Annotated in this window: 56 protein-coding genes (2 of these 56 only partly in view); 26 read left to right on the top strand and 30 right to left on the bottom strand. The window is 43.8% G+C overall.

The annotated features are described in order from the left end of the window. The 6 genes from FLA_RS08110 to FLA_RS08085 form a co-directional block, all read left to right on the top strand. A protein-coding gene (locus FLA_RS08110) for a hypothetical protein (RefSeq protein ID WP_076381221.1) crosses the window boundary here: on the top strand, positions 1 to 118 show its final stretch. Its footprint begins 290 nt before the window's first position; the window shows 118 of its 408 coding nt (coding positions 291–408); its start codon lies off the left edge, out of view; it ends in the stop codon at positions 116 to 118. A 153-nt stretch (positions 119 to 271) separates the two neighbouring features. Further along, the gene (locus tag FLA_RS08105; RefSeq protein WP_076381222.1) at positions 272 to 1,474 is read left to right on the top strand and encodes an AraC family transcriptional regulator; all 1,203 of its coding nucleotides are present in this window, start codon (positions 272 to 274) and stop codon (positions 1,472 to 1,474) included. A 164-nt stretch (positions 1,475 to 1,638) separates the two neighbouring features. Further along, positions 1,639 to 4,485: a TonB-dependent receptor gene (locus tag FLA_RS08100; RefSeq protein WP_076381223.1), complete on the top strand. Its 2,847-nt coding sequence runs from the start codon at positions 1,639 to 1,641 to the stop codon at positions 4,483 to 4,485. A gap of 28 nt (positions 4,486 to 4,513) precedes the next feature. Next, a complete protein-coding gene (locus tag FLA_RS08095) occupies positions 4,514 to 5,332 on the top strand; it encodes a tyrosine-protein phosphatase (protein WP_076381224.1) in 819 nt (272 codons plus the stop codon). A 238-nt stretch (positions 5,333 to 5,570) separates the two neighbouring features. Then, complete coding sequence (locus FLA_RS08090; RefSeq protein ID WP_076381225.1) at positions 5,571 to 6,131, top strand: GNAT family N-acetyltransferase; 561 nt, start codon at positions 5,571 to 5,573, stop codon at positions 6,129 to 6,131. 78 nt (positions 6,132 to 6,209) lie between these two features. Further along, on the top strand, positions 6,210 to 7,028 hold the full coding sequence (locus FLA_RS08085; protein ID WP_076381226.1) for an RpnC/YadD family protein: 819 nt from the start codon (positions 6,210 to 6,212) through the stop codon (positions 7,026 to 7,028). A gap of 106 nt (positions 7,029 to 7,134) precedes the next feature. Here FLA_RS08085 and FLA_RS08080 read toward each other — a convergent pair whose 3' ends face one another. The 6 genes from FLA_RS08080 to FLA_RS08055 form a co-directional block, all read right to left on the bottom strand. Further along, the gene (locus FLA_RS08080) at positions 7,135 to 8,619 is read right to left on the bottom strand and encodes a calcineurin-like phosphoesterase C-terminal domain-containing protein (RefSeq protein ID WP_084206421.1); all 1,485 of its coding nucleotides are present in this window, start codon (positions 8,617 to 8,619) and stop codon (positions 7,135 to 7,137) included. A gap of 12 nt (positions 8,620 to 8,631) precedes the next feature. Next, a complete protein-coding gene (locus FLA_RS08075; RefSeq protein WP_076381227.1) occupies positions 8,632 to 10,161 on the bottom strand; it encodes a DUF5689 domain-containing protein in 1,530 nt (509 codons plus the stop codon). 49 nt (positions 10,162 to 10,210) lie between these two features. Further along, entirely contained in the window at positions 10,211 to 11,728 is a 1,518-nt protein-coding gene (locus FLA_RS08070; RefSeq protein WP_076381228.1) for a SusD/RagB family nutrient-binding outer membrane lipoprotein, read from the bottom strand. 11 nt (positions 11,729 to 11,739) lie between these two features. Next, complete coding sequence (locus FLA_RS08065) at positions 11,740 to 15,189, bottom strand: SusC/RagA family TonB-linked outer membrane protein (RefSeq protein WP_197705873.1); 3,450 nt, start codon at positions 15,187 to 15,189, stop codon at positions 11,740 to 11,742. A gap of 74 nt (positions 15,190 to 15,263) precedes the next feature. Then, entirely contained in the window at positions 15,264 to 16,106 is an 843-nt protein-coding gene (locus FLA_RS08060; protein WP_076381229.1) for a FecR family protein, read from the bottom strand. A 101-nt stretch (positions 16,107 to 16,207) separates the two neighbouring features. Then, positions 16,208 to 16,777: an RNA polymerase sigma factor gene (locus FLA_RS08055; RefSeq protein WP_076381230.1), complete on the bottom strand. Its 570-nt coding sequence runs from the start codon at positions 16,775 to 16,777 to the stop codon at positions 16,208 to 16,210. 143 nt (positions 16,778 to 16,920) lie between these two features. Between FLA_RS08055 and FLA_RS08050 the strand changes: the two genes are divergently transcribed. The 7 genes from FLA_RS08050 (at position 16,921) to FLA_RS08020 (ending at position 26,203) form a co-directional block, all read left to right on the top strand. Beyond that, the gene (locus tag FLA_RS08050) at positions 16,921 to 17,601 is read left to right on the top strand and encodes a response regulator transcription factor (protein WP_076381231.1); all 681 of its coding nucleotides are present in this window, start codon (positions 16,921 to 16,923) and stop codon (positions 17,599 to 17,601) included. Next, a complete protein-coding gene (locus FLA_RS08045) occupies positions 17,601 to 18,959 on the top strand; it encodes a HAMP domain-containing sensor histidine kinase (RefSeq protein WP_076381232.1) in 1,359 nt (452 codons plus the stop codon). The genes FLA_RS08050 and FLA_RS08045 overlap by 1 nt, the downstream gene beginning before the upstream one ends. 353 nt (positions 18,960 to 19,312) lie before the next feature. Then, entirely contained in the window at positions 19,313 to 20,560 is a 1,248-nt protein-coding gene (locus FLA_RS08040) for a TolC family protein (RefSeq protein WP_076381233.1), read from the top strand. A gap of 10 nt (positions 20,561 to 20,570) precedes the next feature. Then, positions 20,571 to 21,626, top strand: a complete 1,056-nt coding sequence (locus FLA_RS08035; protein ID WP_076381234.1) for an efflux RND transporter periplasmic adaptor subunit — start codon at positions 20,571 to 20,573, stop codon at positions 21,624 to 21,626. 12 nt (positions 21,627 to 21,638) lie between these two features. After that, positions 21,639 to 21,938 carry a DUF190 domain-containing protein gene (locus tag FLA_RS08030; RefSeq protein WP_076381235.1) on the top strand — a complete coding sequence of 100 codons (300 nt, stop codon included), beginning with the start codon at positions 21,639 to 21,641 and terminating at the stop codon, positions 21,936 to 21,938. 2 nt (positions 21,939 to 21,940) lie between these two features. Next, the gene (locus FLA_RS08025; RefSeq protein WP_076381236.1) at positions 21,941 to 25,075 is read left to right on the top strand and encodes an efflux RND transporter permease subunit; all 3,135 of its coding nucleotides are present in this window, start codon (positions 21,941 to 21,943) and stop codon (positions 25,073 to 25,075) included. Between the two features lie 507 nt (positions 25,076 to 25,582). Beyond that, positions 25,583 to 26,203, top strand: coding sequence for a hypothetical protein (locus FLA_RS08020; protein WP_076381237.1), 621 nt, complete (start codon positions 25,583 to 25,585; stop codon positions 26,201 to 26,203). A gap of 42 nt (positions 26,204 to 26,245) precedes the next feature. On the opposite strand, the gene FLA_RS08015 is transcribed toward FLA_RS08020, so the two are convergent. From FLA_RS08015 to FLA_RS08000, 4 genes are read right to left on the bottom strand one after another with little or no spacing between them, the layout of a single operon-like run. Then, positions 26,246 to 26,923: a response regulator transcription factor gene (locus tag FLA_RS08015; protein WP_076381238.1), complete on the bottom strand. Its 678-nt coding sequence runs from the start codon at positions 26,921 to 26,923 to the stop codon at positions 26,246 to 26,248. Between the two features lie 11 nt (positions 26,924 to 26,934). After that, positions 26,935 to 27,744, bottom strand: a complete 810-nt coding sequence (locus tag FLA_RS08010; protein ID WP_076381239.1) for a sensor histidine kinase — start codon at positions 27,742 to 27,744, stop codon at positions 26,935 to 26,937. Beyond that, positions 27,717 to 28,373 carry a hypothetical protein gene (locus FLA_RS31420; protein WP_076381240.1) on the bottom strand — a complete coding sequence of 219 codons (657 nt, stop codon included), beginning with the start codon at positions 28,371 to 28,373 and terminating at the stop codon, positions 27,717 to 27,719. Before FLA_RS31420 ends, FLA_RS08010 begins: the two co-directional genes overlap by 28 nt. Further along, entirely contained in the window at positions 28,374 to 28,931 is a 558-nt protein-coding gene (locus tag FLA_RS08000) for a hypothetical protein (RefSeq protein ID WP_076381241.1), read from the bottom strand. It lies immediately after the preceding gene. 306 nt (positions 28,932 to 29,237) lie between these two features. On the opposite strand from FLA_RS08000, the gene FLA_RS07995 reads away from it, so the two are divergent. After that, positions 29,238 to 29,891 (top strand): hypothetical protein, encoded by a 654-nt coding sequence (locus FLA_RS07995; RefSeq protein WP_076381242.1) that lies wholly within the window; start codon positions 29,238 to 29,240, stop codon positions 29,889 to 29,891. Positions 29,892 to 29,948: 57 nt separating this feature from the next. Here FLA_RS07995 and FLA_RS07990 read toward each other — a convergent pair whose 3' ends face one another. The 5 genes from FLA_RS07990 to FLA_RS07970 all read right to left on the bottom strand — a co-directional run bounded on the left by FLA_RS07990 (position 29,949) and on the right by FLA_RS07970 (position 32,532). After that, complete coding sequence (locus tag FLA_RS07990; protein WP_076381243.1) at positions 29,949 to 30,428, bottom strand: hypothetical protein; 480 nt, start codon at positions 30,426 to 30,428, stop codon at positions 29,949 to 29,951. Positions 30,429 to 30,740: 312 nt separating this feature from the next. Continuing rightward, positions 30,741 to 31,148, bottom strand: coding sequence for a DUF1842 domain-containing protein (locus FLA_RS07985; RefSeq protein WP_076381244.1), 408 nt, complete (start codon positions 31,146 to 31,148; stop codon positions 30,741 to 30,743). 123 nt (positions 31,149 to 31,271) lie between these two features. After that, a complete protein-coding gene (locus tag FLA_RS07980) occupies positions 31,272 to 31,721 on the bottom strand; it encodes a hypothetical protein (RefSeq protein ID WP_076381245.1) in 450 nt (149 codons plus the stop codon). 88 nt (positions 31,722 to 31,809) lie between these two features. Continuing rightward, the gene (locus FLA_RS07975) at positions 31,810 to 32,169 is read right to left on the bottom strand and encodes a hypothetical protein (RefSeq protein ID WP_076381246.1); all 360 of its coding nucleotides are present in this window, start codon (positions 32,167 to 32,169) and stop codon (positions 31,810 to 31,812) included. 84 nt (positions 32,170 to 32,253) lie between these two features. Continuing rightward, entirely contained in the window at positions 32,254 to 32,532 is a 279-nt protein-coding gene (locus FLA_RS07970; protein ID WP_076381247.1) for a hypothetical protein, read from the bottom strand. A gap of 629 nt (positions 32,533 to 33,161) precedes the next feature. On the opposite strand from FLA_RS07970, the gene FLA_RS07965 reads away from it, so the two are divergent. The 3 genes from FLA_RS07965 to FLA_RS07955 all read left to right on the top strand — a co-directional run bounded on the left by FLA_RS07965 (position 33,162) and on the right by FLA_RS07955 (position 36,898). Further along, positions 33,162 to 33,665: a helix-turn-helix domain-containing protein gene (locus FLA_RS07965; RefSeq protein WP_076381248.1), complete on the top strand. Its 504-nt coding sequence runs from the start codon at positions 33,162 to 33,164 to the stop codon at positions 33,663 to 33,665. Positions 33,666 to 33,715: 50 nt separating this feature from the next. Then, positions 33,716 to 34,111 (top strand): hypothetical protein, encoded by a 396-nt coding sequence (locus FLA_RS07960; protein ID WP_076381249.1) that lies wholly within the window; start codon positions 33,716 to 33,718, stop codon positions 34,109 to 34,111. Between the two features lie 396 nt (positions 34,112 to 34,507). After that, entirely contained in the window at positions 34,508 to 36,898 is a 2,391-nt protein-coding gene (locus tag FLA_RS07955) for an ABC transporter permease (RefSeq protein ID WP_076381250.1), read from the top strand. Between the two features lie 224 nt (positions 36,899 to 37,122). On the opposite strand, the gene FLA_RS31415 is transcribed toward FLA_RS07955, so the two are convergent. The 12 genes from FLA_RS31415 to FLA_RS07905 form a co-directional block, all read right to left on the bottom strand. Continuing rightward, a complete protein-coding gene (locus FLA_RS31415; RefSeq protein WP_159445157.1) occupies positions 37,123 to 37,287 on the bottom strand; it encodes a hypothetical protein in 165 nt (54 codons plus the stop codon). 64 nt (positions 37,288 to 37,351) lie between these two features. After that, positions 37,352 to 37,708 (bottom strand): hypothetical protein, encoded by a 357-nt coding sequence (locus FLA_RS07950; protein ID WP_076381251.1) that lies wholly within the window; start codon positions 37,706 to 37,708, stop codon positions 37,352 to 37,354. A gap of 383 nt (positions 37,709 to 38,091) precedes the next feature. Then, the gene (locus FLA_RS31410) at positions 38,092 to 38,235 is read right to left on the bottom strand and encodes a hypothetical protein (protein ID WP_159445158.1); all 144 of its coding nucleotides are present in this window, start codon (positions 38,233 to 38,235) and stop codon (positions 38,092 to 38,094) included. Positions 38,236 to 38,304: 69 nt separating this feature from the next. Then, positions 38,305 to 39,024, bottom strand: a complete 720-nt coding sequence (locus tag FLA_RS07945) for a hypothetical protein (protein WP_076381252.1) — start codon at positions 39,022 to 39,024, stop codon at positions 38,305 to 38,307. A 295-nt stretch (positions 39,025 to 39,319) separates the two neighbouring features. Then, positions 39,320 to 41,020 (bottom strand): acetylxylan esterase, encoded by a 1,701-nt coding sequence (locus FLA_RS07940; RefSeq protein ID WP_076381253.1) that lies wholly within the window; start codon positions 41,018 to 41,020, stop codon positions 39,320 to 39,322. Positions 41,021 to 41,305: 285 nt separating this feature from the next. After that, positions 41,306 to 42,253, bottom strand: coding sequence for an ADP-ribosylglycohydrolase family protein (locus FLA_RS07935; RefSeq protein WP_076381254.1), 948 nt, complete (start codon positions 42,251 to 42,253; stop codon positions 41,306 to 41,308). 6 nt (positions 42,254 to 42,259) lie between these two features. Further along, entirely contained in the window at positions 42,260 to 42,805 is a 546-nt protein-coding gene (locus FLA_RS07930; RefSeq protein ID WP_076381255.1) for an NADAR family protein, read from the bottom strand. Position 42,806: 1 nt separating this feature from the next. Further along, on the bottom strand, positions 42,807 to 43,217 hold the full coding sequence (locus tag FLA_RS07925) for an ADP-ribosylation/crystallin J1 (RefSeq protein WP_076381256.1): 411 nt from the start codon (positions 43,215 to 43,217) through the stop codon (positions 42,807 to 42,809). A 17-nt stretch (positions 43,218 to 43,234) separates the two neighbouring features. After that, positions 43,235 to 43,783, bottom strand: coding sequence for an RNA 2'-phosphotransferase (locus FLA_RS07920; protein WP_076381257.1), 549 nt, complete (start codon positions 43,781 to 43,783; stop codon positions 43,235 to 43,237). A 12-nt stretch (positions 43,784 to 43,795) separates the two neighbouring features. After that, positions 43,796 to 44,443: a DUF4291 domain-containing protein gene (locus tag FLA_RS07915; protein WP_076381258.1), complete on the bottom strand. Its 648-nt coding sequence runs from the start codon at positions 44,441 to 44,443 to the stop codon at positions 43,796 to 43,798. Positions 44,444 to 44,454: 11 nt separating this feature from the next. After that, positions 44,455 to 44,934, bottom strand: a complete 480-nt coding sequence (locus FLA_RS07910; RefSeq protein WP_076381259.1) for a macro domain-containing protein — start codon at positions 44,932 to 44,934, stop codon at positions 44,455 to 44,457. 197 nt (positions 44,935 to 45,131) lie between these two features. Then, entirely contained in the window at positions 45,132 to 45,572 is a 441-nt protein-coding gene (locus tag FLA_RS07905; RefSeq protein WP_076381260.1) for a hypothetical protein, read from the bottom strand. A 315-nt stretch (positions 45,573 to 45,887) separates the two neighbouring features. Between FLA_RS07905 and FLA_RS07900 the strand changes: the two genes are divergently transcribed. The 4 genes from FLA_RS07900 (at position 45,888) to FLA_RS31405 (ending at position 48,960) form a co-directional block, all read left to right on the top strand. Next, entirely contained in the window at positions 45,888 to 47,138 is a 1,251-nt protein-coding gene (locus FLA_RS07900) for a DUF2130 domain-containing protein (RefSeq protein ID WP_076381261.1), read from the top strand. Between the two features lie 12 nt (positions 47,139 to 47,150). Continuing rightward, positions 47,151 to 48,245 (top strand): hypothetical protein, encoded by a 1,095-nt coding sequence (locus FLA_RS07895; RefSeq protein WP_076381262.1) that lies wholly within the window; start codon positions 47,151 to 47,153, stop codon positions 48,243 to 48,245. An 81-nt stretch (positions 48,246 to 48,326) separates the two neighbouring features. Continuing rightward, complete coding sequence (locus FLA_RS07890) at positions 48,327 to 48,785, top strand: DUF6934 family protein (protein WP_076381263.1); 459 nt, start codon at positions 48,327 to 48,329, stop codon at positions 48,783 to 48,785. A gap of 10 nt (positions 48,786 to 48,795) precedes the next feature. After that, complete coding sequence (locus FLA_RS31405; protein WP_159445159.1) at positions 48,796 to 48,960, top strand: hypothetical protein; 165 nt, start codon at positions 48,796 to 48,798, stop codon at positions 48,958 to 48,960. Positions 48,961 to 48,975: 15 nt separating this feature from the next. Here FLA_RS31405 and FLA_RS07885 read toward each other — a convergent pair whose 3' ends face one another. After that, complete coding sequence (locus tag FLA_RS07885; protein WP_076381264.1) at positions 48,976 to 49,614, bottom strand: 4'-phosphopantetheinyl transferase family protein; 639 nt, start codon at positions 49,612 to 49,614, stop codon at positions 48,976 to 48,978. A 69-nt stretch (positions 49,615 to 49,683) separates the two neighbouring features. Between FLA_RS07885 and dcd the strand changes: the two genes are divergently transcribed. Next, on the top strand, positions 49,684 to 50,220 hold the full coding sequence (gene dcd / locus FLA_RS07880; protein ID WP_076381265.1) for a dCTP deaminase: 537 nt from the start codon (positions 49,684 to 49,686) through the stop codon (positions 50,218 to 50,220). A gap of 19 nt (positions 50,221 to 50,239) precedes the next feature. Here dcd and FLA_RS07875 read toward each other — a convergent pair whose 3' ends face one another. Next, complete coding sequence (locus FLA_RS07875; RefSeq protein ID WP_076381266.1) at positions 50,240 to 51,328, bottom strand: DUF3810 domain-containing protein; 1,089 nt, start codon at positions 51,326 to 51,328, stop codon at positions 50,240 to 50,242. A 99-nt stretch (positions 51,329 to 51,427) separates the two neighbouring features. Between FLA_RS07875 and FLA_RS07870 the strand changes: the two genes are divergently transcribed. The 3 genes from FLA_RS07870 to plsX are packed head-to-tail and all read left to right on the top strand — an operon-like array spanning position 51,428 to position 53,193. Then, positions 51,428 to 51,973, top strand: coding sequence for a YceD family protein (locus tag FLA_RS07870; RefSeq protein WP_076381267.1), 546 nt, complete (start codon positions 51,428 to 51,430; stop codon positions 51,971 to 51,973). Between the two features lie 29 nt (positions 51,974 to 52,002). Then, positions 52,003 to 52,197, top strand: coding sequence for a 50S ribosomal protein L32 (rpmF, locus tag FLA_RS07865; protein ID WP_076381268.1), 195 nt, complete (start codon positions 52,003 to 52,005; stop codon positions 52,195 to 52,197). Positions 52,198 to 52,230: 33 nt separating this feature from the next. Then, on the top strand, positions 52,231 to 53,193 hold the full coding sequence (gene plsX / locus FLA_RS07860) for a phosphate acyltransferase PlsX (protein WP_076381269.1): 963 nt from the start codon (positions 52,231 to 52,233) through the stop codon (positions 53,191 to 53,193). A 68-nt stretch (positions 53,194 to 53,261) separates the two neighbouring features. Here plsX and FLA_RS07855 read toward each other — a convergent pair whose 3' ends face one another. Beyond that, positions 53,262 to 53,633 carry a hypothetical protein gene (locus FLA_RS07855; RefSeq protein WP_096510828.1) on the bottom strand — a complete coding sequence of 124 codons (372 nt, stop codon included), beginning with the start codon at positions 53,631 to 53,633 and terminating at the stop codon, positions 53,262 to 53,264. Between the two features lie 321 nt (positions 53,634 to 53,954). Here FLA_RS07855 and FLA_RS07850 point away from each other — a divergent pair, with 321 nt between their 5' ends. Next, on the top strand, positions 53,955 to 57,671 hold the 5' portion of the coding sequence (locus tag FLA_RS07850) for a PKD domain-containing protein (RefSeq protein WP_076381271.1). The gene runs 1,050 nt beyond the window's last position; the window shows 3,717 of its 4,767 coding nt (coding positions 1–3,717); it begins with the start codon at positions 53,955 to 53,957; the stop codon falls past the right edge of the window.

Genomic DNA, 57,671 nt, shown 5'->3' with positions numbered 1-57,671 from the left:
AGCTGACGAAATGAACCCTACTTTCGTTATCCGCGTAGGCAACCAAAGAATTGAGCGTAGCTTCAAAGTAAACTCTACCAGCTCTTCTTCAGAAGACGTAGTAGTTACTAAATTATAGTAGCACACACACAATCCAAATAATGAAAGAGCCATCTCATTTGAGGTGGCTTTTTTAGTGCCCGTATGGGAAGGTATTTCAATGGCAGATTCCCTCCCGCAGCCCCGGCGGTGTTAACCGTAAGGTAACATTCAGCTGCTAGCTTTGTGCTACATGAACTACATAATTATTATAGGCGCATTTCAAAGCCTGGTGGCGTTATGGTTGTTTGTAGCCCATAGACAAAAACGACCTGCAGATACCCTGCTTAACTGGATTTTGCTGTGCATTTTTACGCACCTATGTATCAAGTTTACCATTTTTGCGGCCGATGGCCATCACGACATTAAAACAGCCTTCAATACATTTATCGATCTGGCCTATGGCCCGTTGTTATGGATGTACACTTCCAAAATTTCCAACTCCAGATACCAGCCCATGCAGCACTGGTACCTGCTGGTGCCTACCCTGCTGGCCTGCATTTTCTATTTCTCTATATTATTATACCTGGTTGCCGATGGCACACACCCCGCACAGTTACTCAACGGCTACAACCAGGTTACCGCACATGCCATTAACCTGTTCAACATCCTGTTCCCGGTGCTGTGTTTAAAAAAGGCAGCCCGCCTGCCCCAATTCTGGAGGTCGGAACGCAGGCTGATACAAAAGATAGCCGTCATCTGGCTGGGCCTGGGTATACTATCCTTCCTGCTTACCTACATTATTACTCCGCTGGAACTGTTTAACGCCGATACACTCAATATCACTATCCGCATTATCGCTTATAGTCTGATGGTGGTAATATCCCTGTTCATTATCCGATATCGCCTGGCGAGGCTGGCAGGCGAAACAGCCGCCGCGGCAACTGTAGCTGCAGCACCTGCTTTTGTAGAAGAAATGGCAGCAGAGCCGGCAATCATCAACGAAGAAGAAAACACAGCAACACTTCCCCTGGCAGCCAAACGCACCGTACTCACCAGCCAGCAGCAAACAGAAGTAACAGAAAAACTGGTGGCTTTAATGGAGAAAAAGAAAACCTATACCGATCCCGATCTTACCCTTGAAAAACTGGCAGCCGAAAGCCAGATACCCCGGCATCATATATCAGAAGCCTTAAACCATCACTTAGGCAAAACCTTTTACCAGTTCATCAACGACTTTCGTATGAAAGAGGTGTTACATCTACTGGATAAATGCAAGAAACAACAAATAACACCCGGCATACTTTCCCTGGCATTTGAAGCAGGCTTCAACTCTAAATCTACTTTCAACCAGTACTTTAAAAAAGCTACCGGTTACACCCCATCCGAATACCTGAAAAAAGCCAATGCACCCGGAAAACATTACACCTCCAGCACTATACTGGCCCTGGAATAAATAACCGATGCCTTTTGGTAACCTTTTCATAACACAACACAAACAACTGACAATCAACGCCAACAAGTGCTAATGCTGCAAAAATAAACACCTCAGGTACCGGTTGGCCGAGCCGGACGAACCTGTAAAACCGGCAAAGCAGTTTTGCTGAAAATTTACATCTCATGCGTAACAAACGGCTTTTAGTAACAGGTTTAAAAAGTGGCCTGCTACTGTTTAGCATTACAGGATGGGGGCAATTAATGGCCCAGGTGGTAAAAGGTACTATTACCGGCAGGGATGGTTTACTTCCCGGCGCCACCATCAGCAGTTCTAATGGTAGCAAATCTACTACTACCAATCTGGATGGTACTTTTACCTTCCTGCTTCCCTCATTAGGCAAACAAACCATTACCGTTTCTTATGTGGGTTATCTGAAAAAACAAATGGAAATAGTAGTAAGCAAAGGCGTGAACGATGCCGGCACTATTGAATTATCTCCCGACAACACCGGCCCGTCCTCAATACTGGTAAGAGGAACAATGGCGCCTTCACAAATAAAAGCATATAGTATTAAAAGAAACTCTGTGGCCATTATGGATGTAATAGCTGCGGATGCTATTGGCAAACTACCCGATCGTAACGCTGCCGAAGCAGTACAACGTATGCAGGGTGTGGCTGTTGCCCGTTACCACGGCGAAGCCGATCAGGCCACCGTGCGCGGAACCCCGTTTGCATGGACCTCTACCATGTTCAACGGCAGCCGTTTACCCAGCTCTAACGTGCTGGGCAACCGCTCATCCGTACTGGATGCTGTGCCTTCAGAAATGATACAGTATGTACAAGTGGCCAAAGCCCTTACGCCCGACTGGGAAGGCGATGCCATTGGTGGTTCTATCAACTTTATCACCCGCACTGCTCCTGCCAAAAGACAGCTGAACGCAAGCCTGGCAGGTGGTTACAATTCCTTCTCGCAAAATGGTACGTACAATGCCTCATTAGTATATGGCGACCGTTTCTTTAACAACAAGCTGGGTGTAATGCTGGCGGGTGCTATCTGGGACAGACAATGGGGTACTGATAGCTATGAAATTGCCTACAATACCGGTTTAAGCGACGCTACACAGCAAAAATCTATCAGCACAGCGTTACTGAAAAGATACATGGGCAAAAGGCAAACCTATGGTGGTAACCTGGGCCTGGAATACAAATTCAACGCAGCCCACAAAATCACCTTTCGTGGCTTAATGGATAAGTTTAATGACATACGTCCCGTATACGAATCGTATGTGGATTATAACAACAGCCGTTACCAGTACAACTACCGCTACTCTTATTACCAAACCAAACTGAATGGAGCAGAACTGGGTGGCGAACACCAGCTGTCTTCTAAAATAAAATTAGATTGGAGTGTAAGCGATTATTTATCTAAATACTATCTCAAAACCCCGGGAACCTCCGAAAATAACGGTTTACCTATTGCTACCTTCCGCCAGAAAATTACCGGAGGTTTCAATAACCTCTCTTCTGACGGCAAAAGATACTGGGGCTTTGACTCCCCTAACGGTGTAGGTGGCGAAGCATTAAGCTTTGAGCCGGGTATTGCTGATAAATCGGAAGTAATGGACGCCAGCAAATTAACCTTACAGCAGCTGGTTGTATCCCAACTGGATACCAAAGAGCGTGATAAAACTGCACAGGTAAATGTAAAATTCAATATCAACTCACGTCTTAGCATAAAAGCAGGTGGCAAGTTCCGGCACAAATACAGAAGCAGCCTGTACGGTTCTAACTTCGTATACATAGCTACCGGCTCAGCTCCATTGCAGACCTTATCCTCTTTACAAACAACCGATAAGCCAGGCGGTGAAACCTTTTTCAAAAACATGGGTGGCCATTACAATCAATACGTAATGAACCCATTAACCAAACAGCAGTTGTTTGATCAGTTCAGCGCCGGTTCACTTAGCCAAAACGGCTTTGCCAACTATACCAGCGCTACCAATGCTACCAACCCATACACAGGAACAGAAGACGTTACAGCAGGTTATGTGATGGCTGAATACGACGCCACCAGCCAATTAAAAATCATTGGTGGTGTACGTAACGAATACACAAACATGACACTGAACGGCAACAAAGCCAATACAACTTCTTCAGGCACTACTATTGAAGCCGCTACGGTAAAAAGCAATTACAATGCTTTACTGCCTATGCTGCACTTTAAATATGCGTTGAACGATAAGGCAAATATCCGTGCCGCATATACCAGAACCTTTATCCGTGCCAATTTCAGCGATTTAACACCGGGCCAGTCTGTAAACAGCACCTCCAGCGTTATCGCCATCACCAAAGGCAATCCTGATTTGAAACCCACTTTCAGCAACAACTTCGACCTGATGGCCGAATACTATTTCAACAACATAGGCATGTTGTCTGGCGGCGTGTTTTATAAGCAACTCAGCAACCTGATATTCAGCAACACCACTGCTTATATACAGGACGGCACTAACTATACAGTAACACAGGCCAATAACCTGGATAATGCGCACCTCTATGGCGTGGAAGCAGGCATTAACAAAAGGTTCGATTTCTTAAAAGGTTTCTGGAGCGGGTTTGGTGTAGAAGTGAACGGATCTTACATCCAGTCTGAAGTAAACATCCCACGCACTACAAGCACTATCACTGACAAATCCAGCTTGCCTAACCAATCTAAAGTATTATTCAACACCATCCTTTTTTACGAGCGCAAAGGTGTAATGGTTCGCCTGGCAGGTAACTATAGAGGCAAGTCGGTAGAAACCATTAACCAGAAACTGGGCAAAGACTTTTACATATGGACAGATAAGAACTTCACGGTAGATGCATCAGCCACGGTAACCTTAACCAAATCGCTGAAAGTATTTGCAGAACTGAACAACCTGACCAATCAACCTTTAAAAACCTATATGGGCGACCAGCGCCGTATAGCTACGGCGGAATGGTATGGCATACGCGGACAGGCTGGTATACGTTGGGACATTATTCACTAATTCATCTATAATCTTAAAAAATACTACAATGAAAAAACTGATCCTTTTATCCGCCATTCTGGCCCCCGCACTTTCTTTTGCCCAATTACAGGACAGTGCACAACGCCTGGTACACATGCAGGGCGCTATTAACTTCCGCGATGCCGGCGGTTACACCACCAGCAACGGCAAACACGTTGCATGGGGTAAAGTATTCCGCAGCGCCGAAATCAGCAAATTAACCGATGCCGATCTGCAAACCTTTAACAGCAAAAAAATACATTCTGTTATCGATTTCCGCGGCACCAAAGAAGCAGCCGCAGCACCAGACAGGTTACCAACCGGCACTCCTTATTTGTTATGCCCTGCCGGTAGCGACAGCATTCCTTCCATGCAGCAGATAGCGGCTTTAATAAAATCACAAAGCGGCTTCCTCACAGGCATGTATGGCGCACCAAGTGTTAAATACTATGGCGAACGTTATAAGCCGTTATTTCAGCAATTATTAACCATGCCCGACACGGCTGCTCTGTTATACCATTGCACCGGCGGACGCGACAGAACCGGTATGGCTACCGCCTTATTCCTGTATGCACTGGATGTGCCCATGCAAACTATTGAAGCCGATTTCACCGCATCGAATGTTTACCTGAAACCCATGCACGACCAAATGTTTGCAGGTATGTCTAAAGCAATGGGCTTAACTCCCGAGCAGGTGAAAAAAGAAATGGAGCTGCGCCCCGAACTGCTGCAAAGCTTTTTCGGTGCTTTAAAAGACAGCTACGGCTCTGTTGAAAACTTTATGGATAAAGAATTAGGCGTTGGTCCAAAAGAATTGGCTATATTAAAAGCAAAGTATACATTTTAATCCCTCCCCCGTTCCCCATTGAAAACCGAGCGATTCCCCGAATCGAAGAGTAGCAGGCTGCATCTGGCAACAGATGCAGCTTTTTTATTGTAGCATATTTTATGGATATGCTTTCGAAAATATTATATTTGAAATTAACCCTGCTATCAATATTCAACAAAAGGCCTCCATACAAGTGACACCACTTTATAACCGGCTTGCATACCACTGATTAAAAACAACGCTTAACATATAACTCATGGAACAACTACCTACTTTAACCACAGAACGCTTGCAATTAACCCCCTTTACAGCAAGCGATATTCCTGTTATCGTCCAATACGCCAACAACCCCAATGTTTCGGCCTATACGCTCAACATGCCCTACCCCTATGCAGAGAAAGATGCCATTTACTGGATCAATTCATCTAACCAGGGCTTTCAACAAAAAAACAATTACCTGTTCGCTGTTCGCTTAAAAGAAACCCTGGAGTTTATTGGTGGCGTAGGCTTGCGCGTAGAAGCCCGGTTTTCCCAGGCAGAATTAAGCTACTGGGTTGCTGAGCCTTTTTGGGGCCAGGGCTATATTACAGAAGCAGCACAGGCAGCCATTGAGTTCGGCCTTAAGATACTCGCTCTAAACAAAATTACCGCCCACTACATTGATAAAAACATGGCTTCCGGCAAAGTGATGGAAAAATGCGGCATGCAAAAAGAAGGAGAACTGAAAGAGCATGTTTGCAAAAACGGCGTGTTTCATAACATCATCATGTATGGTATTACAAAAACAGATTATGCAAGTATGCAAAGCTCGCGGTAAGCGCCTACACTGAACAAAATGAACAAAGCCGTTCATACCCCTGCTGCTATATTTATCGTTTAAACCGTTTAACGACTAATGCCAAACGAATACGATAAGATACTGCGAGAAACCTTTAAACGCCCCAAACCCAACTTATTAAAATTGCTACTGGAAGTGGATGTACAAAGTATACAAGCCTTCCCTCCCAAAGTACAACAAACCATTATTGAACAGGAAGCCGATACGGTGCTGGAGGTGCAACCGGTAACAGGTTCCCCCTTTATACTCCACCTGGAGTGGCAATCTTCCAACGATAAAAAAATGGCCATGCGAATGGCCCGGTACGACCTGCTGTTGTCATACAGTTATGAAAAAGAAGTAATGGGAGCAGTCATTTATGTGGGCAAAAATCGACTGGCTATGAATAACCAATGTGGTTTTTACGGCTTTCATTACACCTGTCCCATTATTGATATTCGTAATATCCCTCCCGAAGTATTCCTTTCTTCTACCGATCCGGGTGAAGTGGTTCTGGCAATTCTCACAGACAAGGCTACCAGGCAGGGAGTAATACAGGAAATTTTGCGTAAATTGCGTATATTAACGGAAGGAGATGAAGCCTTTTTCCAAGAAAAAGTCAGACATCTTGAAATTTTATCCCAGTTACGGGACAATGATTTACAAACGTTATTAAAAGAAGAGGAGGAGCATATGCCTATTATTCTAGATATAAAAAAAGACTTCCGCTACCAGCAAGGAGTAACAGAGGGGATTCAGGAAGGAGGATATGAAAAGCAACTGGAAATTGCACGTAATATGTTAAAAGAGCACTTCCCCGCTTCAATGATAACGAAACTAACCGGTATTCAACCTGAAACCTTGCAGGAACTAAAGAATAAAAAACAAATAGATTAACGAAATAAATAATGGCTGCCCCAAATGCAGCCATTATCATTTAATAGCAGCGACAAAATCAAAAGCCGCCTTCTGACACAAGGCGGCTTTGACATTGACACAAACCCTATATCGTTTCCTCATAAATATTCCCAAACCTGTCTGTCGCTTTGACGGTTATTTTAGTGGCTTGGCCGGTAGGCTTGGCAAAAAACATATGATCGGTTAGATTGGGTTCAACAAACTTGCGTTTAACGGGCAGTTGCGGACCTAAATACAGCTCAGCTGCCCAGGGATCAAAGGATACACGGCGCTGCATCTCCCCTTTCAACACACCATCTTCATACCATTCTACCTTCCACTTGTTATCCCAGTTCCACACGTTGGCAGATATTTCATCAGGGTATTCTTTCACGCGGCCTTTTTCATAAATACGCAGTTGCTTATCCTTCGTCATGCCGGTGCCTTTATAGTACCACTTAATATCCGATCCGTCTACTTCGTACACTCCATAACCAGCAGGCGTGCCATCGCCGCAAATAGGGCCTGTCCACCAGGCGCCACATACCGTACCGTGGTTATGTTCCATAATATCGCCTTCTTCCCAGTTATCATTGAAGTGCGTGTGGCCGCTCATAATATGAGCCTTAAAAGGAGCCAGCATTTTATACAGCTGTTTCCTGTTGGCTACAGTGCCACCCGGCTCGTCTTCTTTCTTTTTCATACGACGGCCCTGGCCGGTATAGGTAGGAATGTGCAGGTTTACCACTATCATACTGCCTGGTTTTACCAGCGCCAGATCCTGCTCCAGCCATTGCAGCTGGTTTTCGGTGATATAGCCGATGTAGTTTTTACTGGCCCCCAGAAAAAACACATCATCCAGTACTACATAGTGAATATCTCCCCTGTTAAAGGAATAGTAAGTAGGGCCAAATTGTTGTTTAAAAGTATGCGCACTTAAATCGTCAGTACGTGCTTCCAGGTCCATATCGTGATTACCTATCAGGTTGTAAAAAGGCACCCCTGTTAAAGCCACTGCCTTTTTATAATCTTCAAACAATTCCAGCTCATCCCATACCAAGTCGCCGCAGCCAATGCCATGTATCAGCGTTCCGGCAGGTAACGATTTTACCAGTTCTTTTAAATCCGGTACACTCTGCTTTACCAATTGCTCCACATCGCTTTTGTTTTTCACCTGCGGATCGGCCCATACTACAAAATGATGCTTGCGGTCATCCACCTCCAGCTTATCCAAAGCAAAATCGTTCTTTACCACAGCCGCTTTGCTAATGGGTTTATAAAACGCCGCTATCCCCTTTTCTTCCGGGAAAGCGTAGCCCGAAGGCACACTGATGTATACAAACTGCGCCGTAGCATTACTCAGCAATTCATATTCGCCATTCTTATCGGTTTGCGCAATATTAATCCCATCTGTAACCGCCACACCTGCAATACCTTTACCCTTGCTGTGTACACGGCCACGCAGCGTAATACTGCTTACATCTATATTCCCCTTTTTTGCAAAAGGAGAAGCCTTCAATAAAGAAGGCGCAGAAAGCAGGGAACCTGCTAAACCTAATTTCTTTAAAAAGCTTCTTCTGTTATCCATCATGTCTGTTGCTGTTTATTCTATAGTAGTAGTGTTACCCGCTTCAATTTCACTCAACTGCGCGTTAATAGTAAGTGTGATACTGCCTTGCGATCTTGCTTTTTTCCATCTGCCCAGCGAAGTGCTGTACACCCCACCCAGTATATTAAATATGCCCAGGTTACCGGTATTATAGCTCAGGTTCTTTGTATTGCTGCCATTCAAATAAAACGGCTGTTCCTGTCCGCTATCTGAAAGCGGATTGATTACATCATACCAGTCATTATTACAGATACGGTATCCTTTTGCAGGAGGACCCGCAGAATAGATGCTGCCACCAGTGGAAATAAAAATCACATCTATGGGCTTCGAAGCTTCTGTAACAGTAGTTCCGGCAAATACAGCCATACCAAAAGCATTACCACTGTTGGCCAGCAGGTTACTGGTTTTAGTGCCAAAACTATTGCCGTTATTAGAGTTATAATTCCACGCATTGATCCATTTGGCAGTGGTGCTGATATCGGTAGAGTTTTCTCCGTTAATACGCTTATACGGACATCCTACATAAAAGAACTCATTCTTTTTTACCGAGCCCGAAGTAAGGTTGATTTTATAGCTGCGTAAACCACCTGTAGCCCATCCATTGGCAGGATACCCGGTAGGTGTAGAAGCATTGGCATTGTTACAGGTTACCACCGCAAAAGGCGTTTCGGCAAAATTTACATCGCGCGTAGCTTTCAGCTGAATATATTCATAAGTGCTATCCGTACCAATAGGATCGCTCATAAACCCGGTAATAACAATATCAGGAATTTCAATAACCGAGCTTAATACCATCTTATCGGTACGCTTACGTAAATAAAAACGGGGCGATACCGTATCAGCAGCTATTGTATTTAACACAATCCCATAATACTTAGCCATTATCGGCGCTTCCTCCTTTGCAAAGGTTGCATTAGCCGATGTGCGCAAGATTAATTCACCATAACTATCATTCATTACCTTATCCCCTTCCAGCACATCACCCGGTTGCGGCAAAGGATTAAAGCTTTCTTTTACAACAGCCAGTAAAGTACTTTCATAATCGCCCGGCGCAGCCAGTATTTTATCAGATGTAACCATGCCGATGGGAATAGTTACATTAGTAGCCACCTTATCAATCATAGCCGTTGTAATACCCGTTAACTGCAACATGCCATCCACTCTTTTCAGCACCGCTCCTTCTACACGAATCACCACCGAATCGCCATGCGTAAAATCATTGGCAGCAGCTCCCAGTGGAATAGCAATACCCCGCAGTTTGGATAAACGGCGGCTATCCTGCACTATCAATAAACCCTCCGGCAAATTCTTTTCTGTATGATCGCTTACTACCACACCGGTAATAGCATTACTGCCCCCCATTACCTCGCGGGAAAGAACAAGATCATTTCCTTTAAACAGGTTGCGAACATCATATAACCCAATATAGGGGCTTACCTCACCACCCGGGTAATTACCCTTTTTGCAGGCTCCCATAAAAACAAGAGCAGATAATAAGAAAGAATATATCAATAGCTTTTTCATTATTTGTTTTTTATGACCAACTATTTCAAATTATAAGCAATAAACGCCGTTAGGGCTTTTGCCACCACACCTGGGTTGATATTTCATCCGGCCCCTGGTTGGCAATGGCTTTTTTGTAATTGGTAGGGTTAGTAGATAAAATGTATATCGGGTAGGTCATACGCGCAGGCATTACACCATTATTACGTAAACCCGCTCCCTTGGGCAAATTAGGATGCCCGGTACGGCGATATTCAAACCACTGCTGCATATCGGTTAAAAACAAAGCGTAATACTTTTGCAGGTGAATCAGTTCCATCTTCTGATCCTGGGTGTAATTATCATCCCAGTCCATATCAATACCTGCCAGGTAAGTAGTAATGGAGGTAGTAAACTTAGGCACCCATAAAGTGATACTGCTTTTAACGCCATTATTATAATAATTGGAAGCCGGGCCGCTGATCCAGCCTTTGGCAGCTGCTTCAGCCAATATCAACTGCAGTTCGGCATAGTTCATCATCATACCCGTTAACGGCTCCGACATTAACGTGGCCCCCTTGGTGGATGTAGAATAGAAATACGATTTTTTCACCGGGTTTTCGCCAGGCGAATACCCCGAAGGAATGCCCTGGTACGAGCCCGAATAAGGCGCAATAGCCCAACGGTTATACCCGCCGCTGCCGTAGGTAGGAATATCAATACGCGGATCGCTCCAGCGGCTGAGGTTATCGATAAAAAAGCTACCCAGCCCCGGCGTTCTGAAATCCTGCTCGCGCACGCTCATATAAGGCGATACAATAGGCCCTGCACCCGTCCAGCGCAGGATAGCACTTTCCGCATTACTGTCAATAGTAGGATAATCGCTATGCTTTACTTCTACTATCTCTTTAAACTTCTTAATCACCGTATCGGCCACTTCTGCCTTACCCGAAACGCGCATCAGCAAACGCAGGTACAGCGAGTTGCCAAATTTTTGCCATTTCGATACATCCCCATAATACACCGGGTCGTTAGAGGCATCAATAGCCACTTTAGATGCTAACAGCTTATTCGCTTCTTCCAGTTTGGAAAAAATGCCCAGGTATATATTTTTTTGCGAATCAAAAGCAGGCTCGTAGTTAGCACTGTCTTTCGCTTCTCCCGCTTCGGTATAAGGCACATCGCCATACGTATCGGTAAGCATGGAATAAATCCACGACTGGCAAATAAGCGAAATGCCCATATACGATTTGTTTGCGGTAAGCGGGTTGCTGGCCAGCTTATACATATCGCGAAAATTGGTTAGCTCCGAGTACCAGCCATTGTATAAATAATCTGCCCAGGTAGCACGGTAATCGTAGCGAAACACCTTGCCCTCCGCATCACTCATATCCACCGTAACCTGCATCAGCTCATTGTTAAAATTGCGGTTACGCTGCATGTTATAGTTCAACGTATTCACTAGGGCCGGGGCCATTAGCTGGCCCGGCTGTGCGTTCGTTTGATTGTTAGGATCGGTATTAATATCTGTAAAGTTTTTGGTGCAGGAGGTAAACGCAATGCTCATTACCACCACCGCAACAGCTACTGTATAAATCATCTTTTTCATTCCGGGAAATTTTAAAGTCCGATAGACAGGTTAAAGCCATAAGAACGGGTTGAAGGAAACTGACCTACTTCAAACCCTTGTACAATGTCGGTACCATTCAATGTACCAAACTCAGGATCGAACATCGGCCATGGCGACCAGATAAACAGGTTACGGCCATACACCCCTACTGTTACACGTTGTAAGCCCGCCTTCTTCAACATCTTGCTGTTTAATGTATAGTAAATGCTGGCTTCCCTGAACTTGATAAAGTCGGTGCTGAACGTGCTACCCTCGGCATTATCCGCCCCGTAGTGCGAGCGATAATACTCATCAATATCCATCGTAAGCACATCATTCTTGCGGTATTTACCGTCAGTACCCAGTATTACACCATTGCCAATAATGCCACTGTAACGGCCTGGTAAAGTGTTAGGCGTTTTACCCTGCTCAGCCAGTTTATAGTGCATCAGCGAATGTGCTACAGCGCCCACCTGCGCATCAAACAACAGGTGCAGGCGAAATTGTTTGTAAGTAAAATCGTTGGTAAAGCCCATCTTCCATTTAGGAATAGTGTTACCCAGGTACTTCACATCTTCTGTTAACGCAGCAAATCCGGTAGTGGCATCATATACCACCTGTCCATCCGGGGCACGCTGGTAACCTTTACCATACAGGTCGCCCATACTGCCACCTACTTTTGCCACAATCTGACCACCACCTACATAACCCGTTTGCAGCACCACCGAGCTATCCGGCAACTCCTTAATACGGTTGCGGTTGGCAGAGAATACCATACTGGTAGTCCATTTAAAATTCTTGGTTACCACAGGCGAAGCATTCAACGTTACTTCAATACCCTGGTTATTTACCTTACCCGCGTTGATCACCTTTTTGGTATAACCCGAAGCGCGGTCAATAATGCGGTATAAGATCTGGTCTTTGGTTAAACCGGTATACACTGCCACATCTACACTCAGGCGGTTGTTCAGCATACGCACCTCTGTACCCGCTTCGTAGGTAATGGTTTTTAAAGGCTTTAAATCGGGGTTAGCCAATACAGAAGGGTTTTCTAAACCACCACTATATAAGCTGCCCGCACTGGCATAGTTATAAGCAGTAAGATAAGGCGTGGTGCTGCCACTGCCCACACTGGAAGCCGAAAAACGCAGCTTGGCATAGTTCACCCACTTAGGCATATGCCACACATCCGAAGCAATAAAGCTTAAGTTAACAGAGGGATAAAAGAATCCTGCATTCGCCGTGCGCTCCGGCGTGGCCAGCACACTGTTCCAGTCCTGGCGCGCCGTAATATCACCAAACACCAGGTTTTTATAGCCCACCGACACCAATCCGTAAAAGCTGTTAATAGCATACTTGCTCTTATAAGGCATAGTAACCAATGGCCCCTTGCTGTTAGCCAGCGAGTACACACCAGGGTAAGTAAGCGAATCGGCGCGTACTTCATCCCTGTTATAGTTGTTGCGCAGGGTGCTACCACCCACAGTGGCAGTAACATCCCAGTCGCGGTTCACCTTCTTATTATACTTTAACAAAAAGTCAGTGCTTTCCTCCATAGAAAAGATATTCTGTGTGCGGTAGCTGCCTTTAGGATATTTAGTACCCGCATCATATGGCCGCTGCTGCGCACGTGCTTCATAAGCAAAGTCAATAGAAGATCTTACCTGCAGGCTAAACTCTTTCGTAAAAGCATAAGCAGCCTGTACGTTACCTGTTAAAGAATGGCGGTTACTCTTATTTAAAAACTCGTAGGTTACCGCATAGGGGTTGGAAGGATAAGAGCTATAAGGATATACGATATTCAACCCCTCCTGCCCTTTGGCCCAGTAATTCTTTAACCATTCCGGGTTGGCATTCGGCTGCCAGAAAATGTACCAGTACATAATGCTCTGGTTGCCATAACCCGCGCCCGGCAGGTTATCGCTCCACTTATTGGTATAGTTTAATTTGGAAGAAACCGTAAACTGATCGCTCACTTTAGAGTTCACCGAAAACGATACCGTGTTACGCTTAAAACCCGTGTTAGGCAGTATCCATTTATTATCTACATGCGTAATGGATAAGCGCGAACTGGTTTTGTCCGAACCACCATCAATACTGATCGTATTGGCAATATCACTACCCGTTGCAAAAAAGTTACGGGTAGCATTTTTATAAGGAACCCAAGGGGTAGGTGTTGTTCCTTTCGTTTGTGTTAACGGATCGTACTGGTAAAACAGCTGTCCGTCAAACTTAGGCCCGTAAGCACTACTGGTAGTGCTGTTGGCGCTTTTGCCATATTCATAATCTGCCTGACCATCCAGGCCCATACCATATTCATACTGCAATGCCGGCCAGCGGTTAGGCGTTTCAACCGAAGCATTGGAATTAATATTTACATTCAGCTTTCTCTTTTTATTAGCACCCGCCTTAGTGGTAATGATCAAAGCACCATTCGCACCACGCTGACCATATAAGGCAGCAGCACCTGGCCCTTTCAATACTGTTACCGTTTCAATATCTTCCGGGTTCAGATCGTTTAAACTGCTACCATAGTCGGCAGGCATGTTATCACTACCCGTGCCATAAGCAGTTTCGCCGGTAATAGCACTACGGCGGCCACTACCCTGGTTGATAATAACACCATCTACTACTATCAGCGCTTCATTATCACCGGTAAGGTTATTCTCCCCACGCAGGATAATTTTATTGGAACCCGAAGGACCACTGTTACTTCTTACCAGGTTAAGGCCAGCCACCTTACCCGATAAAGCATCCGTCCAGTTGGTAGAAATAGAATTCGTTAACTGATCGTTAGAAATAACAGTAGCAGCATATCCCAGCGCCCTTTCGGCACGTTTAATACCCAGCGCCGTTACCACCACACCATCTATTTCCTTTACATCTTTCGATAACTCAATCACAAACACATCGTCATTGTTCCCCCCAAAAGTTCTTTTCACCGGGTAGTAACCAACAGCCGCCACTTCCATAGTCCCATCTGTCTGGTACACGGTTTTATTAAAAAAACCTTTTTCATCCACTACCACCGTTACGGTTTTATAACCGTCCTGCTTAATGGTAACAGACGCGCCCTGCACGGGTTCGTTATTATCCATTACCTTACCATGCAACGTCATAGTACCCACTACCGCCTTCTTCACAGCAGGAGCTTTCTTAATTACATAATTGTTGCCCGCGCCGGTAGCTACAAAATGCGCAGGCGCCAGCACCTTGTTCAGCAGCTCTTCTACCGAGCCTGCTTCTACCGTACCAGCCTGCACCTGCACAGCAGACAGCTCGTCACTAACATAAGCCAGTTGCACATGAAAACGTTTTCCAAACTGCTCCATTACGGCCGACAGTTTACCAGCAGCATGCTGAAAATGAAGCAGGGTAGTTTGCGCCGGCAGCCAATAGGTACATACCATTAGCAGCACCACCATTAACCCGCCCCTTCGTGTAAAATTCCCTTGTTGCATAGTTGTTGAGTTATAACAATAGTTTGCCTTACCGCCTGTTGGCAGCAGATTACAGAACACCTGTGATTAAATGTTTAATGAATGGTATTGCCCGTTAACTGGTTAAGCACCTCCAGGTTCTTTTCCAGTGGCTGTGTAAAGTACCAGGTTAACGAAACCCGTGTATTCCATTTTACACCTTCCGTATTTAATTGTACATGATAATATCTTTCTATTCGCGTAACCAGCTCGCTTAACGATACATCCAGTAACCGCACTTCCTCCTGCAACCACCAGTCAGCAGGCATAGCCATCATTCTGGCCACTGCATTCACCTGTTTATGGGTAGTGCTTACCTGTTCACCACCATGCACCACCACGCGTTGCTCGTTACTACGTAAAGCCACGCTACCCTCTTTTACAGCCAGATCAATATCTACTGTGTCTTTTCTTTCCAATGTAAACGCAGTACCCAGCACCTGCACTTCCTGACTATTCACATTCACCTGGAAAGGATGGTCTTTATCTTTTGTTACTTCAAAAAAAGCAGTACCCTTATCCAACAACACCGACCGGTGACGGGTAAACTGCGGATATAAGCGCACCACTGAATGTGGCGCCAGCCATATTACCGAGCTATCGGACAGTATCACCTTCTTATTTTCATTATTACTGGCTATAGTGTTCCATTCCGCTACAGGCGCCAGTTTGGTATTCACCCACACCTGCCTGGCCACAATGGTTACCAGTATAGCGGCGGCAGCACCGGATACAATATATACCACACGCCTGCCCAAACTGGCCGAAGCATTCATGCGTTGATGAATAGCACTCAGCAGCTCCTCCTTTTTTTCAACCGGTAATGTATCAGGGTTATCCCATGCCTTTTGCCAAAGCTTATCTATACCAGTGCCACGCTTACGTCCTTTCCACATCATGAAAGAAATATCTTTAATGAAGTGACGCTGGCAGAGAAAATAAGTACCAGAGAAAAATGCGAGTTAACAATTAGTTCATATTGCTTCGAAAAAAGAGCGGCTTACAGGAAGAATGTGTTTACCTGCTGCATAATTTTTACAATACGCTGGCCGGCGGTATGCAATTGATTTTTTACCGTTTGTTCAGATAAATCCAGTTCAGAAGCAATTTCCTTTACACTTAAAGCTTCTTCATTACGCATTACATATATCCTCCCCATTTGAACAGGCAATCGCTTAATAGCCTGCTGCCATAGCTGGTTCAGTTGCTTATACTGGTAATGATCGTTAGGCTGGCAAGTATCTTCCTGTGTGTCGGGTGGCGTTTCGGCGGGATGGTATTTTTTGCGTTTTAATTTACGCTGATGGTCAATAATGCTGTTTTGCACTATCGTATATAAGTAGTTTTTAAAAGAAGTATGCACATCAATGCTACTACGCTTATCCCACAGTTTAATAAACACTTCCTGCAACACATCTTCCGCATCATGCTCATCCTGGAGCCTGAAGCGGATATAAGTGATCACGGGGTCTGCAAATTGATGAAAAAGCAAATCAAAAGCGGCCTTATCGCTCTTTTTCAATCGCAGCAGTAATGATTGTTCGTCCGGAAAACCTTCGGGAGAATACATACCTCAAAGCTTATTAAACATCAACGGGGATTAAACCAAACACCAGCGCAATTTGCACCCGGTATGTTAATTTTTTGTAAACGCATAATTAACTTATCGTGAAAGAGGGTATTTAGTTACTTTGTACACAAATAATATCCGCTGTGAAAATCCTGGTAGTGGAAGATGAGCAACGCGTTGCCGAATTGATCAAAAGAGGTTTGGAAGAGCATCTTTTTACGGTAGAACTCGCCTACGACGGTAACCTGGGTAAGAAAATGGCCCTCCAATTCGATTATGATGCCGTAATTATGGATGTAATTCTGCCGCAGCTCAATGGTATTGACCTGTGTAAGGTAGTGCGGGCAGCCAAACCCCATCTGCCCATTATTATGCTCACCGCCCTGGGCACTACCGACGATAAGGTAGAAGGCCTGGATGCCGGGGCCGACGATTACCTGGTAAAACCATTCGATTTTCGCGAGCTGATGGCCCGCCTGCGCACCGTTACCAAACGCCACCAGCAACCGGGCAGCAACAATGGCACAAAATTAACCATTGCCGACCTGGTGCTGAATCCCTTAACCATGACGGCCAACCGGGCAGGCAACGAAATAAACCTCACCCCTAAAGAGTTTAAGCTGCTGGAATATATGATGAAAAACAGCGGACGCGTGTTAAGCCGTACTGAAATAGCCGAAAAAGTATGGGACACTATTTTCGACACCGGCACCAATTTCATTGATGTATATATTAATTACCTCCGCAAGAAAATAGATAGAGATTACGACACCCGTCTTATTCACACCAAGCCCGGTGTTGGCTTTATATTAAAAGAAGGATAATGAAAATAAGGCTAAGGCTTACCCTGCTGTTTACATTTTTGTTTGCGGCCATACTGCTGGCCTTTGCATTAATTATCAACTTCTCCTATTCCGAAAACCGGGAAGAAAAGTTTTACAAACGCCTGCAGCAACGCGCTATTACCCAGGCCAACCTGTTGCTGGATGCCGGTGTGCATCCCAGCGTGTTGCAGTTAATTTACCGCAACGCCCTTAACGAAGAAGAAGTAGCCGTTTTCGATACTGCTTTCAACCTTATTTATCACGATGGGCCGGATATTGATAAGGTAAAGGAAACCCCGCAAATGATGAACAACATCCTGCACAAGGGCGAAATACGTTTTCATATCAACCGCGAGCAGGCCGTAGGCTTCTTATACCACCACAAAGGCAAAACATATATTATTACCGCCGCCGCAGCCGACGAATGGGGCCTGCGCAAACTGCAAAACCTGCAAAACACACTGATAGTGGGCTTTATAGCTTCTATTATCCTTACACTGGTAGCTGGCAGGTTCTTTTCCAAAAAAGCATTAAGCCCGGTATCAGATATGATTGAAAAAGTAGAAGACATTACCGCCACCAACCTGCATCTGCGCGTGCCGGAAGGCAATGGTAAAGATGAAATTGCCGAGCTGGCCATCACTTTCAACCACATGCTTAACCGCCTGGAAAACTCGTTCGAAGCCCAGAAACAATTTGTATCTAATATATCACACGAACTGCGCACCCCCTTAGCCACTATTATAACCGAGCTGGAACTATCTACCATTAAACCCCGCACAGCCGAAGATTATAAAGCCACTATTGCACTGGCACTGGCCGATGCACGCAAACTGGCAAGGTTAAGCAACGATTTACTCGACTTTGCCAAAGCCAGCTACGACCAGGCCGAAATTACCTTTAAACCCCTGCGGGTAGATGAGCTGTTGCTGGATGCGCGCATGCAGGTAATTAAAGCCAACAGCAATTACCAGGTGAGTATAGAATTTAAAGAAGAGATAGAAAACGATGAGCTCATTACCCTTAACGGTAACGAATACCTGCTAAAAGTGGCCTTTGCCAACCTGATGGAAAACGGCTGCAAATTCAGTAGCAACCACCAGTGTAAAGTAACCATACACTCCACCGGCAAAAACATTACGGCCCATTTTTCCGATACCGGCATAGGTATTGACCTTAACGAGCTGCCGCACATATTCAAAGCCTTTTACCGGGGCAGCAATAAAACCCATGCACAGGGCAACGGCATTGGCCTGTCGCTTACCGAACGCATTATTAAACTGCACAACGGACACATTGCGGTGCAATCGCAACTACAAAAAGGTACCGTGTTTGCCGTGCAGCTACCCCACCTGTAAAAAAGCATTGATCACATAAAAATGTGCATTCGCCCCCGTAAGCGCCCTGCTTACGGGCAAAAAACAGCTGCTCTAATAATTTTCTAATAACATTCTATAAATCCTCTAACAGCCTTCCGCAACCCGCCCGCTTACATTTGCTGGTGGTAATTCAATAACTAAATCCCAACTTCCGTATCGCCCGCATTGGACATAAAACAGGCGTGTACCCCGGCATTTGTTAGTTTTTGCAGTTATACCCGCATGATTAGCCTGTCCATACATTTTTAATGCGCATTTAAGCGCTGTAAATGAACCAGTTAAGGTTTCAATGGTTAACGTAACATCATTAAAGCAGTTTTTGAAATAACAGTATGCAGAAAAAACTCCTGGTAACCCTTGTGTGTGGTTTGGGTATGCTCCCTGCTTTGCAGGCGCAAAATAACCTCACCCTGCAACAGGCGCTACACGCGGCAAGAAGCAATAACCCTTTTCTGAAGCCTGCGGCACTGGACACCTCCATTGCACAGTCGGATGTAATTACCGCTGGTTTAAGGCCCAATCCCACCTTAAATAACCAGACATTGCAAAACGCCAGCTCCAAACACTTCGCCCCCAACACTAAGTTTTACGAACCGGAAAACAGGCAGGTATGGTGGCAGGTAACCAAGCAATTCAATATGTCGGGCCAGCGCAAATACCGGCAGGAAGTGGCCACTAAAAACGCCGCTATTGCCGGGAAAGACTACGCCAACACCGAAAGGGATGTATTGCTGGATGCCGGTAACAAATGGTTAGATGTATGGTACCACAGCAAAAACCTGCAACTGCTGCAGGAAGCAAAAAGCAATATCGACAGCCTGGTGCAAACACAGGAACTGCGCCTGAAAAACCAGGTCATCAGCAGCAACGAGTTAACGCGTACACAGTTGTTAAGCGAGCAATACCAGTTGCAACTGAAAACATCGCAGCAGAATTTTAAAAACGAACTGCAAAACCTGAAACTGGCCACAGGCGATGCCAACGCAGGCATTGACACCACCGATGCACTGGCCTATTTTGCCATCAACCAGCAGGTAGATAGTTTAATACACTTATCCTTTCACCAGCGCCCCGATTTACAAAGCGCCCAATTAAGCATTGATGCTGCACAAAGCAACATCAAACTGCAACATGCCTTATCCAAACCCGTTCCGGAAATGGGTGTTATTTATAACCCGCAAAACACCGTGCAATACGTAGGTTTTTACGGCACTATAGACCTGCCTTTCTTTAGCAGAAACCAGGGTGAGATTAAAAAATCTAAAATCACCCTGCAACAATCGCAGCAAAGCTTCACCGCCCTGCAGCAACAGGTAAGCACCGAAGTGCAAACCGTATACGCATCCTGGCAGGTAAGCAAAGAAAACGTGCAGCACTACGAAAACATTTTACAAAAAGCCACACAGGTATTAACCTCTGTTAAATATGCTTATACAAGAGGTGGCACCACCATTATCGATTTCCTCGATGCACAACGCACCTGGTTCGATACGCAGAAAATGTATTACGATGCTGTATACGAATACCGCCAGAATTACCTGCAATTATTACACGCAACCGGATTGATTACTCAATTATAAAAAGCCTTTCATGAAAAGAATAGTTACATATGTATTACTAACCGGCGCTTCTGCAACACTGTTCTCCTGCGGCTCACACGAAACGGCCAAACAACCGGCTGCTGCTAAAGTACAGGTAACAGACAGCGGGCGCACCGTACAGTTTCCGCCCGACAGCACCACCCTGCATTTTTTCGGCACCGAAAAAATAGGCTCTACCAGCATGAGCGCCCAACTGAATGCGCCTGCCCGCGTGGCCGCCACCGTAGTGCACTCCAGCGAAAACCCATCGCAAAATTTAGTACTGTTCGAAAATCCCGAATTAACAGCCAACTATACTTCCCTGTTACAGCACATTATCAGCATTCGCGAAAAAGGCAGCATCATACAACAGAAAAAATCCATCGCTACACAAAAGCAGATTGAAGTAGACCGCTTTACCGATCTGGCCAATCATGGTGCAGGAACCGGTAAAGATGTATCAGATGCCAAAACCGATTTAATAGGTGCGCAAACAGATATAGCCATTGCACAAAACGATCTGGCTAACGAAAAAACAGCGGTGATAGAACACGAAACCCGTTTAAAACTGGCAGGCTTTAATCCCGAATCGCTAATACACGCCAGTGCCGATAAGGTATGGGTGATATGCGACATTCCCGAAAGCCAGGTAAACAATATTAAAACCAGCAGCACCTGTCAGCTGCACTTTACCTCCTACCCCAATCAAACTTTTACCGGCACAATTGAAAGTGTAGGCGAAGTGGTAGACAATATCACCCGCATGGTAAAACTGCGTATAGGTTTACCTAACCTCAACAACCAGCTGCGTGCAGGCATGTTTGCTTCTGTATCCTTTGGTGTAAGTGAAGGCAACAACCTGTCAGTACCTAAAAGCGCACTAATTACCGTGCAGGGTAAAAACTATGTGTTTGTAAAAACAAACGCTACCACCTTCACCCGTAAAGAAGTATTATCCGGCACACAAATCAACGACCGGGTAATCATCTACGGCGGTGTGCAGGCGGGCGATGAAGTAGTAACCGATGGCACCATGCAGTTAAAAGGCATTTCATTTGGCTATTAAACCACACTAACCATGTTACAGGCACAGATATATATCGACAAAAGCGATTTCCATGGCTCACAGCCGTTGTACGAGTTTGTAATGCAGTTTTTACTAATTAATCATGTGAACGGAGCCACTGCCCTCACCGGCATTATGGGCTTTGGCCATCACCAGCAAATGAAACGCCCCAACGAGCTGTTCTCGTTTGATGAACCGCCCGTGGTAATCACATTTGTTGATGAAGCCGACAAAGTAAAAGATGTATTAACGCGTTTAAGACACGAATACAAAGGCGGCTTAATTATTACTCATCCAGTAGATCTATTCTAAGCATGATCCGTAACATACTTATATTCTCGCTGCGCAACCGCTGGGCTGTTATCATAGCCGCCGTGGTAATATCAGCTATAGGCTATTTCTGCTTTACACAGCTGAAAATAGAAGCCTATCCCGATATCGCAGATACCAACGTAATAGTAGTGGCGCCCTACGACGGGCGCGCCGCTGAAGAAGTAGAGCAGCAGGTAACCATACCTATTGAAAGGGCATTGAATAACGTGCCCGGTGTGCAGGACAGAAGAAGCCGTACCATATTTGGCCTGAGCGTAGTGCAGCTTACTTTTAAAGATGGAACCGACGACTACTTTGCACGGCAACAGGTAATAGAGCGCCTGAGTTCATTGCAACTGCCCGATGGCGTTACACCCGAACTGGCTCCCTTAACCACTGCCGTTGGTGAAATTTACAGATACGTGGTAGAAGCCCCTGCCACATTTACCCCGATGCAATTAAGGGACCTGCAGGACTGGGTGATACGCCCGGCCATATTGCAGGTTCCCGGCATTGCAGACGTTACCAACTTTGGCGGCCCCATGAAGCAGTATCACATATTGACTTCACCCGCCAAACTGCGTAAATACAGCCTTACCCTGCAAAACGTGGTAGACGCTGTTCAAAAAAACAACCTCAACACCGGCGGTAACGTAATAGAAAGAGGTGGCCAGGGTTTTGCCGTGCGCGGCCTGGGTGCTGTGAAATCGGAAAAGGATATTCAAAACATAGTGCTTACCGCTGTAAACGGTGTGCCCGTGTATGTAAAAGATGTTGCGTCGGTAGAAATATTGCCGCCACCACCATCCGGTGTGTTAGGCTATGCCATACCGGGCGAAGGCATTGACAAAGTAGGTTCGCCCGAAGGCATCATCCTGTTACGCCGTGGCGAAAACCCCAGCGATGCCTTAAAATTGTTAAAAGAAAAAATAGCCGATCTTACCGCTACCGAACTACCCGAAGGTGTGAAACTGCGCGTGCTGTACGATAGAAGCTTTTTAATTGATCACTCCCTCGAAACCGTTGCCCACACCCTGTTTACCGGTGTAAGCATCGTAATTATTGTATTAATATTCTTCCTGGGCAGCGTGCGCTCTGCACTGGTAGTAACCGCTACCATTCCCTTTGCACTGCTGTTCGCATTTATATTAATGCGCATGTCCGGCATCCCCGCCAACCTGCTTTCGTTAGGCGCTATCGACTTTGGTATTATTGTAGACGGCGCCTGTATTATGGCCGAACACCTGATAAGGCGCTACCGTAATGCCACTGCCGAAGAAAAGAAAAGCGGCATTGGCGGCATAACCCTGCTGGCCGCACAGGAAGTAGGCCGCGAGATTTTCTTCTCCGTAACCATCATCATATTAGCCTATACGCCTATTTTAATGATGACCCGTGTAGAAGGCAAGCTGTTCTCCCCTATGGCGCTGACATTAGGCTTTGCCGTAATTGGCGCTATGATATGCGCCTTAACCCTGATACCGGTGTTAATTTCTTTCGCTTATAAAAAAGCCTTATCATCCGATAAGCCTATGAAAGAGCATAAGAACCCGGTAATGGATATGATGGAGAAGCCGTACGAAAAATCATTACACTTCTTCCTCAAATACTACAAGCAAACAGCCCTTATAGGCGGTATTATAGTAATAATATTAATAGGCTTTGGCGGAAAACTGGGAACCGAGTTCTTACCAGAATTAGACGAAGGCTCTATTTTCATGCGCGCCTTCCTGCCCTCTGGTGTAACCATACAGGAAAACGCCAAAATAGCACCTAAAATTCGCGAGATCATCGCCAAATACCCGCCCATCCGCTACGTAATTACACAAAGCGGACGCAACGACGATGGCACCGATCCATTCCCGGCCAACCGTACCGAAATACTGGTAGGCCTGAAAGAATACAAACTATGGAGCGATACCATTACCAAAAAAGAACTGGTGCGCCGCATACAGTCCGACCTGGAACGCAACATCCCTGGCGCTTCTTTCAACAGCGGCCAGCCTATCATTGACCAGGTAATGGAAATTGTAACCGGTAGTGCCGCCGACCTCGCTATCTCTGTTGTAGGGGAAGACCTGGAAATGATGCGCGTAAAAGCCGACAGCATAGCCGCTATTGTAAAAGGCACCCAGGGCGCCTCTTCTGTAAACATTGAGCAGGAAGGCCGCCAGGCACAACTCGCCATCAACATTAACCGCGAAAACGCAGCCCGTTTTGGCATTAATGTAAGCGATATACAAGCCATGATAGAAACCGCCATCGGGGGTAAAGCCGTAGGCACCTTGTACGACGGCACCAAACGCTACGATATAGTAGTACGTTACCTGCCCGACAACCGCAACAATATCGAAGCCATTAAAGCCATGCAGGTACCATCCGCCACAGGCGCATTGATACCTATGGAGCAACTGGCCGATGTGTCGTTTGTAGATGGTCAAACCAACATTTACCGCATTGATGGCAAACGAATGATTACCGTACGTACCAATGTACGCGGTCGCGACCAGGGCTCTTTTGTTGCTGAGCTACAGGACAAAATAGGTAAAGCCATTAAAGTGCCCAAAGGCTACTCTATCATCTACGGTGGACAATACGAAAACCTGGAACGCGCCGGCAAACAACTGCTGTTTACCATCCCACTTACTATTGTTATCGTATTCGTGTTCCTGTTTATGCTGTTTAAAAGCATGAACGACACCTTTGTAACCATGAGCTGTATCCTGTTTGCACTGGCAGGCGGTATTATTGCCCTGTTTATAAGAGGTTACCACTTTAACGTAAGTGCAGGCGTAGGCTTCGTATCCATCTTTGGTATATCCGTAATGGCAGGCGTAATGCTGGTATCCGGTCTGAACCGGGAGTTTTACCAGAACCCTGCCGATCCAAGGGCAGCCGTACACAAAGTAGCAGCCGATCAGTTCCGTGCTATCTTAATGATGCTGATTGTGGCCATTATCGGCCTTATCCCGGCTGCCATCAGCTCCGGCATAGGTTCCGATGTGCAACGCCCGTTAGCCACTGTAATTATCGGCGGCTTAACCTCTACCCTGTTGTTTACACCGGTAATTGTGCCACCATTATATTACTGGGCACACCTGCGTAAAGCAGCCAAACAAAACAGGCAAAAGAAATAGTTTTTCTCTTTACTGGTTCGCAATAAAAAACGGGTCTGATACTACATCAGGCCCGTTTGCATGTATATACCAGCGCTATTACACAATTCACTGATGCTCAATAAATAATCGCCCTTCATCCTATTGAACAAAAAATAAATATTCCTTTCACATTTACTTTACCCACTAATATGTAATTTAAATCCTAACGACTTAACATATGAAAGATATCAGCTTGATACAGACTGCCCTTGTTGCATTACAAACATTAAAAAAGATTATATACTAAAACCCTCTATCTTTACCACGAAAAAAGCAAAACAGTTCCCCTAACGAATTGCCTAAACCCATTTAACCACTCATGAGAAAAAGCAAGGGCCTTTATATCGCCTTTTCTGTTTTATCATTTTCATGTTACAACTTCCATCGCAATTGCGACAACGGAACTCTCCCTGCTTTCCTAACAGCCATTCGAAAAACCAATTCAACCAGCATATAATTTATTCATTACTCCTTACATAAACAGTTATGTCCAACATCCAATTAACCTTCGTTAACGACTCAAACGACAAGAACAATTCTCAGATTGTTATCTTTCAGCAAAACCAGTCAGCCAATACAGATGCACCTTCTGTAGCCTGGAAAGTGATTAAAAATTGCGGCCAGGGCTTTTCACATCCTTTCGTGTATCCTGCTGCTTCGCAAATTGCAGCAACTGACAGCTATGGCAACATCAGCCCCCGGTTAGCCGCTGCTAGTGGCAGTGAGTTTCAGTTTGTGCTGGACGATTCAGGCCACGCCATCAGCTCCAGCAACAATGCATCCTATACACAAGATATAACCCTTAGCAACAAACTGGAAGAAGGCGCTATAAACGCCAGCATTTATAAAGATGGGCGTTTATTGGCTACCACCACTAACATTGAGCCCGGCGTAAAAGCATCCTTCAACTTTAAACCTACTATATGGGTGGGCGTAGGCTCACAAATAGAAGAAGGCTCGTTAATTAACACCAGCCTGGCATCTAAAGTAAGCACAGAGATATCTTTGGAAGGTATTAAAAGCGCCAGTATTGTAATGACTGGCGGCGGCGCAAGCTCCGATGCTGCTCCGCTAAAGTTTGAACTGGAAAATATCGTATACTCGTAAATAGACACACCCGGGAAATGAAGGTCATTTCCCGGGCTTTTACTAAATCAGGCGCACGATCTCGTTTTTAATAGCATAAATAACCAACCCGGTAACATTGCGCGATCCTGTTTTCAGCAAAAGGTTATTCCGGTGCCCGTTTACCGTTTTTACACTAATAAACAGCTTCTCCGCAATTTCTTCCGCTGTATACTGCTGGCACACCAGCTGCAACACCTCCTCTTCCCGGGCCGATATATTCACCGTTAACTTCTTGGGCTTGGTTTTCTTAGCCATATTACTTTGTATGGCCACCAGGGTGCGGCTGTTGATATAAGAGCCCTTATAATACACACTCTGAATAGCTTCATATACCTCCTGTGGGTCGCAATCTTTTACCAGGTAACCGTGTGCGCCGTTCTTCACCAGCTCAATAATAAAATTCTCATCATCATGCACCGATAAAATAAGCACCTTAATATCCGGGTACATTTCGCGTAAAGCAATAGTCACATGCAATCCATTATACTCCTTCTTATCTTTAGGAGGTAACGACAAATCCACCAGCATTACATCAGGAACAACTTCCGCAACAGCTAAACGATCAGGTAACGAATACCCGTCAGGGCTTTCAAACACTACAGCAATATCTTCCCAGTTATTCAGTATGGCTTTAATGCCTTCTCTAAACAGAAACTGGTCTTCCACAATACCTACTCTTATTGTGTCTTGTGCATCCATGGCAGCTTAAATTAGTTTTCAATGGGTAGTTCTATATACATCATAAAACCATTGGTAACACTATCATTCCCATACACAAAGCTACCTTTCAATGCATCTATGCGGGCTTCTATATTTTGAATACCCATGCCTTTGCTTACCTCATCAGTAGCCTTCAAACCCTTACCATTATCTGTAAAGCTAAACACAAGCTTGTCATTATTACAATTAAAATTTAAATCTATTGTACTTGCGCCCGCATGTTTAATAGTATTATTCGTTAACTCCATAATAATCCTGTACAACCCCAGTGTTAAAGGCCATTGTAAATCTGGCATATTACACTTTACAGTTAAACAGATATTTATTTTACCCGAAGCATTAATATTTTCTATGAAAGACTCCAGCGTTTTCATTAAACCAAACGATTCCAGCTGTGGCGGCATCAGTTGGTGACTTATCGTTCTAACACTGGTTATGGCATTCTCCGAAAGAGAGATCAGGTTTTCCAGCTTGGGAATATTTTCCGAAGCACCCGTACTACGCTGATGTTCCTTTTGCTTTAACAACACCAGGTTCATGCGTATAATAGAAAGCGCTGCACCCAGCTCGTCGTGCAGGTCCGACGCAATCCGCTTCCGTTCCTCTTCCTGTATAAGTATGTTATTACGCAGCAAATCTGTCTGATGAGCAAACTTTAAAGCAGCCTTATCCCGCTCCTGCTGGTAAATATTTTTCTGAAAATGCTCATACAACAACACAACACCTACTGCTATAATAAAAAGCACTATAGTAAAAGGAATAATAATGTCTACTATCGATATACCCGTATTTGTTTGCATAAACCAATGATGAAACAACAATACATTACTATTGACGAAAACGCATGAAACACCCAGGCATAAGCGCTAATTTTTACACTATAATATTCCATCACAAAATTTGAGAAATAGAACAATAGCAATGTAGAAGAATAATAAATAAAAATTCCAGAATTAATCCAGCCAATACTTTTTCTCACAGGTTGCGACATCCCTTCTGGCTTCTGATTTAAAAATACGATAAAAGAGAATATAGAAATAATGATGAGTAAAATGGATTCCACTGTTAATGCAGCAGAATTAAACACATGCACAGGCTGAAAGAAAACAGAATTCACTAGTGAAAACAAAAAGAATAATAGCACCATGGTAGCTATTATTCTTTTGTTAATCAAACTTTCCAATACACTTTGATAAAACCACGCTAGCAGGCAAAAGCCCACTGGCACATGAATATGCAACAAAAGCATGTTATTCATTTTCCAAAACCACAATACCAACGCTGTTAGCTGTATAATAGCTGAAAAAGCAATATATACTGCAAACACACGCACCCTGTAATCAAACTTCCGGTAATAACAAATCACCAGCAACAAAGCTGTCAACACCGGAAAATCCGAACACACTAAAAGGGTTCTGGTTAAACTCATTTATTCAGTAGGTTTTTCACAAGTATTAGGGCAAGGCGTATTCAAATCAGCTACATACAAGGTAATAGAGCCATCCTGGCTTACAGGCACACCGGCACGCCCACCATGCCTGTTTACAATAAAACCCTCTTTATTAAAAAACCTTCCAATGCCAGCCGGATACTGCGCACAAACACTATCTACCGGCTGCAAAAAGGCTTTAAAAGTAAACTTGTTACCAGGCAAGGTATCCATGCCTATATTCAAACGCACAAATGGGTGCATCCTCAACACCAGGCTATCGATAATAGTAACATCCATCCCCATAGAAGCCAGCAGATCCTGCGACCGGATAGTAAAATACCGGATGGGTATAGAATCTTTAAAATAATACCTGCATATCGAGTCGTACCGGTTTATATCTGTACGGGCATCATCCCAGGTCATCAGCACATTAGATATGCCGGGTACAGAATCACCACCGGTAGAGATAGCGCCGTTTCCACCGCTGCCATTACTGTTATTACAGGCTGCTAACACACAAATAGCAAAGCCTAACACAAAGAAGTTACTTTTCATTGCTTAGTATTTAATCGTCTTTACGCAATGTTAAATAACAAAATCAGCGCTGCAATTGCATTGCCGGCTTGCACAAGCAAAAACAGATATTTATACCTGTTCATTTTTCACAAACAGTTATTATTACCTGTTGCTAAATAACAGCTTTTACATAGCTACACAGCAAACAGGTATTTATACCCGCACTACTGCAAAAAACAAGCATAAATATGGTTTCTTATAATCACACATTTCTACGCTTACCCGCCACAGTTAGCCGATGCAACTTTGCATAGTTATTTTTTTTATCAACTAAATCTATCAATTATGTTTCCGATTCCTGTTAAAGTAACAAACGTAAAAGTGTATCCTTATTTTGAATGGCATGGCGGCGGCGTAGGCCCGGTTATTTTACCCGTTGTTGACAATGCCACAGGTAGCTATTCAGTAGGCACTCTCACCACCAACATCTTTTACAACCTCAACCTTACCGGTGGTCAGCGTACCGGCACACTGGCTGTGCATGGCCGCTATTTTGCTACCGGAGAAACAGAAGATGGCTCACCATTCACTACCCATTGGATGTATTGCCTTAACAACAGCGATAGCCCAACATTTGGCCTTACAGTAAACATGCGTCCCGGTAACACCTTCCCTACACCTGCCCCTATTGCCACACCACCTTATATAGTGCTGTCGGCCTTAACCGATATAACAGTAAGCCAGGTGTTTCCTCCGCCGGCAATAGGCCAAACATTGCTTATTACCAACGGCACGGGCAACATCATTGCCACCCAGGTAGGCACCCCACACGAAACAGGCGTTGAAATAACCACTGGCACTCGTGTAAGCCATCTTATTGTAGGTTCTAAAAACGTCATTATCACAGGCAAAAACAAAGATGGCAGCCTGGTAACCCTGGGCGGTTTAACGTGTATAAGTGTAGATGAACCAGCAGTATTCCTGCGTGAGTTAGTGTAAACAACAACCCCTCTGAATAAAAAGGTTCCGGCAATTGCCGGAACCTTTTACATATATTTAGTTGGACTCCTCATCCTTAAACTTAAAAAAACGCTGCATCCGCGTCATCAAAATTTCATGTGAGATGTCTTCTGCAATATCATCTACATCCATTTCGTTATTATACTCAATCCCTTCCTCACCTTCAACCGCTTCGGCCAAAGCTATCTCCCCCTGTAAAAAATTAAGACCTTTCACGCAAATATCCTGCATACGTTCAGCATAATCCACCTCGTCAATCATTTCAGAAAAGCTTTCGTAAGGAGATAAATCAACATCGAAAACCTGTGCAAAGGCAACCCCAAATTGCTCCAGCTCCTTTCGCTCTTTGGCATAAAAGGGATCACACATATCAAACGCTATACTACCATCCCTATGGCTGGCATACATAAAGCGAACAAAAATGTAAAAATCTTCTGCTGTGCCAGACCACGGCACTTTTTGCGAACTCGCAGATGCGACAAATTCTTTTCTCCATTCGTCGAAAACTGGTAACATTTCCTAATATTTAAATATGATCTCCTGCAATAGACAGGAAACAGTCTTTCATAAATATTGGAAATAGCAAGTAGTCTGTTAGTAGAAAATCACTATCAGAAAAACTAAAATACTCATTTCACTTCATCTATACAAAAATTTGTAACCAAATATAACTTAGTACCTATCCCATAAAAAACAACCTTACCCGCATGCAAATAAAAGAGATATTAAAAACCCTGAAACCCAACTGCTCAAAAAAATATAAAATCCCCCGGACAGCAAGCGCATCCGGAGGATAACAGAATAAAAAAATAAATGATCAGGAAAAGCCTAACAATTGCCGCTTTTCACCGGTACGTTTTTAATAACGTGGCAGCCATACTCAAAATTACCCGTGCCATCCCAGCTGTTTTCCACTAACATATTAGCCGAAAACTTCAACTGGTACACACACAATGCCGGCGGTGTGCAGTACTGCAGATAATCGCCGCTGATAGCAATGGATTTGGTAACCTTAGCGCCAAATACAAACTCCTGTATGGTGCCGGTTACATTTACACGAATGTCGGAATTAGGACCGGCAATAGCCTGCGTAATATGTACAATACCTGTAACCTTTCCATTGGTAGGATCTACCAGTAAAGAATAATGTACAAGAGGGGCGCCGGGGGTTCCCTGATTACCCATGATACCACAGGCGCGATACAGATCTGCTAATGCATTGGTTGGTGCTGACATAATATAAATTTTTATGTTCACAAAGCAACAACATACCACCAGCCTTATCTAGTGCAGAAATATGCGTTTTTCAAAACAGGTATTTATACCCGGCAACAGGTAATTATAAGCCTTTGCTATATATCAGGAGAAAATAGAAATTCTATTCTTAATAAGCTCCTCATCCATTACACATTCCAGGGAAACTCCTTTCTGATACCTGTTAAAACCGGCAACCAGCAGTACCCCCTTCTTTAAATAATAACATCTTTCTATACCGGTAAAAACATCATCTTTAAAATCAGGCTCTCCCCATAGCTTTTTTACATGCTCTCGCTTCTCCCCTATAGCAACATCACAATGTATGGCCGCTAATATCTTATTGGCAATTTCAGTAAACAATGCATTGCCCTCCAACTCTTCCATAGAAATAGCACTCAAGCCGTCCTTACCCTTTACGGTAAAAAATATAATGTGATACCCGATCACTTCTGCCACACCTGGAATACCGGCATAGTCAAAGTTGTTTACCTTGCCAACATACCTGGCATCTACAAATTGCTGTAATGTCAAATGCCTATCAACAGCTACCATTGTCCGTTTTATTAAAAGCAGCTCATTATCTCACTGCCTGTTTATAATATCCTAAGGTAGTAATGCAGCATTTTATTACAAAACATATCTATTGCGGTATCAGCATATTATCCGCTATCTTCTCGTGTAACGTAAACGCTGTATCCCACAACAGTTCATGCACCATATCCCCCATCCCCAGCTGCCTTAATTCAACATACAAAGTTTTCCAGATAAAAAGCATATTCTCAAAAGCATTCGGGCAGCTTTTATAATACTGATATAATACGTTCTGCTGCTCACCGGTAAACCCCTCGTTCAGGCTATGCTCCATAGCACGATATTCCTCCAGGTCAATATTCAGCAAATCGGCTATTTCCTGTTCTGTTTTATTACTCCTTGTTCGGCTTAATTGAAACAACAAGCGAATAGGCATACTAGCCAGTTCCATATCCATTACAATACTCATACATGCATATTATAAGGTGATAAAATACCCTGATATAGAAATACCAGGGGCCTTCCATACTCCCCCTGTGTCAGGGGTAACTCTTCAATCTATTATTGGCTCGAAGCACTCACCATCGCCACTTTGCAGGCCATTTCGTATTTTCTCCTGGTCCGCATTATTCCATTGATACAAATGCCTTAGCACCTCCTTCAAATGACAATTGAACGCATAACTGGTACCTGGTTTTAGATCATACTCCCCACCGATTTCCCTCCCAAAAAGACTTTGCGCATATTGGCTTTCCAATATAGCTATCGCATCTTCTTCGGTATATACAGAGCATAGCTGTTCAATTGCTTCAAAAGCATTACGGTATGCCATTCTATTTAAGTTGAAATTGTTGCACAATGCCTTTTGCAAAAGGCCATCAACGCAGACTGTTGTTATGTTCGCTTACTACTTCAGCTTGCAGCAGCTCATCCAACAGCCTGCTACTGCCTGCCTGTGAATGTGAGAAAATACAGGACTTATATAAGATTACACTAGCCAGATAAACACCAGCCATCATCAAAATCATTCATTACTAAATTGACAGGATATGGGAACACAAGAAAGCGTTGTGTTTTCAAACGATACGGCATGCTCAGGCGTTTTTTAGTTTCAAAAAGGTACAACCCGATGCCACAGCCTTATATAAAAAGCAATAGAGCTGGGCACCCACATATTCCGCCTCCAGAGGTCGTGACGAGACCTATCACCTTTCGGTGAGTGAACCGACGAAAGAGTAGTGCCCAACCCTATTGCTACGCAATATACTGATTGGGCGCTTTAAACCTTCCTCGCAGTTCTCAACCGTCACGTTACTAGTGCGAGATTTTTAAAGCGCTTTCCCTGTTAAGGGCGCTAGATTATCATATTTCAGTTCAAATATACCTAATCAGGGCACACTTTGCTCACTTGTGATAGATTTTATTTTTAAAACATAGAGAAACCTTACCGCTAAAAAATTGATGGTAAGTAATGAATACTTAAAGCAGCAACAATTACTATTTGGTAAACGGATAGCAACATTAAGAAAAGAGGCAGGGTTTAAGATTCAATATGTTTTTGGACAAAAGGTCCTGGGAGCGACCAATGTCCCGTCTTTTATTAGTAAAATCGAAAGAGGAGCAAATATCAATTTCCAAACAATTATAAAATTAGCTAATGCATTAGAAATGCCCCTCTTTAACCTATTTGACTACAATGGGACCTCCCCCATTATTATAAATCCAACCTATAATTACGACTTAGAAGAGCGTATGAAAAATGAAGCAGATATACTAGGCCAGAATATTCGTTTGATCAGAAAAGCTCAAAACATGACGCAGCTTGATACTGAGATAGAATCAGGCATATTCAACTCCAACATCAGTAACTATGAATTAGGTAACAGATTTTCAAAATTAGATACTATCACTATTCTTGCATATGGTTTAAAGGTGGAAGCATACGAGCTATTTTCTTTACAATAAAAATCACCCTACAAATAATTAAACATACTCAAATAGATTTTAATAATAGTATGCTTACTGACTCTTTACGCCAAACAGTCGAAGAAATAGACACCATTATCAGAAAAGAACTTTGGTTTGATTTTGAGGTCTGGAGTTATGATAGAAACAAGCTTATAATAGCAGGAGGAAAGGACTTAATGTATAGCCACCAGCTTGAAATAATCTTTGAGAACGTCTTCTATTATAGTGGAGTTTTCGCCGAATGGAAGTCCAACACCCAGCACCCTGCGTTCATTATCCCTTCTAACGAACCAGAGCTAAACCTAAAACATGAGATAATACAAGGCTATCAATTATTTTCATTTGTTACTGAAGACTTTAAAAACAATATTATCATTGCCGCAGAAAGCGTTTCATACAATCTTAAAAACACACTTCATTATCTTATAGAAAATGAGCGTTAGCAGCAATCCTTAGGCAACAAGCCAAATGAATTACAAAAACGCTCACTCAATATCTACACACTAAAAAATTAGCTTAGAAGGGATTTCATTTTTGGCAAATTACTTAGGAAGGGACTTCAACTTAGACAATACCCTTCTAGCCTCTGCTACTTTTTCAGGAAATAAAGATTTCCCTGATAATTTATTTAAGGAAGAATCTATCGTAATAGACAGAATTTGATCGGACAAGATTATTATTGAAGTGAAAAATCATCTTACAACTTACTTTCCTCTGTCTGGCAGAATCGGACACAATCAGTATCGAAACCGCACAATCCAATAGTTTTAATATTATATAATTAATTGATTAGTAGTAATTTAAAATCAGGCATTTATTTGGCAAGGTAAATAATCACCATGCTAAGAAATTATATCACTACTTCCGTCCGGAACCTGTTCCGCAATAAAGCCTACGCTTTTATCAATATCGGCGGTCTCAGCCTGGGGCTTGCCTGCGCAATCCTGATCATTTTGTATGTGAAAGATGAGGTAAGCTATGACCGGTTTCACCGCCAGGCCGGCCAGATTTACCGGGTTGACCGGGAAATTACCAGGGAGAACGGCAACAAGGTTAAAGGAGGATATTCAGGCTATTTACAGGGGCCACGTTTCAAGGCTAGCATATCCGAGATTGCCGCCTTTGTTCGGGTGCAGGAGACACAGGTGGATATTAAGCGCGGATCGAATATCCAAACGCAGAAGGTGAGCAGGGTTGATACGAATTTCTTTTCCGTGTTTAATTTCCCTCTTTTAAGCGGAACCCCTGGCGGGTTAAAAGAGCCTCGTTCGGTAGTGATTACCGAAGACATGGCCAAAGCACAGTTCGGAACCACGGATGCAGTTGGCAAAACAATGCTGCTGAACGTAGATGGATTCGTTCCGTATGTTGTTACGGCGGTGGCTGCCAACTGTCCGCAAAACTCATCAATCAAATTCCAGGTTCTGTTACCGCTTAATATGGCGCCGGAAGAAGAAAATAAAAATGAAAACTGGTTCAGTTTCTTTCTGAATACGTTTGTTGTTCTTTATCCTCATGCGGATGTAAAAGCGGTTGATGCAAAAATGCAGCAGGTTTTTGAAACAGACGCCAGGCAGACCATCATTTCGATAACGCAGAAATATAACCTGAAAAACCTTGGCCTTTCCTATTTTTTACAATCCCTTACCGACATTCACCTGAGTAAAGAGGCTGGCGCCAACGAGGGGCTGTCAGACGGCAGCGAACCCATCTATTCTTATGCGCTGTCCGGCATAGCTTTTTTTATTTTATTAATCGCCTGTATCAACTTCGTGAACTTGACGCTGGCCCGCTCATTAAAACGAGCAAAGGAAATTGGCATCCGGAAAGTGATTGGCGGACAAAGAAATCAATTAGTGCTGCAATTTCTGGGCGAGTCGTTTATGCTATGCCTGGCTTCCTTTGTATTGGCCATTGTTATTGCGCAGGCCTTATTGCCTGTTTTTAACCGTTTATCGAATAAAGCCCTTTCTTTTTCCTATTTACTGGATACAAAACTGTTTTTGGGCTATATCGCCCTTTTCCTGGTCACAGGTTTATTGGCAGGCTTTTACCCGGCCCTGGTTCTCTCGAACTATCAGCCGGTTAAAATACTTTATGGCCGCTTTATGCCGGCTGGTAAGAATTGGCTGCAGAAATCTCTGGTCGTATTTCAGTTTGTGCTGGCCTCTTTTTTCATCGTTGCTACATTTACCCTTTTCTTCCAATTAAACTACCTGTCTTCCCAGCAATTGGGCTATGATGACAGCAACCTGGTGATGGTGAGCAATTTGAATATGAGCACCCGGGAAATAGAATTGTTCGAAAGGGAGTTATTGAAAAATCCGGTTATCCAGGGAGTGGCACCAAAAAATTCGGGCACCTCCGGTACAACGGTTAAGGTTAATGGGGGAACCAAAATTAATATCGCTTACGAAACGGTCAACTCCTCGTATTTGCCTTTATTAAAGATTCCCATTGTAGAGGGCCGCAATTTTTTACCCGACTTCCCGGCAGATTCTTCGCATTCGGTTCTGGTGAACGAGACCTTTGTAAAAGAGGCCGGCTGGAAAACTCCGATTGGCCAGACTATTCATATATACGAACCTGCTGGCGATTTTATCGTGGTTGGTGTTGTTAAGGATCATCACTACAAGGCATTAACAGAAAAAATAGAGCCTCAATTATTTAGAATGAGTTCGGCAGACGGGTTCCTGGGCATGTTTTATATAAAAATAGCGGCTCATGATAACGCAAAAAGCCTGGCCTATATTGAAGCGGCATTCAAAAAGGTTTTTCCCCTGGCACCCTATTCCTATCATTTTAAAGACCAGGTGAATGCGGAAAGTTATGACGCAGAGAAGAAATGGAAGGAAATGCTACAGTTTGGCGCCCTGCTCATTATCTTCATCTCCTGTATTGGTCTGTTCGGTTTGTCGGTGTTGTCTATGGAAAAAAGGGCAAAGGAGATTGGTATCCGCAAAGTATTGGGCGCCTCCGTCCGTGGCGTGGCAACGATTCTCTCCGGAGACTTTTTAAAACTGATTTTCATTGCCCTGCTGATCTCCACACCACTCTCCTGGTTGGCAGCCAACAGATGGCTGGAGAATTATCCATACCGAATTACAATGAGCTGGTGGATGTTTGCGCTAGCAGGCTTCATTGTTCTGTTTATTGCCATGCTCACTGTCAGTTTTCATGCTATCAAAGCGGGCATTGCCAATCCGGTCAGAAGCCTGAGGTCCCAATGAGTTTCGTTTAAGACCAGGATAGTATACTATTGCGCTCCTTTCTGTAAGGTTAAATCTTCCCTTAACGCAATAGTTGTCCGATCAAATAGTGCCTATTACACTTTATGATGGCCTTCAAGCTTCTTTATTAGATTTATTTCCTTTATAAAGTGCCTTTATAGATAAAGATGAAATAAACACAAAAGCCACCTAGTAGGTGGCTAATAATATCTGATAAAATAAAATCATTTAGGAAGTGATTTCATTTTAGACAAAACCCTTTTGGCTTCCGCAATTTTTTCAGGAAATAACGTCTTCCTCAATGACTTATCTAATGCAGGGTCAACTGTTAAATTAATACCCAAAGTTTTCGCATATTCAATCAGTTCTTTCTTACCGGCCTTATTCATAAAAAAGAATTTCACATTTGATACACGAAAGATACTTATCTATAAAACACATCTTCTGTTCATTTTATTCAGAAGGGGTGTAATATTTTAAATACAAAACATACAGTATACTAATTTTACCATCTACATTATTCCCTGAGTGAATACAAATATGAATTCCACTATAAGCAGTACCCTTTTTAGCACATATCAAACTAAAATTTCCACTAGACAATTCAGTTTTTATTACTATGGCAACAAATCCTACAACTGTAGCATTCTCCCCTACAGCTGAAAAAATGGATATCGCAGCCGCTAAAAACCTCTCTATAGTAGTAGCGAAAAAGTTGGCTACTGCCAGCGCAATTCCCTCGATAGTAGCGAAACTTTTAGCAACTGCTTTATTTAAACTGGCTACTATAAAAAAGAGTTTTGCAGGCATAACAGCCCTGCTCTTACTATAAAACTCATCCCTGCAGTAGCAGCATTAAGTTTTACAGCTGCCAATTCCCAACTGGCTTCTATCACTAAACATTTTACAGCTGCAAAACTTACCGCTACAGCAATATGAGGTCAGTAATTGCTGAAAAACTTGTCGCTACAGTTGCCAAACTCTCCGCTACAGCTATAGCATGAAGTTTTGCTGTTGCAAATATTGCCGTTATTTCATGGAAACAATTTCCATAAACCTCAAAAAATCCATTGCCGATTTAGAATCTAACTTTTACAACTATCAGCAATAGCCTTACTATATAAACACAGAAGCCGCCTGAAAACAGGCGGCTTCTGTGTTTAGTATAAGATAAAATTACCTTGGCAGAGGTTTTAACTTAGATAAAATTCTTTTGGCTTCTGCAAGCTTTTAGGGAACAGGGGCTTTCCTGAATATTTATCCAGGGAAGGATCAATTGTCAAATTGATTCCCAGCGTTTTTGCATACTCAATCATCTCTTTATCTTTCTTCTTCATAATTACCAATTTCAATCAATTGTCAATTAAAGATATCCACTCATAAACCAATAAGCCTGTTCATTTTGTTCACAACAAAAAGCTCCCTACCCTAACAATGGCCATCCCTTTATTAACGGCTGGCTTTAGCCCCATTCCTTTTTCACATCCTTCCAGCTTAATGCAAACCAATGCATCTTTATCAAACCCGGGCTGATACTTGAAATGCACCACACCCGCTTCAATAGGCGTTTCGGTTATCAATCTTTTATCAGGCAATGAAATAATATCCGTCCATTCGCTTACACTGGTAGCTGTGTATTGCTCCATATCAGGAAAAACAATAATTACTTGCAACCGAAAGCCGTCTATATAGGGCTGCTTTTTAAAGTTAGGCCATACGCTATAGCGTACTGTTACATGCACCTGATCAGCTTCTCTGTTCAGTTCCACAACAGGCAACATAAAACGTCGCAGAGGATAATCGGGATGAATTTCAAAGCCGGTAAGTGAAGTAAGGTTTATACTACCTTGAGAAGACAATTGTTTTTTAAACAGGGAAACCAGTTTTTGCCAGAGAGGGCCACCGGCAAAGTCGATACGATAGGGCGCAAGCACATCAAAAATCATCTTCGCAGGCTTATTACCAGCCGCCAGCGTCTCGCCGCTGGCCTTCATAGCATCGTTAAGCAAAGCAGGCTTAAAAGTGCCCCTTTTACTGCGAACATGCGGATCATAGGCTTTGCTTTCTACAAAAGTTACGTCTCCAAGGTTGCCTTTGAATTTAAGCAGGGTATTATTTTTTGCCATCTGCTAAAATGTTTATCTTTATAGTGTACGATTTTACTCTGTAAAAGATACGCCTTCTACGGCAGATTTCCTGCTTTTCCCCATCAATTTCACATCATTTTTATAGCGAGATTATAGCGGCCTTACAGCGTGCTTTTAGCGACCTTATAGCGATACGTGTATAGGCATCCACCGTAGTTCAGCTATGCTAAAGGCATACAATAAGCTATATACAGCCTAGGAGAATAGACTGTAAAGCACAGGCAAGCTTGCTAAATAAGTTAACAAACCATAGCTGCTAAACAAAACCGATGAATTAATAGTGTAACTCCCGTTTTAAAAATTGCATCATATCCGCATAAGGCGAAGATTCCCCCAAATGCCCGTCAGCTGGGTACACTCTGTATTTTTTGGGAGTTTTAATGGCATTATAGGCCGCAAACCCGACTCTTGAAGGGCAATCGTCATCAAACAGTCCGGTGGCGTAAAAAGCCTTGCAAGTGATGCGGGAAGCCATTAGCCGGGTATCTACCAGGTCTTGTATGTCCATAGCCTCATCAAAAGAGATGGGGTTGTTGTAATATTTCAGGTAGCTGCTCCACTCATCCACACACAGCTTTCTCACTTTTACCAGGTCTCTGATGCTGCACGGGAACGGATCAAAATAAGCACAGGCCTTTACCTTCTCCTGCATTAAACCGGCAGTAGCCAAAGTAAGGCCACCGCCCTGGCTGCTCCCTAGCACACCTATGCGTTTAGCATCTACCTCCGGCCGGCTGCGTAAAAATTCAATAGCCCTGATACAGTCCATATAAATAGCGCGGTAAGCCAGTTGCTTTTCGTTGTGCAGGTTCCAACCCCATACACCCGGTATATCAAAGCCGGGATTGAAAACATCAGCGCTAATGCCATGCCCTCTTACGCAAAGCGCCAGTTCAGCCACATTCTCTTTGCTTTTTACAAATGATTCCAGTTTATTAAAGCCATAGCCATAACCCGGCAAATGCAATAATGCCGCATACTTTTGTTTAGTGCGCGGCACAAAATAATACCCACGTATAGTGATGCTATCCAGTGAAGTAAATTCGATAATATAAGCATTGCGTTTACCCTTACTAAGGCTGTCGCACTTTTTAACACGAAAATCAGGCTTTACACCAGACAGCTCCTGCATGGTTTCTTTCCAATAAGCAGTAAACTTGCCCGGCTCCTGTGTGTTGCCCTTAATCTTTTCAGGATCTAAAGCAAACCATTTTACATCGCCGGTAAAACCCTTCCCTTTCTGCACTACCACACACTCATAAAACCCAGGCTCTGTAATCACATGGCTTACATATAACGACAACTCCTGTTTGTTATCAGTAACCGCTACATTGGTATGATACAAAGTATCGTGCAAATCGTTTACAATAAACACCTCTGCATCCGAACCTTTAGCACCTATACTAGCAATATTAATAAAAGGAGCATCTTTATGAAACACAAAAGCCCCACCCGAAAAGGATAAGGACACTTTTTCTTTATCATTACCAGCCCGTACAGGTGTTAATGAACACAAGCTGTTGGTTTTACCACCCGTATAAGAAAACTCATCTGCAACAATAGAAATACGGTTCCAGCTTCCCGGTAGCAGTAGTTGTTTATCTAATGTAAAATGTCTTACCTCATCCCGTTTTGTCCAAAACTGGTTGGCAATATCGCCACCAATAAAAGAGCCGTTTACATACAAGCCTTTTACATGACAAGGCAGGCGCAGGTTCAATGCCAATGCAGTGTCGGCATAGGAAGCAGGCATATAAAAATCTGCCGCTAAACGGCAGGTGCCTGTGCGATAGAAGTAGCCCTGGCGTTCCCACGACAGCATCAGGTTTACCTTACCGGCATCTTTAAGTTTATCGGAATCTACAGAATGAACAATGGTATCAGAAGTACTGATCTGCCAAACAAGTGGCAGCAAATTCTGGCTCAAAGAAGCCTGACAGGTAAAAAACAGTCCGGCAGCTAATAGGTATTTCATTAGAGTTATGGGGTTTAGTTTGGTTTAGTGCGCCTTCTACTTTCAAAAACCATTCCCTTTTAAAGGAATGGTTGTTTATCAGTAGGTATAAGGTTTCTAAAACATTAACTGTCAAATAAATAAAATAACAACATTTATTCATTTGCTTTTTAGGTAGCAACGGCCATTAAACGAGAGCGCAAATTAAATACCTATTTTCATTAACAGTGTAACCTAACCAATCAACTCTTTGTAATACCTCAAAACAAGATAATGTAGTAGCACAACTACAACAGATAGTAACTATCAGACTTGCGTACTACAAATATTTTGCAGCCTGTCTGCCAGCTGCAAAACCTCTTCTTTCCTCGCCAGCACTGCAATCCAGCGTTCGGGAATGCTTTCCCATCCATACAACAAGCCAGCCAATCCCCCTAGAATAGCCCCTACAGTGTCCGTGTCGTCTCCCAGATTCACTGCTTTTAATACAGCGTCTTTGTAGTTATTGGTGTTAAACAAACACCACAAAGCCGCCTGTAAGGTTTTCACCACATATCCCGAAGCACTGATATCTTTTTCAGGCCACCCGATACAAAGCCAGTAACTATTCAACCACTGCATTTCGTGCGGATTACCAATATTTGACGCAACCACAAACTCCATCACCTCTTCTCTCACAGCCAGTAAAGCAGCACTTTTATTCATCCCTTGCATGAGTTGACGGGCAAACTCTATATACACAAAACAAGCCAGCACAGACCGTATGTGCGCATGCGTAAGTGACGATACCTGTTGCACACAGGCAAATCGCTCCGCCATTGGTTTGTCTTTTACATATAACAACAAGGGCAATATCCGCATCAAAGAGCCATTGCCATTGCTGCCTTCATCTATACCACCTGCCAATAAAGGATCGCCGCCTTTACCCAGCATAGTAATAGCTTCGGCAGTAGCTATACCTATATCAAACACAAATCCGTGCGGCGTCCAGTAAGCATACTCCTTCCAGTTTACAAAACGGTTAGCCAGCTCCTGTAAATCATATCCATTACAAAGCATTTCCGCCAGACAAAAAGTAAGAGAACTATCGTCAGACCAAGTACCTGCAGGCTGGTTATGCGTACCGTAACCACGCATATCTGTAACCGGGCTTCTGGCTATTACATTGCGCGACAGAAATTCTACCGGCACACCCAAAGCATCGCCGGTAGCAACTCCCAATAATATATCCCTGCCCCAACTCCTTGTTGTCATAACTATCTATTTTAACCTGTCCCTAACCTCCATTAATGCATATCCTAACAGGTTTTCTCCTTTCCAGGTATAAGGGTTTTCAATGCCTTCTTTACCCGCAGCCAAACCAATGCCCCATATCTTGTCCATCGGGCTGGCTTCTACTAATATCCTATCCTCTGTATTCAATAAAAACGTTTTCAACGCCGGATGTTGCGAATACTTATACATATTACCTGCTACTACAATACCAAACTTCTCTTCATTCCAGGTAACCGGGTTAAAATCCCGCACCATCCGGCCTACTTTCTTTGCCTGGTGCGGTGTGGCAGCCTGTATAGCCTTTTCACGCATTTCTGTATCGCCAAACACTCTTGCCTTTTCAGCCATCATCCAATGTTCAGCCGTTTTATAAGTAACGCCCTCTACTTCAAACGGCGCATTCCACCACTGGCTAAAACAACTTTTAGTAACGCTGCCATCTTTAGAAGGCGCATGCCCCCAAAAGAATAAATACTTCAATGCTTCTTCCTTATTATATTTCTCTTTCAACCAATCATTACCGTATTTCATACTATCTGAATTTTAAGAGTGTAGGGGTTAATAATTCACTATCCGGCATTATAAACTTCTCTCCCAAAAACACTTTTACTACTTCTATCTTTCCTACAATATGTTCATTAAACAAAGTCAGTTCCTCAGCAGGCACCCATAATTCGTTATGTATGCTGCCGCCTACTTCCTGTACTACATATGTATTATAATGTGATTCACTTAAAGCAAACTGTGTAACTATGCCACAATAGCCCGAAAACTCATCCAGTGTGTTCCACTCGCAAGCTATCTGTTCAGCATAGGGCTGGTTTAATACAGGATAAAAAATAGGCTGCCAGCTTAACCTTGGCGGAAAACATGTAGAGTCTGACTCAAGAATTAATTCATATTCCCTAATACCTACAGGCCTGTATAATTGTACCGTTTTCATTACCAAAAAATTAAATACTATACACCATGTTGAATATACTTTGCAGGCACATGATCGGTTAGCCATACCCCATTATCTGAAAGGCAAAATGTAAACCCATCTTTGTGCATATGCCCGCTTCTTACTACCAGCACAACAGGCACTCCCCGCCTGCCACCTACTTTAATAGCCGTTTCTTTGTCTTTGCTTAAATGCACGTGCTGGCGTTGCATTTTCAGCAGTCCTTGTTGCTGAATAGCCGGAACAAATGCCCCTACAGTTCCATGATATAAATATTCCGGGGGCTCGCTGGCTGCAAGGTTTAATTCTACCTCAATAGAATGCCCCTGACTAGCCCTTATATGCGTGCCACTCTCATTATATGCAAACCTTTTTTTATCATTCAAAGCCACTATTTCATCCAGCTCTTCCCTGCTTAAACTACGGCCTTCTGATTGGCATTTAGCAATCAACTCCTGCACATCAGCCCACCCATTACTATCCAACTCCAACCCGATTATTTCAGGTCTGTGTCTTAAAACCAGGCTTAGAAATTTGCTGCTGGCTTTTACATTCTTCTCGTTCATAAAAAATCCTTTTTACACTGCGCCCACTATCCCAATACGTTTACACAACTCCTGGTTTTGTATTTCAAAAACCTGCTCTACCGGCACTTGTAGCATATCCAGCCGGCGGTTGTTTACATATTGTTTCTGGGCTTTTACAAAATCTGTAATGTCTTCAATTTTTGAAACCATCTCTTTACCAAATGATTCCAGTATATCCCCTTTTAGTCCTAATTGAATAGCACGCCTGTTCAACTTTTGCCCGTAGGGGTCATGATCAGGGTCCCATTGTAATCGCACCTCTTTTGTGGCTAACGCCTGCTTCCACGCTTCATGGCTTTCATACCGGCCATTGCCAAAGGTGGAAAACACTGCCTGCTCTAAAATTAGTTCCAGGTGCTTCTTACTTAACCATAAAGCCAGCACCCTTTCCTGGTTTTCTTTTTCGGCCCATCCGCAACGGTACATCATCCACAAAAAATTAGGTTTAATCCACGACATCCTGTTATAACTAAAACTATTCCCTCCTAATTGTTGATGCGCTACCGCATAGTTGGCAATACTGGAATTATACGCCTGGTACACCACAATATTTTCCCCTTCCTGGTATCCTATCACCTGCTGGCCACTATCTGGCCATCTTTCTTTAGCTGTTACGTACAGCTCTGTATTCAATTTCATCTTCCTTCATTCTAACATTCATAATCATACACCGTAACAGGTACAGTCTTATTACAGATACCTGATTCAATCAACGGCTCTATTTTATCCCATGTGCCACCAGCCAACCCGCACCCGATTCTTGGCATGTGTACTGATGCATTTATTTCCACAGCAAATGCACCCACCTGCTCAAGTCCTGTTGCAATAGCATTATAACGAATAGGTGGCATCCCCTCTTCATCTTTATAAATGCTATGCTGGCCTATAACATTGGCTATCCATATATCCGCTTCCACCTGCACAAATTGCACGGCCCCCAACTCATAACCGTTGCCGCTTTTATACCAGGCTTTAAATTCTTTTTCAGGAGATTTCCACTTTTTAGAAATGGCTAAAACAAACCCTTTACCCCATCTACCCATATCATTGCAGATATGCACTATCAGTTTGTTTCCATCAGCTACTGGCGCAGTAGCATCACCTTTTACGTATAAAATGTTCTTCTCCATAGGTTCTTTATGTTACAGCAGTTACAAAGTTTGCGTTAATCTGACACAAAGAAAATACTTTTTTCATTACCCGGCTAATTTTTATAAAAATTTACCTGCATACGTATCATGTAAACGCAAAAAAGCCGGACATATACACGCCCGGCTCATGTGCATTATACCTGTACAGTATAAAGCAATACTTTACTATAAGTACACTACTTTTTCATGGTCTCTTTCTTAAAAAAAGTAACCTCTCTCCCTGATGAAGATACGCGCAGTATTGTTTTTTCAACACCATCCAGCAGGGCAACATAAAAGCATACGCCTTCTTCCTGGCTTTCCATTTCAATAATTTCCACGGTAGTATGTGTAGGATACTTTGCTTTAATAGTAGCCTGACCACGCATAGGTAAACTATTAAAATCAATATGCTTGCTCACGGCCACCTGTTCCCCCTCTGCATCGTAAAAAGCCTGCATATGATGGGCTTCATAGTCAAAGCTTACACTCACCAATTCACCCACTGTTTTAAAATGCACATGGGTAGCGCCCGGATAAGCAATTTTAAATATAGCTTCTACTTTGGCATTTCCGGCAGCAAAAGCAGTGGCAGTAACTACCATAAGCAACAAGGTGGCGATGAGTAACTTTTTCATAACTGTTATTTTATAATTGGTTTTGTTTTGCGTTTACAGGTTATATATGCCTAAAGCAATGCCAAATAAAAAAGGCCTGCTAAGTCATTGGTATTCATGAAACGTACCAGCAAACAAAAAGTTACACTGTTCGCAAACGAACATTTTTTGTGCGTTTTTGACGCATTGTCAGGCTGTTACTAACAATAAAGGCCTTCCTACGCCAGAATATAACAGCCACACCGTGCGATTTTTAAACAGCGGGCAAAGTCTTCGCGCTAATTTGCGATGTTTGCGTACTATTATATAAATCAGGCATTATTTTAAAATAGCGATATGGCATATGTGGTAACCTGCCCCAGCTGTGGCAATAGCTTTGATCCGGGAGAATCTATCAAAGACCAGGTGCAAAAAGACCTGCGTTTGAAGATGGTAGACTGGCAGAAGATGAAAGACGACGAGTTCAGGAAAAAGGAGATTGATTTTCAAAAAACCTTGCAACAGCAGCAGGAAGAGTCCGGCAAGCTATTGCAGGCCGAGAAAACGAAGCTGCAACAGGAACTACAGGAAAGCATTCGCAAAAGCATGGCTGCCGATTACGAGAATCAGCTGAAAATGCTGCAGCAGAATGCACAGGAAAATGCCGAAAAACTCAAAGAAGCCCGTACGAAAGAGCTGGAGTTTTTACAAAAAGAGCAGGAACTGAAAAACCGCGAAGCCGAGCTGGAAATTCAATTACAAAAACGGATGCTGGAAGAAAGAACCAGCCTTACCGAACAAATACGCAAGGAAGAAACCGAACGCGGCGCCCTCAAAGAAACAGAACTGCAACTGCGTATGCGTGAACTGGAAAAGCAACTGGAAGACCAGAAAAAGCTGGCCGAAGAAATGAAGCGCAAAGCCGAGCAAGGCAGCATGCAGCTGCAAGGCGAGGTGCAGGAACTAATGCTGGAAGAAATTTTAAAAGCAACTTTCCCCTTCGATGAAGTAAAAGAAGTGGGCAAAGGGGTTCGCGGTGCCGACTGTATACAAATGGTACGCAACCAGTTTGGGCAGGAAGCCGGTAAAATCATTTATGAAAGCAAACGCACCAAAGACTTTGCCGCAGACTGGATTGAAAAGCTGAAAGCCGATATGCGCAGCCTGGGGGCTGATGTAGCCGTTATTGTTACACAGGCCCTGCCTAAAGATATGGACCGCTTTGGCGAAAAAGACGGCGTATATATATGCACCTTTGCCGAAGCCAAAAGCATGGCCCTGGTATTGCGCAATGCTATATTAAAAATAGCCGACGCCCGCAAAAGCCAGGAAAACAAAGGCGACAAAATGGTGTTGTTATATGATTACCTTACCGGTAACGAGTTCAGCGAACAATGGAAAGCCATTCGCGAAGGTTTTATGAGCATGCGCCTGAGCATTCAGCGCGAAAGGGATGCTATGGAGAAATTATGGAAGGCCCGCGAAAAGCAACTGGAAAAAGTGATGCTGAACGCAGCCCATATCCGCGGCTCAATAGAAGGTATTGCCGGTACCGACGCCGTAAACCTGAACCTGCTGGATGATAATGATACCGCTTTGTTAGATTAAACCACTGCCGCCATGATTGAAATAACCCAGGATGAAATAGAAAACCTGCGCCCCAGCCGCAAGAAGCCTTTCTTTCCGTTAAACGACAGACTAAGGCAGTACCTGGTAAAACATGGCCGCGAAGGCAAGCTACCTGCCAGCTATAAAGATCTGTTCCGGTTCACCTATAGTATTCCGTTGAAAGACAGATCGGGCAAAGACACGCTTTGGGAAACCGTAAGCTACGACGGCCACGAATGGAACTACCTGCGCGAAAGCCTGGTAAAGCTATACGCCATTCTTAAAACGGAAGGCGACCTTAGCTTCGTAAACCACCTGGATGTTGCCCGTATTGACTTTTGTTCATTTGGCAACAGTCAGCCTTTTCGCATACGCATTGTAAACAAGTTCAACGATAACTACGATCACTACTACATAAAACCTGCAGATGCCAGCCGTGTATATGGCCTGGAACTGGAACACCTGCTATCACCAGACCGCATCACCTACCTTACCCATCACGATACCCTGGTAGAAGAGCACATTGCCGGCATTCCCGGCGATATCTTTTTACAGCAACACCTGTTAAGCCCCGACTTCAATCCTATTCGTCTGGCCAAAGAGTTTGTGAAGTTTAATGAAAGATGTTTTGTACGTCTGCTGGGCGATATGCGTTCGTATAACTTCATTGTAAACATCACGCCCGATATTGAAGACATTCAATACCGCATACGCGCCATCGATTTCGATCAGCAAAGCTATGAAGGCCGCAAGAATCTATATCTTCCCCAGTTCTTTAAAGAGAACTATTCTTTTGTTCAACTGGCCCAGCATTTCCTCGACAAAGAATCCATAGCACAATACCAAACCGAAGAACGCACCATGATGGCTTTTCGCCTGGTATCTTCCCGCTATCGCGTAAAAGAGCTGCTGGACATCATGCACGACGACACCATTTCCAAACCCGAAAAAATAAAACAACTCAGCGAAGAACTCTCTGCTCACTTTAATCAACCCGCCTACCTCCGCAGCAACACTATGGGTCAAATGGTAAAAACCCACCTCAAACAAACCCTCCGCAAAAGCCTGTTGTTGATTCCTAAAACCAAAAGCCGGTTTGCTGATTAAGGGTCAGGTGCTCTGAACAAAATGAACAGAAAAGATCAGGCAAACGAAGATATCTTGAGATATCAATTGTGATTTTTTATAATGAAATATGAAAAGTATGAAGGGCTTTTAGTTTCATCCGATTTTCTCGAGTATGAGTTTAATAGCACCGGACCTAAAGGAATTATACCCAAAGCGATAAAGTATGAATCAACACCAAACGATAACATCTATAACCTGGCATTTGGCACTCCTACACCCGAAGGCTCAATAGATGACGAAACTGTGAATGACAATAAAGACAGAAATAAGATATTGGCAACTGTTGCCCATTCAGTAACCTTGTTTTGTGGTGAACATCCTAACAAATGGATTCATTTTTCAGGCAGCACAGTAGAACGAACACGCCTATACAGAATGGCCATTTCCGTAAATTTGGAAGAACTATCAGAGAACTATGAAATATTAGGAATATTAAAAGACACAGAATCTTACGTAAGCATTCCATTTCAAAGAGGGCTCAACTATTTTGGTTTTCTCATAAAGAAAAAAATCGCTTAATTTTACCTACATGAAAAAGAAACAACAAGAATTAATAGCATATTCTAAATCTCAGGGAGTTAATCTCACCATTGATCCTAGCTTAAATAAAAAGTATATTGGAAAAGGAACTACCTCTAACAAATTAGAGAAAGCGAATGAAATCATATCCAATCTTAAGTTTATACACAAATAGTTTACCCTCCGGGTATTATAGTGTATACACCATACAAACGCCCGGAAACAGCTGGAAATAAAACGCCAGCGGATGCACCTCTTCCCCCCTTTTAAAAACACCGTTCATCAACCCTTTCTCTGAAAACTCAAACGGATCTAATCTGATATCCTCGCTAAAATCAACGCTACCAAAGCTCCACCACTTAAAAGCCGCTTCTTTGGCGCTCCACAGCAGCGTAGGCAGCCTGTAATCATCCTGGGCTGGTGCCAGTGCGTTTACCTGTGCCACCAGCCAGTTGCGCTCCTCTTCGTGTAAAAACTTAGGCACAATCTTCTGCACTTTGGCAGTAGGCACCTCTATATCAATACCCACCCGTTGCGATTTACTTACAATTGCCGCTGCAAAATCGCCGCAGTGGGAAATAGAAAAATGATATTGCTCGTAAGGCAGGTAGGGCTTACGGCTGTCGGCAATCACCAGCTCGTGGTAAGGAAAATCGGGAAACAGGTGTTGCAGTAAAAACCGCCCTGCCAGGTGCTGTAAACGTTTATTAGGGTGGTTAATATCTCTTTGCAGGGGTACTTTCTCCAGGAAGAATTCTTCGTTTTCAGTGATATGCCAGATACCTAACCGGGTGTTTTCGTTGATATTTTGTGTAAAAAACAAGGGCATTATTAGATTACGGTTTTTTAGATTGCAGAATTACGATTTATTTGCAATTTATTGTAAACAGCCATTTGTATGATCTTATCAGACACACGTATTTTAGAGGAAATAGAGAAAAAGACGATTATTATCAGTCCTTACAACAGAGAGTGCCTGGGAAGTAACAGTTACGATGTGCATTTGGGCAAACACCTGGCTACTTACATTGATGCCGAGCTGGATGCCCGCAAACACAACCAGATTCGTCATTTTGAAATACCCGAAGAAGGCTTCCTGTTATTACCCGACGTTTTATACCTGGGTGTAACCGAAGAATATACCGAAACACATGCCCACGTTCCGTTTTTAGAAGGTAAATCTTCTACCGGACGCTTAGGTATCGACATTCACGCCACAGCTGGTAAAGGCGATGTAGGCTTCTGTGGTAACTGGACACTGGAAATATCCGTAAAACAAGCCGTACGTGTTTACGCTGGTATGCCCATTGGACAGCTCATTTACTTTCCCGTAGAAGGCGAAATAGCAGTAAAATACAATCAGAAACAAAATGCCAAATACAGCGGTCAGCCCGACAGGCCGGTAGAAAGCATGATGTGGAAGAATAAGTTTTAAAAATACAGGCTGTTACAGTTTACAAAGCCCCATACTTTTTCCGGTAAGCAATTAACCAGGCCGTAACTGCTTCATAGGTATCAATACCCTGGGGCATATTATTGGCCTTTAAATATTCGCCGTATAGGAACTTTACCACGGGTTCCATACGGCTTTTATATTGGTTGAAATACTTGCGTGCGTAGCGGATATCCTGTTTCACCAGGGTATCTAATGCCCGGAAATTACTACGTGCCAGCATAGAATCACGCATAAACAGCTCGCTATTGGCGTAGTTAAACAGGTCGTAGTAGGTAGAATACAGGAAAACAGGATTACCCGAAGCCCTTGCGCTTAAATACCCGATAAAATTAGCTTCGCTTTCATCGCCATATCCCAGCTGATGAGCCATTTCGTGGCAGGTGATAAAAGGCGTGTAGTAAGGCGGCACCTTAGCGCTCACCTGCGCTTCGCCCGAAAAAGGATTATAATACCCTGTATAGCCCAGGCAGGTAATTACCGTACTAAACAACGACGATTTAATGCTGGCGTGTTGATAGGCCAGAAACGGGTATTGTTCCGCCACTGCCCCGTAAGCCTTCACCGCTTCTTTATACATAGTATCGGCCGAAGGATACTGCACCGGTCCATTACCCAAGGCCAACCGCGTTGTATTTACCTTTTGCAGTAATTCGGCAGTTAGGCTGCTCAGTTCTTCTTTGGAATATTCTTTATCGCTCAGTTTAAGCTCTGCCGCAATACCCTCCCGGCTGTAATTAAAACCCCACAACACCATAAAAAAGATGTACAGCTTAGCCAGCGAACGCACCACCGAAAACACCACAAAAGCCAGTTTTTGCCAGGTAATACCGGTTTTTATGAAAAAAATAACAGTTTGCACAATTTGCTTCAATACCCATATTGCCGTCAGCACATACAGGCAGTCGCCCACACTGAATGATACCCAGCCTGTTACACTTCGCAAAACCAGCGAAACAGCAGGATACACGCGCTTCACGTATAATTCTTCAATAAAATACGAACTATGGGAAATTAACGTAACTATGCAGGCACAAATCACTGCTAAAGCAGCTTTGATAGCATAGAATTTAAGTGGTTGGCGCATCATAACTTCCTCACAATTACGTTAAGATTTGCCATAAATCCAATTTTCTTTGGCTGCTATCATTTTTAGTGATACCTTTGCCAACCTTAAAAATCTGGCTGTATGAACTACCGGAGAGAATACGAAATAGCATTTGTAGGTTTAAAACCGGGAGATCATAATTTTACCTACCAGATTGAGGATAAGTTCTTTGCTCATTATGGCGAACAGGATTTCACTAATTGCCATGCAGAAGTAAAACTGTTATTGGAAAAGAATAACGGTTTTATGATGTTAAAGTTTGACATTGGCGGAACAGCTGATGTAAACTGCGACCGCTGCGGCAATCCTATTCATCTTCACTTGTGGGATGAGTTTAAGATAATAGTGAAGCTGGTAGACGAGCCTGAAAAGATGAACGAAACGGAAGAAGATCCCGACGTTTATTACATCAGTAAAGGCGAAAGTCACCTGCACCTGGAAGACTGGATTTACGAATTCGTAAACCTTAGCATCCCCGTACAAAAAGCGTGCGGCGAAGATGAAGAAGGCAACAGCCAATGCAATCCGGAAGTACTGGAAAAGCTGCGGAAAATGGAAGAAGACGTAAACAAGGCAGAGAACCCGATCTGGAAGGGATTAGATAAGTTTAAAGAGAACCTGGAATAAATTTTTTTGCATTAATAAACATTTGAGTTATGCCAAACCCAAAACGCAGACACTCCCAGCAGCGCAGTGCGAAGAGAAGGACACATTACAAAGCTGAGGAAGTAACGTTAAGCAAGGACACAACGACTGGCGAAATCCACGTTCGTCACCGTGCACACGTAAGTGAAGGTAAATTGTTCTATAAAGGAAAACTGGTAGCCGAAAAAGCTCCCCTGAAAGCATAACCTTTTTAGTTCATTTAACTCCTTGCGCCGGACATGAATATTGGAATAGACATGATGGGAGGCGATTTTGCGCCGCTTGAAGCGGTGAAAGGAATTCGCCTGTATTTAGACGATACCAATGTTAATGGCCCGGCCACTTTATTTTGTATTGGCCAGGAAGACAAGCTGGTGCCGCTTTTAACAGAGCACAACCTGCTTAATCACCCTAGTATTAAGGTGATTCCTGCGCCTGAAGTGATCGGGTACAACGAGCATCCGACAAAGGCATTAAAAGAAAAGCAACAATCTTCTATTGCTATTGGGTTTTACCTGCTGGCTACCGGAAAAATTGAAGCTTTCATGAGTGCCGGAAACACGGGTGCTATGCTGGTAGGAGCTATGTATAGCATTAAAGCTATCGAAGGTGTACAACGCCCCACAATTGCAACTCTGCTGCCCAAATTAAATGGAAGCACGGGTATATTGCTGGACGTAGGCCTGAACGCAGATTGTAAACCGGAACACCTGAACCAGTTTGCCACTCTAGGCAGCTTGTACGCAAGTAATATTCTGGGAATTCAACAACCCAAAGTGGCCTTGCTGAACGTTGGTGAAGAGGAAGGAAAAGGAAATTTGCTGGCGCAAGCTACTTATCCCCTGCTCAAAGAAAATACACACATCCATTTTACAGGTAATGTAGAAGGACGGGATGTTTTCTACGACAAGGCAGATGTAGTAGTATGTGATGGATTTACAGGTAATATCGTTTTGAAAATGGTGGAATCAGTATATGATATCGCTGCATCCAGGAAACTGGAAAACGACGGATATCTGAGTCGCCTTCACTACGAAAATTACGGTGGAACGCCTGTATTGGGTGTAAACAAACCGGTAATTATCGGTCATGGCATCAGCAGCGCCAAAGCCTTCAAAAACATGGTTCACCTGGCAGAGAAAATGATTGAAACGCAGCTTTGCGAAAAAATCACGGAAAACTTCCAGGCTACAACCCGGTAAAAAATACTTTAATGAAAAAGGCGATGCTGTATAGTATCGCCTTTTTCATTTATATGGTTATCAGCATTTTATGCTCCCTGTAATTCCTGCTCCCGCTGTAGCACATTGTGTAATTCTACTTTACTCCATTCTGTGGTAATTTCAATCCACCGGTCGGTGTGGTTGGTAATAGAACGCAGCACCACAGCTCCCTCCTCCTGGTATTGCCCTAATAAAGCTTCTACTTCCGTAGTAACCGGCACCAATGCGCCTTTCGACAAAATTTTACCGGATAAATGATACAGCACGTTATCCAGAAACTTACCCACCATTTTACCGGAGCAGTCAAAAACGCAGTTTCCTAATAAAATACCAATCATTTGCAGCGAATCAGCCGCTACTATCCTGTTTTTCTCCATAAAGGCCTCCACCTGGCCATGCTGGTTTGATAATGCGTACATAACAACCTTATTATTAACAACACAAATAATAAACGACGGAGCAATAATAGCCATTTACATCAGCCAACAACCGTTAGTATTCAATTGGTAATTATTATTTAATCCTGCAATCCAACACAATAAACCCATTATTGTTGCTGGGTTAGAGTTTAATTTTCAAATAACATTTTTAAATACATTTTAATCTTCTGCCACTCTTTCTTAATTGTTCTTAAACCCCCACCCCCCTAATGTTAGGGTACCTTTGCAGCATAATTACACCAATCCCCCCAAGGAGATCTGAAAATGTACCTAAAAACACTTTTATTAGCTTCCTTCTGCATGGCACTATGGAATACCGGATTTAGCCAACCGCCAAAAGCAGCATTTACTGTTTCCACCAACAGCACCGGCTGTGCACCTTTAATTGTACAACTAAAGGATGCATCTACCGGCTCACCTACCTGGTGGAAGTGGGATTTTGGCAACGGCACCATATCTACCCAGCAAAATCCTGGCGCTATTTACACCGATCCCGGTACTTACACCATTAAACTGGTAGCCGGTAATGCCAGTGGCAGTGATTCTGTTATACAAACAGAACAAATAAAAGTGTACGGCAAACCCGAGGTAGCATTTTCCACCGAAACCACCAATGGCTGTATTCCCATGACGGTATTGTTTACCGATAGCAGTAACTCCGTATCAGGTGCCATCACCTCTTATATATGGGACTTTGGCGACGGGCAAATTTCGGCGCAGGCCACCCCTACCCATACCTATACCGAATCGGGTAGTTTTGATATATCCCTTACCGTACAAAACAGTTACGGCTGTAAGCAGTCGCTACAGAAAAAAGGCATGGTACAGGTTGCCGGCAAAGTAAAGGCTGCTTATAACTATACGTATGTAAATGCCTGTCAGCCCCCTACCCGGGTGCAGTTTACCAATACATCCACCGACACCGGCGCCTTACAATACCAGTGGTCGTTTGGTGATGGCGCCACCTCAACCGATGCATCACCCGAACACATTTATGACGCTGCCGGCGATTATATGGCCCGCCTGGTAGCCATTTCCACAACCGGCTGTACCGATACTATTATACAGAAAATAGCCATAGGCGGCGTCACCCCAGCCTTTACCGCCAATGCCAATGCCTGCACAGGTAAAGAGCTGTTTTTTACCAATACTTCTGCCCCTGCGCCGGTAAGCTCTACCTGGTCGTTTGGCGATAACAGCAGTTATACAGGAAACAATGCCGTTCACACTTTTGCCAATCCAGGCAATTACACCGTAACATTATATACCAGCTTTGGCACGTGTACCGATAGCGTAAAAAAGGTCATCAACGTTTCCAACAAACCCATTTCGGCCTTTAGCGCATCCGGCACCACAACCGCCTGTACCGCACCGGCTACCGTGTCGTTCACCAACAATGCCAGCGGGGCCGCCAGTTATATCTGGTACTTTGGCGATGCTACCACCTCTTTCGATCCCAATCCCGTACACACTTATACGAAAAAGGGATATTATACCGTTTCTTTAATCAGCTTCAATGCAGGCGGCTGTAGCGATACCGTAGTGAAAGAAAAGCTGGTACGCATAGGCTCACCACGCATCAGCAGCATTAAAAATCTGCCCTATAAAGGCTGTACTCCGGCAACAATAGCCATGCAGGCCATTATGAACGAGCCACAATCGGTAACTACCTGGTTATGGAACTTTGGCGATGGCACCACTTCTGATCAGGTTGCTCCTACGCATACTTACACACAGGAAGGCGTATACAACGTGTCAGTTATTATCCGAACCAATGGAGGATGTGTTGATACATTTACCTTACAGAATGCGGTAACCCTGGCAACCGCCCCTAAAACGGCCTTTAGCGCCAACCCGGTAGCCGTATGCGGTTCTAAACCTATTTATTTCACCGATGCTTCTACCGGTAAGGCGGATAGCTGGTTGTGGAACTTTGGCGATGGCAATGGCAGTACTCAAGCCAATCCGCAACATCCGTATAAAGACACCGGCAATTTCACTATTACATTAATAACCGGTAACAAGCAGTGTTACGACACGTTGGAAATAAAAAACTATATCCATGTAAAAGTGCCAATAGCACGCTTTTCATCAGAATTTAAATGTGAAACTCCCTACACGCGCACCTTTACCGATAATAGCGTTGCCGCCACTTCATGGCACTGGGACTTTGGAGATGGCACTACCGCCACCACTCAAAACGCCACCCATAAGTTTGCCGATACCGGGTTATACAATGTAGAATTGATAGTATGGAACGATGCCTGCTCAGACACTATGCGCATGATTGTACGCATTATAGATGAGCATCCCAACTTTACCCATACCCCCGGCGAAGAGTTCTGCCGTAAGGAGGCCTTGATAGTAAATGCTACCAACTACACTACTACTAAGGTTACCGCCTTTATATGGGACTTTGGCGACAGCAGCAACACTTCTGTTCAGTTGAATAAGGTGACCCACCTGTATAACAAAACCGGCACCTACACCGTATCCCTTACCACGGTTGACCTCAACGGCTGTTACGATAAAAGCGAAAAGCAGGTGTATATAGAAGTGTTTGGCAATAAAGCCGGCTTTACCAACCCCGCCGGTGTTTGTTTGCAGGATGGTACTGTAAACTTTACCGATAAATCTACCACCGATGGCTCGCACCCCATCACCCAATGGAAATGGAGCTATGGCGATGGTGACAGTGCCACCTACAGCACTGCCCCTTTCAGTCATACTTATAAAAAAGCAGGAACCTATACCGTAAAAATGATTATTACAGACAGCTATGGCTGTGCTGATACTGTAACCAAATCCAACGCAGTTATTATTGCCAGCCCTAAAGCAGCCTTTGCTGTAAAAGACAGCCTGGGTTGCGCTGGCTCTACTGTTAGCTTCACCAATACCTCGCAGGGCCTGTCGTTAGCATACCGCTGGAACTTTGGCGATGGCAGCGCTACCACTACTGCCGCTCCCACACATCCCTATGCGAAGGAAGGCGACTACGATGTAGCGTTGAAAGTAACCGACAAGTTTGGTTGTACCGATAGCCTGCTGAAAGAGCAACTGGTATTTATAGCCAACCCAATTGCTTCGTTTCATGTAGTAGACACGTTTGCCAACTGCCCCCCGCTGATAGCCAGCCCGGCAAGCACTTCGCAAAACGTAAGCACTTTGTACTGGGATTTTGATGATGGCACCACCAGCAACCTGGATAAGCCAGATCATGCCTATACACAAGGCGGCGTGTTTAACCTTACCCTGATAGCCAAAGGACATGGTAATTGCTATGATACAGCAGTACATACCATAAGCATAAAAGGCCCAAGCGGTAAATACACCTTTACTCCCTCTATAGCCTGTGCCCCCGCCGCAGTAGCCTTTAAAGCCACGGTAAAAAACACCGCATCACTGGCATGGGATTTTAGCGACGGTACTGTTACAGCAGGGGAAGACCTGATAGTATCGCACACTTATCCTAACCAGGGCGCTTATGTGCCTAAACTGGTGCTCATCGATTCTAATAACTGTAAAGTAGCCATCACCAACAAAGACACCTTATATGTAAGAGACATTAAAGCACAACTGAGCACCACCCTGCAAACAGGTTGCGACTCAGCACTGGTAGCCTTTAAAGACTCTTCGCAGGTATGGTACGATGAAATAAGCAGCTATTCCTGGAGCTTTGGCGATAACACCGCTAAAGCCACCGGAACCAATACACAACATTACTATTACAATGATGGCAACTACCATGTCAAACTGGTAGTAACCACTGCCAAAGGCTGTAGCGATTCTATCACCACCAACTTAAACATACCCGTTTATCAAAGCCCGCAACCGGTTATTAAAGCGGTAGACTCCGTATGTTATAACAGCACTATGCAGTTCAGCGGTAAGGACAGCCGTTCCAATTCAGCCATCACCAGCTGGTTGTGGCAATTAGGCAACGGGCAATCTGCTCCCGGTCAAAGTAATCCATATACCTATCCTTACCCCGGTAAGTATAATGTAACCTTACAAGCC

Source organism: Filimonas lacunae (genome assembly GCF_002355595.1).
Lineage (GTDB): Bacteria > Bacteroidota > Bacteroidia > Chitinophagales > Chitinophagaceae > Filimonas > Filimonas lacunae.
The sequence above is the reverse complement of the archived record's forward strand: the minus strand, read 5'-3'. Positions and strand labels throughout refer to the sequence as shown.

Coding starts and splice junctions, on each gene's coding strand:
- FLA_RS08105 (WP_076381222.1), top strand. CDS start 272: ATGAACTACATAATTATTATAGGCGCATTTCAAAGCCTGGTGGCGTTA.
- FLA_RS08100 (WP_076381223.1), top strand. CDS start 1,639: ATGCGTAACAAACGGCTTTTAGTAACAGGTTTAAAAAGTGGCCTGCTA.
- FLA_RS08095 (WP_076381224.1), top strand. CDS start 4,514: ATGAAAAAACTGATCCTTTTATCCGCCATTCTGGCCCCCGCACTTTCT.
- FLA_RS08090 (WP_076381225.1), top strand. CDS start 5,571: ATGGAACAACTACCTACTTTAACCACAGAACGCTTGCAATTAACCCCC.
- FLA_RS08085 (WP_076381226.1), top strand. CDS start 6,210: ATGCCAAACGAATACGATAAGATACTGCGAGAAACCTTTAAACGCCCC.
- FLA_RS08080 (WP_084206421.1), bottom strand. CDS start 8,619: ATGATGGATAACAGAAGAAGCTTTTTAAAGAAATTAGGTTTAGCAGGT.
- FLA_RS08075 (WP_076381227.1), bottom strand. CDS start 10,161: ATGAAAAAGCTATTGATATATTCTTTCTTATTATCTGCTCTTGTTTTT.
- FLA_RS08070 (WP_076381228.1), bottom strand. CDS start 11,728: ATGAAAAAGATGATTTATACAGTAGCTGTTGCGGTGGTGGTAATGAGC.
- FLA_RS08065 (WP_197705873.1), bottom strand. CDS start 15,189: ATGCAACAAGGGAATTTTACACGAAGGGGCGGGTTAATGGTGGTGCTG.
- FLA_RS08060 (WP_076381229.1), bottom strand. CDS start 16,106: ATGATGTGGAAAGGACGTAAGCGTGGCACTGGTATAGATAAGCTTTGG.
- FLA_RS08055 (WP_076381230.1), bottom strand. CDS start 16,777: ATGTATTCTCCCGAAGGTTTTCCGGACGAACAATCATTACTGCTGCGA.
- FLA_RS08045 (WP_076381232.1), top strand. CDS start 17,601: ATGAAAATAAGGCTAAGGCTTACCCTGCTGTTTACATTTTTGTTTGCG.
- FLA_RS08040 (WP_076381233.1), top strand. CDS start 19,313: ATGCAGAAAAAACTCCTGGTAACCCTTGTGTGTGGTTTGGGTATGCTC.
- FLA_RS08035 (WP_076381234.1), top strand. CDS start 20,571: ATGAAAAGAATAGTTACATATGTATTACTAACCGGCGCTTCTGCAACA.
- FLA_RS08030 (WP_076381235.1), top strand. CDS start 21,639: ATGTTACAGGCACAGATATATATCGACAAAAGCGATTTCCATGGCTCA.
- FLA_RS08025 (WP_076381236.1), top strand. CDS start 21,941: ATGATCCGTAACATACTTATATTCTCGCTGCGCAACCGCTGGGCTGTT.
- FLA_RS08020 (WP_076381237.1), top strand. CDS start 25,583: ATGTCCAACATCCAATTAACCTTCGTTAACGACTCAAACGACAAGAAC.
- FLA_RS08015 (WP_076381238.1), bottom strand. CDS start 26,923: ATGGATGCACAAGACACAATAAGAGTAGGTATTGTGGAAGACCAGTTT.
- FLA_RS08010 (WP_076381239.1), bottom strand. CDS start 27,744: ATGCAAACAAATACGGGTATATCGATAGTAGACATTATTATTCCTTTT.
- FLA_RS31420 (WP_076381240.1), bottom strand. CDS start 28,373: ATGAGTTTAACCAGAACCCTTTTAGTGTGTTCGGATTTTCCGGTGTTG.
- FLA_RS08000 (WP_076381241.1), bottom strand. CDS start 28,931: ATGAAAAGTAACTTCTTTGTGTTAGGCTTTGCTATTTGTGTGTTAGCA.
- FLA_RS07995 (WP_076381242.1), top strand. CDS start 29,238: ATGTTTCCGATTCCTGTTAAAGTAACAAACGTAAAAGTGTATCCTTAT.
- FLA_RS07990 (WP_076381243.1), bottom strand. CDS start 30,428: ATGTTACCAGTTTTCGACGAATGGAGAAAAGAATTTGTCGCATCTGCG.
- FLA_RS07985 (WP_076381244.1), bottom strand. CDS start 31,148: ATGTCAGCACCAACCAATGCATTAGCAGATCTGTATCGCGCCTGTGGT.
- FLA_RS07980 (WP_076381245.1), bottom strand. CDS start 31,721: ATGGTAGCTGTTGATAGGCATTTGACATTACAGCAATTTGTAGATGCC.
- FLA_RS07975 (WP_076381246.1), bottom strand. CDS start 32,169: ATGAGTATTGTAATGGATATGGAACTGGCTAGTATGCCTATTCGCTTG.
- FLA_RS07970 (WP_076381247.1), bottom strand. CDS start 32,532: ATGGCATACCGTAATGCTTTTGAAGCAATTGAACAGCTATGCTCTGTA.
- FLA_RS07965 (WP_076381248.1), top strand. CDS start 33,162: ATGGTAAGTAATGAATACTTAAAGCAGCAACAATTACTATTTGGTAAA.
- FLA_RS07960 (WP_076381249.1), top strand. CDS start 33,716: ATGCTTACTGACTCTTTACGCCAAACAGTCGAAGAAATAGACACCATT.
- FLA_RS07955 (WP_076381250.1), top strand. CDS start 34,508: ATGCTAAGAAATTATATCACTACTTCCGTCCGGAACCTGTTCCGCAAT.
- FLA_RS31415 (WP_159445157.1), bottom strand. CDS start 37,287: ATGAATAAGGCCGGTAAGAAAGAACTGATTGAATATGCGAAAACTTTG.
- FLA_RS07950 (WP_076381251.1), bottom strand. CDS start 37,708: ATGCCTGCAAAACTCTTTTTTATAGTAGCCAGTTTAAATAAAGCAGTT.
- FLA_RS31410 (WP_159445158.1), bottom strand. CDS start 38,235: ATGAAGAAGAAAGATAAAGAGATGATTGAGTATGCAAAAACGCTGGGA.
- FLA_RS07945 (WP_076381252.1), bottom strand. CDS start 39,024: ATGGCAAAAAATAATACCCTGCTTAAATTCAAAGGCAACCTTGGAGAC.
- FLA_RS07940 (WP_076381253.1), bottom strand. CDS start 41,020: ATGAAATACCTATTAGCTGCCGGACTGTTTTTTACCTGTCAGGCTTCT.
- FLA_RS07935 (WP_076381254.1), bottom strand. CDS start 42,253: ATGACAACAAGGAGTTGGGGCAGGGATATATTATTGGGAGTTGCTACC.
- FLA_RS07930 (WP_076381255.1), bottom strand. CDS start 42,805: ATGAAATACGGTAATGATTGGTTGAAAGAGAAATATAATAAGGAAGAA.
- FLA_RS07925 (WP_076381256.1), bottom strand. CDS start 43,217: ATGAAAACGGTACAATTATACAGGCCTGTAGGTATTAGGGAATATGAA.
- FLA_RS07920 (WP_076381257.1), bottom strand. CDS start 43,783: ATGAACGAGAAGAATGTAAAAGCCAGCAGCAAATTTCTAAGCCTGGTT.
- FLA_RS07915 (WP_076381258.1), bottom strand. CDS start 44,443: ATGAAATTGAATACAGAGCTGTACGTAACAGCTAAAGAAAGATGGCCA.
- FLA_RS07910 (WP_076381259.1), bottom strand. CDS start 44,934: ATGGAGAAGAACATTTTATACGTAAAAGGTGATGCTACTGCGCCAGTA.
- FLA_RS07905 (WP_076381260.1), bottom strand. CDS start 45,572: ATGAAAAAGTTACTCATCGCCACCTTGTTGCTTATGGTAGTTACTGCC.
- FLA_RS07900 (WP_076381261.1), top strand. CDS start 45,888: ATGGCATATGTGGTAACCTGCCCCAGCTGTGGCAATAGCTTTGATCCG.
- FLA_RS07895 (WP_076381262.1), top strand. CDS start 47,151: ATGATTGAAATAACCCAGGATGAAATAGAAAACCTGCGCCCCAGCCGC.
- FLA_RS07890 (WP_076381263.1), top strand. CDS start 48,327: ATGAAATATGAAAAGTATGAAGGGCTTTTAGTTTCATCCGATTTTCTC.
- FLA_RS31405 (WP_159445159.1), top strand. CDS start 48,796: ATGAAAAAGAAACAACAAGAATTAATAGCATATTCTAAATCTCAGGGA.
- FLA_RS07885 (WP_076381264.1), bottom strand. CDS start 49,614: ATGCCCTTGTTTTTTACACAAAATATCAACGAAAACACCCGGTTAGGT.
- dcd (WP_076381265.1), top strand. CDS start 49,684: ATGATCTTATCAGACACACGTATTTTAGAGGAAATAGAGAAAAAGACG.
- FLA_RS07875 (WP_076381266.1), bottom strand. CDS start 51,328: ATGATGCGCCAACCACTTAAATTCTATGCTATCAAAGCTGCTTTAGCA.
- FLA_RS07870 (WP_076381267.1), top strand. CDS start 51,428: ATGAACTACCGGAGAGAATACGAAATAGCATTTGTAGGTTTAAAACCG.
- rpmF (WP_076381268.1), top strand. CDS start 52,003: ATGCCAAACCCAAAACGCAGACACTCCCAGCAGCGCAGTGCGAAGAGA.
- plsX (WP_076381269.1), top strand. CDS start 52,231: ATGAATATTGGAATAGACATGATGGGAGGCGATTTTGCGCCGCTTGAA.
- FLA_RS07855 (WP_096510828.1), bottom strand. CDS start 53,633: ATGTACGCATTATCAAACCAGCATGGCCAGGTGGAGGCCTTTATGGAG.